Genomic DNA, 57,671 nt, shown 5'->3' with positions numbered 1-57,671 from the left:
GAGCGATCCCTTGAAACGAATTGTTTACCTACTTTCCTTTTTCACCCTACTCAGTTTTGCCCTTCCCGTGGGATTTATTTCCTGTGAACCGGAAGCCAAAAAAGCTCCTAACCGTGTAACCAATTTTACATACCAAGACTTCGAAACCGTGGTCAAATCCGTGGATAAGTACTATATTGATAAAAATATCAATAAAAACCGAGCTTTCACGGATGCGGCATCTTTTGCCGTTCTGAGTATGCCCCATCCACTCTATATTTACCCTGAAAGTTATTTCAAAGAAAGGGAAAAATACGATGACAAGGACGATCTTTGGCCAGGGAAAACATTTAAAATTTCTCCTTCCGACAAATTCGTGTTATTTGACCCTGATTACACTCTTGTAGAAAAAATTCAAAAAGAGAAATTAAAGAAAAACGAAAACAGAAAACTTTCTGATGCAGAACTAAAAAAACTTATCGAGAAAGAAAAACTGAAAAAATCAGTGATCGCTTCTAAATGGGAAGAAATTAACTTTTCTCGTAAAGAATTTGATCGAGTGATCGCATACATCCATGACAACTTAGAAACCTACAAAACTCCAGTCCTCAAAGGACTTGTAGAACTTGACGGGGAACTTCCTGAAGAAGAGGAAGAAAAGAAAGAGTTCAGCATGGAACAAGTGTTTCTCGCTGCAGCCAACGGGTATTTGAATTCTCTTGACCCGCATTCCAACGTATTCCTCAAAGAAATGTGGGAAGAATCTATGGCTAAGATTAGCGATGGTTCTTTCGAAGGAATTGGAGCCATCCTATCTGGTGGTGGAAGCCGTGAAGTCGTAGTGGAAAATCCATTGGAAGGAAGCCCTGCAGTAAGAGCAGGAATTCGAAGTGGAGACACCATCATTGCTGTTGATGGTAAAGTGATTAAAAACTTATCACTCGATAAAGTGGTAAAAAAAATCAAAGGACCAAAAGCAACGAAAGTGGTTCTTACCATCACACGAAAAGGCAATACAGGAAAAACGGATATCGAAGTGATCCGTGATAAAATTACGATTAAAAACGTAACACATCATATTGTGAAAGAAAACCCACAAGTGGGTTATATCAAACTCACGGGATTTGTAAAACCAGGTCCAGGCGAAGCTCCGATCGACACACAAATTGCAAATGCAGTTGTGGAGATGGAACAAGAAGCTAAAGACAGCGGCAAACCATTGAAAGCCTTGATTTTAGACTTACGCGGAAACTCCGGTGGGTATTTGGATCTTGCCATTGATATTGCCGATATGTTCGTGGAAAAAGGAATGATTGTATTCACAAGAACTCCATTCCGTAGTGATGAAGAAAAATACGCGAAGAATAAAGACATCACCAAACTTCCTTTAGTTGTGATGATCAACTCTAAGTCTGCATCCGCTTCTGAAATTGTTGCCAGTGCCATCCAACACCATGGTCGTGGAATTTTACTCGGGGAAAGAACCTTTGGAAAGGCAACCGTTCAAAGTTTAAATAACTTAGAAAACAATCCGGATTATCTACTGAAAATCACCAATGCACGTTACTACTCACCATCCGGAAAAACCATCCAAGTTGTGGGAGTTTCCCCTGATATTGAAGTTTCGGAAGAACCAGATGGTGGATTTCCTTTCCGTTATCGGGAAGAAGATATGTGGAACCACCTTCCTCTCATTCCGCATGAAGGTGTTGTGAAGTCCAAGTTCAATGTAAATTCGATCAAAGAGTATGCGAAAAAAAATGGGAAGGCAGATGCTTTCTTAAAATCACATGCCAATGACGCCATCAAACCAGACTATATGCTGATCAGAAGTTTGGACTACATTGAAGGAATGTTAAACGCAAAATAATCTTAGTCCCCAAAAGGCAAAGAAATGGCTTTAAGATAAAATTGGAAACCATGTGACACGAATTAAATCGGATTTTTTGATCATTGGAAGCGGAGTGAGTGGCCTCTTTACCGCACTAAAGTTGGCTCCGCTAGGATCCGTAGTTGTTGTTACCAAAAAAGCAGACTACGAATCCAATACCAATTATGCCCAAGGAGGAATCGCTTCCGTCTTTGACGACAAGGATAAGTTTGAAGAACATATCAAAGACACCTTGGAGTCTGGGGCAGGACTTTGTGACCTAGAAGCTGTGCGAGTCCTCGTAGAAGAAGGACCCACTCGGGTTCGCGAACTTCTGGACCTGGGAGTTCCTTTTACTAGAAACCAAACCGGGGAACTGGATCTTGCTCGTGAAGGTGGGCATAGCAAAAACCGAATCATCCACTCTCTCGACAGAACAGGTAGTGCCGTAGAACAGTCGCTACTCGATCATGTCCATGCCAACAAAAACATTCAAATTTTAGAAAACCATGCTTGTGTGGACCTCATCACCAAACACCATTTAAAGGAAAAAGACAATCTTCCCCTTCGGTGTTACGGCGCATATATTGTGGATACGGAAACGGGAGAGGTTTTTCCAGTCCTTGCTAAGAAAACCATTTTGGCAACGGGTGGTGCCGGCCAAGTGTATCTGCACACAACAAACCCAAACATTGCGACTGGCGATGGCGTGGCGAGTGCCTACCGAGCTGGTGCGATTGTAAAAAATATGGAGTTTTATCAATTCCATCCCACTTCTCTTTTTCATGAACAAGGAAATAGTTTTTTAATTTCGGAAGCGGTTCGTGGTCATGGTGGCATCTTACGAGAGATAGGTGGTAGACCTTTTATGAAAGACTACCACGAAATGGGAGAACTAGCTCCAAGAGATATTGTGGCCCGGGCCATTGATGATACAATGAAAAAGAAAGGAGAACCCCATGTCCTCCTGGATATTACCCATAGACCTGCAAATGACATCATCAACCACTTCCCTTCTATCTATGAACGTTGTAAAAAACTAGGAATTGATATCACAACCGATCCGATTCCAGTAGTTCCTGCCGCGCATTATATGTGCGGAGGAGTGGCCACAGATTTACTCGGAAGGACAAATATTGCCGACTTGTATGCCTGTGGGGAAACTACATGCACTGGGGTGCACGGAGGAAACCGATTGGCGTCGAATAGCCTACTCGAATGCCTTGTGTTTTCGCACCGCATAGCAGGTGATATCCGATCACAAGGGAAATTAAGTTATTCCTCGGAAACGGATTTGATCCCTGATTGGAACAAAGAAGGAACCACAAATACGGAAGAGTGGGTTCTCATCTCTCACGATTTGGTGGAAATCAAAACCATTATGAGTAATTATGTGGGGATTGTTCGCTCTGATATGCGACTCGAAAGAGCCCTCCGTAGGTTGAAACTCATCTCCGAAGAAGTGAAGGACTATTACAACCGAACTACGGTCTCTATTGAATTATTGGAACTTCGAAACCTAGTGAAGGTGGCAGAACTGATTGTTCGGTCGGCACTCCTAAGAAAGGAAAGTCGCGGACTTCATTTTAGTACGGACTACCCAGAAGATAGAACTCCTTCACGCCAAGATACAATTCTTTCTCACAAACTGTAAGTAAACCTTTCAAGGCAAGCGCCAGGGACCCTAGCGGAAATCCTTTCTCGTAAGAGAAAGATTGAAGCGGAGGGCCCGGTCCTTTTTCAATTCAATAACAATCAAAAAAGGAATTGGAGGCGCCCACATAACTTAAATTTGTCGGATGTTAAAGGATTTCAATCAACAAATTACACCAAACAATCATTAACCTCTGATTCCAAGAATGGTATAAACAATTCCTAAAATGATGGGCAGGATGGAATAACTAAAGACGTGGATGAAGTATCCGCGTTTTTCTCCCCATTTTTGTTTCATCGGTTCTAGTTTCCAAAAAAAACCTGGTTTGTAGAGGCGCAGGATGTAGGTGGTCGTTCCGTAGAGGATAAAAAATACGCCGAGGCCCACAGTGATTAGGTTCATAAGTCTCCTTGATTCTATTAGATTATGTAAGAATGCGAACTTTCCAAGAAAAAAAACTTTGGTGAGAAGTTTTGGGTATCGGGTTGGGCGTGGCCGTGATAGAGGGAAACCATTAGGCGGCGGGTCTAGTTCCCCACCCTCTAATCGGGCGGGGATACTAGATTCGAAAAAAAATCCCCCCACCCCTTCCCGAAAAATTAAGACCTATCACCAAATTTTAAGAACCAAACAGAAAAGATTCCACCTAATCAACTTACCAATATAAGGTTAGGTGCCGTATGATCCAATTGCGTTTCTCTCCCAAAGACAATCGTTTCTATTTACGATTTCGATATTCAAAACTATTTTTCTCGATTGCGAAATCCATACCCAAGGGTTGTTACCATGCCGCTGACCATTCCTGGTCCTATCCGAACGATTCAAAGATCATCAAACAAATATTAAACGAGTTTGAAACCCATGACATTCGCATCCTTCCGAAAGAAATCCCGAAACAATGCGGTATTTTAGAGGATTTTTTCAAAGCCACGAGGGATCGTAATTTTTCCTTTTGCACTATCAAAACATACTATTCCCATCTGATGCAATTGTTGGTTTTTACTGAAAAACTCCCAGCGAATATCAGAATGAATGATTTAGAAAGTTACCTTGACCACCTAATGATAAATCGTGGAGTCAAGGCCGCAAGCATCCAATCCTCAAGACAAGCTTTTGTTTTTTACTTCCGTGAAGTGCGAAAACAATTCACTCACCTAAAATTTCCGAGAATGAAAATGGGATCCAAACTTCCAGAAGTTCTGTCGGCCGAAGAAACAAGAGCCATCTTCAATGCCCTTCCCAACAGAAAACATAAAATGTTACTGCTGATTAGTTACTCTTCTGGCCTTCGTGTCAGCGAAGTGATTCATTTGAAAATTTCAGATATTGATTTGAAAAGAAATATGATCCGTGTCCAACAAGGCAAAGGAAAAAAAGATCGATACACTGTCCTTGCCACTTCGCTTATCGAGGAACTCAAAGAATATCTAAAGGTCAGAGAATACAATTTACTTCTCAGGCAAAGTTATAACGAAGTGCGAGGCAATCCTTGGTTATTTCCTGGCGCTAAAAATCGGCCCTTACACATTCGCAGTGCCGAGAGTATTTTTACAAGTGCTGCCAAAAAAGCAAAGATCCAAAAGAAAGTGAGTTTTCACAGTTTGCGTCATGCCTTCGCCACACATTTGTTAGAACTCGGAACGGATTTACGAATGATCCAAACTTTACTCGGACACGCCAGTGTCCGAACCACTCAAATTTATACTAAAGTGGCACGGAGCCGTCTAGAAAACATCGCCAGTCCTCTAGACCGCATTCCCCCAAACAAGTAGTTGACGAAATCCAAACATTCATTATATTTTTATCCATTCGAATCCCCCATCGAAAGGACAAGAACATAACAATGATACAACGAATCCTTCTATTCCTATTCTCCCTACTCTTTTTCTCTTCCGATATTTTCTCTCAACTCAAACCCGAGTTAGATAACGAATGGATCCAATCCAAAAGCCTGGGCCCTGTTATCGATACATCCTCAATCCGATGGAACTTCATCGCTGATGTCAAAGTGGAGAATTTAGAAAGTATCCATGGTTATGAAGTCAAAGGTTCGCAAAAAACCAAACAAATTTCCGAAACAGCGAAGATCAACCAAGGGACTCTTTCCTTATCCAGCCTTCCTCTCACAGAAAAAGAATACCAATGGATTTATGAACTTGGAAATACGAGTCTCTTTTTTACATTCGAAATCACAAAGAAAAAGGGCGAAAAAAAGTTTTTAAACATACCGATCAACTTTTCAGAAAAAAGCAAAGAAACCCTCCGCCTAGTTATGGAAAAAAACTTAAACATCAAAAAGGAAACCGTGAAAGCCCCCTTTCTTCGCAACTTAGATGGCAGGCGTTGGTATGTAGCAAACTCGGGAGAGAACGACGAACAGATATTAATTGAGATGATACCAGAAGAAACAAAAATAGAAACTTGGACAGAAATCTACCGATTGAATATTTTAAAAACCATTGGCACTTCCAATCGGGAAGCCTTTATCAAAGCAGTCAAAGACGGACTTTCCGAAAACTGCCCTTCCTTGGTTTTTAATACCATAACCGAATCACCAAAAGAAATCATTTATGAATGGTCGCATGAAGGTTGTAATGGTTGGCCCGCATCCACTGAAATCACTCGTCTGGTCAGCGGTTCGTCCAACTCTAGGATGTTTACCTTTGCCAATAAAAAAGGAAAACTCTCCAAAGACTTACGAGAAGTTTACCTAACCGTTTTAGAAAAAGAAAAATAAGAATGGGGGCGTTCCCCATTTCATCCTTCAGTAGAATGATACCAAAAATGGGCCGGGTCACTTCGGGGTGCGCTTACGCTCCCGTCGCCTACCATCTAACGATTGTAGGCGACCAAGCCCTACGTCCCCCTAACGCTAGCAGGGGAACTGTATTAGAAATTTAGATTTTAACCTTTTCCCTTCTGAGCCCAGAAGAAAATAAGAACAAGGACACCAATTCCTGTAAGCCCAATCAATTGCCACCATCCACTTTTTCCTGTATCATGCAACCTGCGTGCACCTACACTCAAACTTGGCAAAAGAACCGCTAAGGAAAAAATTCCTGCGATAAAAGGAAGAACCACGCTAATCGCTGCATTAATGACAATGCAAAAAACAACCCACCACCAGAATTCCGGACGTTTCGCATTGCCGCTAAAATCAGCATACTTTTGTAAACACACTTTGATCGCATCTTGGAATGACATATAAATTTAACCTTCCAGTTTATTCGTAAATTTGTTTCGTTACAAACGACCCATATTAGAAATTAATTATTTATATTGTAAAGTAAAAAAAGGAAAAATGAACTTATGTTGCAAATAGGTATCTTAATTTTCAAAGAAGTCGAAGTTTTAGACTTTGCTGGCCCCTTTGAAGTTTTTTCCCTCGCAGAAACTAACGACCGTAAGAAATTATGCCAGGTATTTTTAGTGGCAGAAAATCTTTCTCCCATCCCTGCACGGAATGGATTGATGGTTTTACCTAATTTTGATTATTCCAATTGCCCTGCAATGGACATTCTGATAGTTCCTGGAGGTTATGGTGCAGAAGAGTTAGAGATCAAAAATCAAACAACTCTTAGTTGGATTAAAGCTAAATACTTAAAAGTTAAGCATTTAGCTTCTATTTGTACAGGAGCATTTCTTCTAGCAGAAGTTGGTCTTTTAGACGGTTTAGAAGTTACCACACATTGGATGGATATCGATACTCTAAAGAAAAACTATCCTTTGTTAAATGTAAAAACAAACACTAGATATACTGATAGTGGAAAAATTCTAACATCTGGCGGAATCTCCTCCGGCATTCATTTAAGTTTTTATCTTCTACAACAACTATTTGGATTAGAGGTGGCGACACGAGTAGCCAAACGGATCGAATACGACTGGAGTCCGGAAGAAAACAATATGTAAGGATATTCATTCGACGAGTTACGATTTAACCCCGAATAAAACTACAACCTAAAATTTAAATCAAATTCATTTATGTTTCTTTGGTGTCAAACTAATGAAACACGCAACTAACGATCTTGTCCTATGAATGCTATTGCCAAAATGAACCAAAAAAATAATGATGCTCCTGATTTCATTTTTAGTAAAATGAAGAGGAGAAATTTTGAATCGAACACTAAAAGAAGAATTAGCTTTTTCTACTATGATGACTATTGGTATGGCAACGATAATGTTATCGTATAACATGGTTTTGATATTTGGTTTTCATACAGAGACAATAATATTGATCATAAAACAATTTGTTCCCATATTCCTAATCGCATTTGCTGTTGAACAATTAATAGTGAGTCATAATGTACATAAATTGCATAAAATTCTAGTATCACCTACAGATCCAAAGTTTAAACACATTCTTGTTATGGTATTCCTTATGGTAACTGGGATGTGTCTGCTGATGACACTCATCACTACACTAATCAACGTTGGAACAGAAAATCATTTTCTGGAACATTATATAAGTTCTGTGATCAAAAACTATCCAATGGCACTCGTAGCCCAACTTGTTGTCGTTGGTCCTTTAGTTCGCTATTTCCATCTGAAGATATTCACAAAGTCAAAACTGGTATCTTAATAACTTATCATTCGAACCAAGCTTCCCAACAAATTCGAATCTTTTTCCTCAAAGGACAATGGGTGACGAAAAGCAGCCATGAATGGATGCGGGCGGGAGTTCTGGCCACGGAAGGCCAGGCGAACGCGAGGCGCGCGAGGCATTTTTATGGGGATTTAAACATTGAAGGGGAAATTAACGAATGGGTGGATGACGGGATTCGAACCCGCGACGACTGGTACCACAAACCAGGGCTCTACCGCTGAACTACATCCACCATTTCTAAAACATCTTGACCCGGGAGGGATTCGAACCCCCGACCAACTGCTTAGAAGGCAGTTGCTCTATCCAGCTGAGCTACCGGGTCGGATAGAACCAACTGATTCGGGATGACAGGATTTGAACCTGCGACCCTCTGTACCCAAAACAGATGCGCTACCACTGCGCTACATCCCGAGAAAGTCCTTGAATCACCAGTGTTTTTGGCAGAAGGACTGTGTCAACAAAAGGGAGATTTATTTCTTCAGGTTCTTCAATCTTTCTAGAAGAACGGGATGATTTGGGTTCTTTTGCAGGGCTTTGCGGTAGGCCTTCCAAGCCTCCTCAGGTTTTCCTATGGTTTGGAGAAAATAACCAAAGGAATCCAGGTAAGCCGGGTTGTTTGGATCCAGTTCCAATGCTTTTTTTAAGGAACGAATGGCTTCCGATCGTTCTTCTGTGCTGATTTTTTTCTTTAATGCGAGTAAATAACCCAATGAATTTAGGCTGTTTTTGTAATCGGGAGTATGCCTTAAGATACGGCGGTGGATTTCAATGGCTTCTTCCAACCGATGAGTATATTCATACACATGGGCCAAAAAAGAAAGGAGTTTGGGATCATCCACTGCCACTTGCAATCGTTCTTTGATAATGGACTCGGCAGTTTCCCAATCTTTTAGTTCTACAAGAGCAAATACTTTCAGCCGGTAAACATTATCCAGTTCAATGAAGCCTGGGTATTCACCGAGAATTCGATCCAGGACTTGGATTGATTTTTTGAAGTTTTTTGTCTGGAAACAACAGAGGGCAAAATTATACAAAAGAATGGGATCTTCAGGATTTTGGAGTAAGGCCTGATCCAAAAGATTCAGCGCCATGGCATAATTGCCTTTATTCATGTAACCGAGGTAGTCTGTTTCTTCTGCCATTGTGTTATTTGGATTGTAATTCCGTAAGTCGTTTCTTTTCTGTTAAGTCCAATTGGATGGGAGTGACAGGAAGTTTTCCAAGATTGTAGGCTTCAAAGTCGGTTCCTGTTTCTTGATCGTGTCCGAGTAAACTTCCGTTTAACTGAAATTCGCTGACACCTTCGATGATTTGTTTTTTTTCATACTTCTCTGTATAACGCCTGCGACCAAGCCTTGTGAATACAAGTTCGTCAATGGTCCCCGATCCAGCAATTTCTGGGGGAAAGTTTAGATTCCAAACTTCACCCGATTGGATTTGTGATTTGTATTTTGCGAGAAAAGATAAAACAAGTTCGGCTTCTCTCTCATAACCATCATCTGGATCAATACGACCGGAACTCACGGCAAGGGCTGGAATTCCATGAAGGGCTCCATGTTTGGCCGCACCCACAGTTCCTGAATAATGGACATCGTATCCCATATTCACACCGCGGTTGATTCCAGAGATTACAAAATCAATTTTAGGAAAGATCTCTGCATACAAACCAATGTTCACACAGTCGGCGGGAAATCCGTCAGCAATGTAATGATTGTCATTGATTCGTTCCACTCGCATTCCTTGGAATACAGTGAGTGCCATAGAAGTAACAGAACGTTCTTTTAAAGGCGCAATGAGATATGTGTTATAGGATTTTCCAAGAACACGCTCCAATGCTTTAATTCCGGCGGAAGAAATTCCGTCGTCATTCGTGATGAGTAAATTCAACTATAAACCACCTGAAATCGATTGGAATATACTAGTGGCAGTATATAAATTCATAAGGAAAGGAAATAAGATCGTAAGGCCAAGAGCATAAAATGAAAACTTTAGCGAGTCACGATTTCTTAATTCATAAATAGATTTCAGTCCACGAGAGAGGGCCAAACAATATAACAATACAAAAGTTAATAACAAAAAGAAACCCGATCCAAGTCCAGAAAGCCCAACGGCATGAAAGACAATACTCACGGGAGCAAATAACAAAAACAATACGACTGAATGTCTTGCAAACAGCAACAAAAACAGAAGTTTTTGAGATCTTCCTTTTTTTTGTACGTAGTAGTCAGCCACTAAAGAATAAAAGAAAGGGAAAAAACGAAACATAAACAAATTGGCAATAAAACCAAAAAACAAAAAGGATATGGTGGAAATGGTATAGGGAGCAGAAAGGATACTCATCCCCACTGACAGAGATAAGGCGGCAAGAACCGAAAACAACCAGCTGGATACGGGACTTGCGGCAAACGGGATCTCTTGGATCTCCTCCGAATAACGAAGCGGATCCAAAAATACCAATTCCAATACATCAACTAAATCAAAGAAAAAATCTCTCATAACATCAATTTTCCAAGAGCCGTAGGCAAAATGACTAAAACTTGCGATTGGATAAGAGAACGAATTTTGGATACATGAGAATTGTCTCCAAAAAACTTTACACCCAAGGTTTGTAAAAATCGATCGAAGGGAGAAATCTCTTGTTCAAAAAGAGGAATGAGTCCATCGTATTGGCAAAGTTCAGAAAGTTTTTTATGAGCTTCCCTTCTTCCTCCAATATCATCTACAAGTTTGTTGCGAAAAGCATCTTCACCAGAATAAATTTTACCCTCAGCCAACTCTTCAATGGACTTAACGGTTTTGTTTCGTCCTTTGGCAACATCTTCCACAAACTTGCGATAGGTGTCTTGCAACTGTTTGGCGATCATATCATCTTCTTCGTTCGTGGAGTCGCGAAACGGAGAATACATATCTTTGTACTTTCCTGCTTTATAAGTGCGAACCCCTACCCCATACCGGTCAAGAAGTCCCTTGACGTTAGGTGCAAAAGAGATGACCCCAATGGAGCCTGTAATCGTTCCATTTTGAGCAAAGATATAATCAGAAGCAGCAGCGATGTAGTAACCACCGGAGGCAGCCACGTCTTTCATACTCACGACAATCTTTTTGGTTTTTCGTAAATGAAGGAGTTCATTAAAAATCTCTTGGGAGGCAGCGACCGTTCCACCGGGAGAGTTGATCTCGAGAAGGATCCCTTTGACATTTCCATCCTCTTCCAGCTCGCGTAATTGGCGTAAAACGGTATCCGCGCCAGTCGAATCAAAAGTAGACTCACCGGAGTGGATTTCACCTACGATGGGTATGACGACAGCTCCAATTTCACTGGCTTGGAAAAGACTTCCGCCGGTACCACTAGAGAAACGGGCGAGGCTCGATCCAGATACCAAGATGGCAATTCCGAGAATTGTGGCAATTGTGGAGAACAAAAAGGAGAGAAAGAGAAGAAATTGGTTTCTTTCCATAAACTCCCACAAGCAAAACCTTGCAAAAACCCCAGTCAACTTTAATAATTCTTTACTTTTTTTAGAAAAAGTTTATTTTCCTTGTACAGGCTAACCGAAAATTAGACAGGTAGTCACAGGATTTGTGTCCAGGCACCGCCGAGACATAAGGCCTTTACCAAGGAAGGTAGGACATGGATGTTCGTCTCAATCGTCTCCTCAACTCAGCAGAAAAATTAGTCCAGGACAAAAAAGACACTAAAGATGTCGGTTCTGGAAAAACAGGAACCACCGTACAAAAGTCAGATGAAAAATCAGACTTCGTTGTCAGCCTTCCTGTTCAATACCACAATATCCAATCACGACTTACGGAACTGCAAAAACAACTTTCCAAGGAACAATCTCGGATTGGTCTTTTGGAAGATGCCACTCAAGAAGAAAACAAACTCAAAGAACTTCTTTTTGAAGGGGAACCACTGTTTCCAGAGTTAGGTGATAACAAAGCAACCAAACCAGAAATTTTAGAAAATAGCAAAGGCAATATCTCAAGCCTACTTGCGGAACTTAAGAAAAAAGAAGTAGAAGGTGAAAATATCTTTTCTCTTGGAATGATGTTAAGTCCGGAAGAGTTCAAAGGTAAAATTGGAACTGTATCCACGGCTTCGATGAAACCAATTTCTGAAACCATGGTAAAAAGACTCCTCGGCGGTTAATTGGAATTAAAACGTTCCCTCAATACTTTTGATTCCATTTCCGTCCTATTCTCCTCCATGGTGGGTTCGGGAATTTTTTTCACTTCTGGTTATTTGATCAAAGAAACAGGAAATCTTTGGATTGTCCTACTCTGTTGGCTTGTCGGCGGACTCCTCGCTCTCTCCGGTTCCATTACCTATGCTTATGCTGCACGGCTTCTTCCCTTTGCTGGGGGAGATTATGTTTATCTAAAAGTAGCTTACTCACCTGCTATTGCTTTTATGAGTGGTTGGTCTTCTCTACTCACAAATTTCTCCGCCTGCGTTTCTGTACTCGCACTTGCTTTCGGCAAATACATTCAAATTTTATTTCCAGGACTTCCCGTTTGGGAATCCCCCACATACACTTTGTTAGGTTTGGATTTACAAATTAGTTCTATTACCTTTATTGGAGTTGTACCAATTGTATTTTTTAGTGGTCTGAACTTTTTTGGGATTAAGTCTGCGGTTCGCGTACAAAATGTATTTGCGGTTTTAAAAATTACAGGACTCCTTCTTTTTTTGGCCCTTGGGTTTTCCATTGGAAATACCAACTGGTCTTATTTATGGAACTCTCCTTTTCCCAACATTACCAAACTTTCTTTTTATTCTAAGATTTTGATTGGAATTGTTCCGGTTTCTTTTTCTTACTTGGGCTGGAATATGATTACTTATATCGCAGAAGAAGTAAAGAACCCTGAGAAAACCATAGTTCGTTCCGCTATCTCTGCTTGTTTTCTTGTGGCCGGTTTGTATTTTGCCATCAATTTGCTTTTTGTGATTTCGGCTCCGATTGAAGAGTTGGCAGGCCAAGATGGAATTGGTGCCATCGCCTTTCAAAAGTTATTTGGTGCTAATTATTCCATACTCACAACAAGTTTCATTGCTTGGGTGATTTTAGGATCGATGTCGGCCATCCTAATAGGAGGAAGTCGGGTGTATTTTGCTATGGCAAGAGACGGAGTGTTTTTGCCATCCTTTTCCAAAATCCATCCCAAATGGCATAGCCCCTATGTTTCTATTTTCTTTCAGGCTTTTGTTGCCATTCTCTTTTTATTTGTAAAAGAAATCGAAGCCCTACTGTATATGATCACTTGTTCCATTCTCATTCTTTCTTGCCTAACGGCCGCTACACCTTTTCGGTTTGAAAAGATGGGAATGAAATCCGATTATAAAATTCCTTTTTATCCTTTGCCTATCATACTTTATATTTTAGCCAATGTGGCTGTGATGGTCATTCTCTTTATCGAAAAGCCGGTAACCGCAGGATGGGGACTAATGATCACCCTCATTGCCCTTCCTGTTTATTACGGATTTCGGTTAGATAAAAAAATGGCAAAAGTTAAAAATCAACCTTTATGAAATTGCCATAAAGGTTCGACCGATGATTGGCATCACCTCGTCTTTTGCTAGCACCCAAATCACATCCCCACCTTTCACTTGCGTGTTCCCAGAAGGAATTAAAAACTGTTCCCCCCGGGCAATGAGTAGGATATGAGACTGTTCTGGAAGTTTGATTTCAAATAGGGCTTTGTCCACCACACTGGAGTTATAAGGAACAATTAACTCTTGTAAGGTCATCCCTGGAAACTCGATGTTATCAAAGTCGGTAGGGTGGTAAATTTTACGATCTGGATCCTTTTTCAAAATTCCTAACCACTGGGCCACTCGAGGGATCAGAGAACCTTGGACCAGAAGAGAAACAAGAACCACAAAGAAAACAATATGAAAGAGTAAATCTCCCCAAACAAGACCTTGGGCTATGGGAAAGGTAGCAAGGATAATGGGCGAAGCGCCACGAAGGCCGACCCAAGATATAAATAGTTTTTCTCTGACAGGTAACTTCACTTTGAAGAGAGAAATAAACACCGCCAGTGGTCTTGCAAAAAGAATGAGTAATACCCCAATGAGAAGTCCCGGTACCCAAATATTGGCCATACGAGTGGGATATACCAAAAGGCCAAAACAAAGGAACATACCAATTTGCAAAATCCAAACATATCCATTCAAGAATCGAAAGATAGATTTTTTATGAATGAATTTGTTTCGACCAACAATAATACCAGCGATGTATACTGCTAAAAATCCATTCCCTTGAAAGACAGTGGTCACTGCATAAATGAATGGAACCGAGGCCGTAATAAAAACTAAATAAAGACCGTCATACCCGAGTTTGACGGAGTTCATCAAATAAAGAATGAGGATACCCAAACTATATCCCATCATCATTCCCACAAGAACTTGCATCACAAAGAATCGGAAAAATTGAAATCCGCTGAAACTGGCATCCGCACTGATGAGATTCATAAAGATGGTGGTGAGAAGAACCCCCACCGCATCATTCGACCCAGATTCAAATTCAATGATTTTCTTTAAATGGACAGGAAGATCCGTTGAATCTGTTTTGAAAATATTAAAAACAGAAGCCGCATCGGTCGCACTGACTATGGATCCGAGTAAAAAGGACTCCATAAACCCGAGTACAGGAAATAAATAATGAATGACAACACCCAAAATGAGGGCAGTAAGGATGGTTCCGATGATAGACAAACGAATCCCGACAGCGAGGAAGTTTTTTAAACTATCCCACTCACTTTCAAGTCCGCCCAAAAACAAAATATAAATTAAAGCAAAAATTCCAATGGACTGGGCCAATCCATAATCACTAAAATCAATTTGACCTGGGCCATCAGCACCAGCTAACATACCAAAGGTTAAAAAAATTAGTAATATAGGAAATCCAAAACGGAAGAATAGTTTACTCGATAGAATAGAAAATAATATGAGTGTGGAAATAACAAGGGCTTGTAAGGTAAAACTATCTATCATGTTTATTCCTTAGACGAACCGAAAGGATTATCGTTTAGAAGAAAGTATTTCTAAAGCCTTGGCTTTTAGGATGGGATGAACTACAAAATCATCGGGGTTCAGGGGAGTCGATGACTTCGCACTGGAGTCCATTTGGTTTGCTGATTCGGGGAGTTTCCACTTGTCGCGGCCTAGCCAAACAGAGAGTGCATAGACCATACGTTGGAAAATTTCGTCCACTTTGTCTTGACGACCTGCTTTTTTGTAGTATCCAAAGGCCAACATGGGAAGTTTCCGATCGTACATAAAATGATCACCCAAACGGATGAGTCCGTCTTTGTAATCGGTTTTAAGGAAGAGTTCACGTGCTTTCCGAATATCACCTGCGTTGAAGGCGGTATTGGCTTCGCGAATCAGTAATACTCTTTCCTTGGAGTCCATACAAAGAGTATCGAACCAAATTCCGAAATTGACAACTGAAAATTGTCTAAAAGAATGCATTTACCAGGAGAGAAATATATGTTGGAAGTAGGCAAAAAAGCCCCCAATTTTACAAGTATCAACCAAAACGGCGAAAAAGTAAAACTCGCAGACCTAACAGGAAAAAATGGAATTGTTGTCTATTTTTATCCCAGAGACATGACACCAGGATGTACAACAGAAGCCTGTGACTTCCGAGACAATTTTGCACGTTTGAAAAAGTTCGGATACAATGTGATTGGAATTTCCAAAGACAATCCAAAATCTCACACCAAATTCATTGAAAAACAAGAAATCAATTTTGATCTAATCTCTGACGAATCTGGGGAAATTTGTGAAGCCTACGGGGTTTGGAGAGAGAAAGTATTTATGGGAAGACGAGGAATGGGAATAGTCAGGTCTACCTTCCTTTTGGACAACTCCCTCAAAATCAAAAAAATCTATGACAGTGTGAAGGTAAAAGGACACGTTGAAGAAATCATCAAAGACATTCAGGAAATCCAAGGGAAATGAAAATAGAAGTCTCTCCACTACAAATCCATATCGGTTCACCCAAATCCGGGTCTTATTACAAACTCATCCCCATCTTTCAAGAAGATGTGAAAGAAGAACTTGGTAAAAAATTTTCCGTTCAAATCGAAACCAAAGTATTCGCAGGGGAACTCGGAAAAGAGTTTCGTGATGAATCCGAACAAATCATTTATCTCGGATTAGGTGAAAAAGAAAAATTAAACTTTAGAAAATTCATTTCCCACTTTTTTAAGTATGGGGAAAAAATCCTAAGTTATGATGGAATGGGTCTTGAGATCATCATCTCCAAATCACTTTCTAAAAAGTTCTCTGCTGATCGAATTGCCTACCAAATTGCCAATACACTTTTTATCGGAAGTTATCCCGTTTCTGTTTTACAAACAAAGAAAAAAGAAAAAAAGAAAGTGGGAGCGGTTTACTTAAAATTTGAAGATAAATCAGCTACCAGTTTAGCAGAATCTGGTCTTTCCAAAAGTAAAATTGTCGCCAAACACGTCAATGGTGCTCGCCACATTGCTCACTTACCAGCAAACTACTTCACACCCGATGACTTTGTTTCTCGTTCCAAAGAAATTGCCAAAGAATACAAACTATCTGTAAAAGTTTGGGATGAACCCCAATTGAAAAAAGAAGGACTTGGTGGAATCCTTGCTGTGGCCCGTGGGTCAGAGCTCCAAGGAAAGATGGTCATTTTGGAATACAAACCTGCCAAAGCCAAAAAGAAATTCGCGATTGTAGGAAAGGGTTTAACCTTTGATACGGGTGGGATTTCCTTGAAACCTCCAGGGGAAATGCATGAAATGAAGTACGATATGTGTGGGGCCGCAGCCACCATACACGCGATTGGTGCCATCGCAGCACTCGAACTTCCCATTCACATTGTGGCAGCCATTGGTGTGGCGGAAAATATGCCAGATGGTAAGGCAATCAAACCAGGTGATGTTTATACAGCCTACAATGGAACCACTGTGGAAGTACAAAACACTGATGCCGAAGGAAGGCTTGTACTTGGTGATGTTCTTTCCTATGTTTCCAAAAACTACAAACCAGACTATATGGTCGATTTAGCAACACTCACAGGGGCTGTGATCATTGCCCTTGGTCATGAAGCGGCGGCCATCCTTACCAATTCCGATCCACTGCGAGACGCACTTTTCAAAGCATCCGAAGCATCGGACGACCGGGTTTGGGAACTTCCTCTTTGGGAAGAATACGGTGAAGATTTAAAATCAGACATTGCCGATCTCAAAAATATCACTGGTGGTGGGAAAGGGGCAGGAACCATTTCTGCAGGAATTTTTCTCTCCAAGTTTGTGGATGAATCTATCAATTGGGCTCATATTGACATCGCAGGCGCTGCATGGAGAAAGAAAAAATCAGGAACCCAATTCAGCGGGCCTACTGGGTACGGAGTGCGCCTGTTAGTGGATTTAGCAAACGAGTTGTCTAAGAAATAAAATCCTTAACTAACGAAAATAAAAACGGCGGGTGAATTTTTATTCTCCCCGCCGTAATGATTGCATTTCATGTTTTAATCAAACTTGGCTGCGCTTTTCAGTAATACAAAAGCAGAGCTAACGATGATTTATTTAGCATGTTTACTAAGAACAATTTTGTTCACATTGTACATCAGTGCGATGGTAATTAAAATCGCTGCTGCAACCACATAACCCAATGTTTCATACCCTTCCATATAACCACTAGAAGTTTGTACAACAATTAGGCCCGCAACAGAGGCTGCAATTCCGCCAGATATTTGTTGGACAGAGGAACTGATGGCCATAAAGGCACCTCGGTCGTGTAAGTCGGGAACGGCAGAGGTCAATGCATTGGCAGAAATCATCCGGGCCGAAACAAAAACAAAAAGAATAGAGTTCACAAAAATCACAATAGGGAGTGGAGTGATCTGCATCCTTGTGTAATAAATAATGACTATAGCTGCAAGGATTGAAGCAATCACAAACATTCTATATTTCCCTACTGAGTCACTCAACCTACCCATAATCGGCCCACCAAATATGGAAACAACCCCAGTGATCATATAAACCAATGGTAGATCTTCTAAACTCACTCCAAGGTTATGAACAGAGAATGCAGAACCAAAAGGCATAAGCATAAACCCACCAGTGGCCAGTAAGGTAGTTGCGATAAATGCCGGGATATATTTAGGTTCGACTAATGTTTTAATCAAATGTAAAAAAGCATGTCTTTCTACTTTATTATCTAGGTGCGTTGTGACAGGTTTTAAATAAAAGAAAATCACAAACCCAACAATTCCACTGATCCCAGCAATCATCAAAAAAGAAGATTGCCATCCCCATAAATTGGAGATAAAAATACCAATGGGAAGTCCAAAGACCTGGCTTGCGGCAAAGGCAGTCATGATAAATCCCATAACCCTACCCCTGACTTGAAGTGGAAACAAATCCGCAACAATGGCAAAGGAGATGGAAGATAGAACCCCGGCGAATACACCAGTCAAGATTCGAGCGCCTAGCAAAAAGAAATAACTAGTGGCGATTCCACAAAGAAAAGTTGCGAGTACAAACCCGATGTAAAAAAATAATAACATCTTTTTACGGTCAAAACGATCGGCAAAACCCGCAGCAAAAATTCCAGTGGTTCCCGCACTGAATGCATAAGCAGAAACTACAAATCCAAACTGTTGTGTGGAGATTTGTAGTTCTTTCATGACCAAAACTCCGAGAGGAGAAAGAATCATAAAATCAAGAACCACGGTGAATTGCAAAAAAGCGAGGACACCTACTACAAAAATATGATACGCAGAGAACTTAAAATCCATTCTATCTCCTATTCTTATTCTATTTCAAAATCCACCCAAAATTCTACAAGCTAAAGCTCTTTACCCAAAACCTCTTTTAGTTTCAAATATTGGGGATTTTCAGGAGCAATTGTCCCTAACCTTTCCAGGATTTTACGAGCCCTGTCCTTATTTTTCTGAAGACGGTAACATTCCACAAGATTGATTAGGTTACGAATGTGTTTCGGATCTCTTGCACGAAGCCTCTCTCCAATGTCTACCGCCTTACGGATGTTCTTTGACTTTCTATAGGCAAAACTCAATTGTAATAGAATTTCATTATCGGTGACAAAATAAGGAAAAATGGATTCTAAAGTTTCTACGGCCGAATCAAACCTTTTTAACAAAAGAGAAATGCGAGATTTTTCTCTAAGTAAATTAATGCGCACATCATCTTCTAAGTGTTCGTTGGCCAACATTCTCTCTATGGTTTCGTAAGTTTCTTCTGCATTCCCGGATTCTAATACTGATTGGAGTTCTGAATATAAAAAATGATCGGAGCCAAGGGAGGTAAGTGACGAGGCGTCCACCCTTTTGGCCGAACCCATCCATTCCAAACGTAACAAAGTCAAATCATCAGAAAAACTTCCGATCGATTGGAGGTTTAGAACAATCTGTTCCAATTCCCCTTTCGACTCACCCACCACTTGTAAAAATTGGGTTTCATCCTCGTTCATCACACGAGTTCCGTCAGTCCCACTTTCCAAAATCAAATCATCTCGACCATCCGATCCGATAAAAAGAACATCCCCTTGTTCCAAAACAAAAACCCGAACGCGAACATCTCCCGCCATTCCTTTGGTTCCAATCTTACGGAGTTCCAACTCATCTTCGATAAAGGAAGAAATTCCATCTCTGTATAAAACAGTCCAAGGATGTTCTGCATTGAGATAATAAAGGACACCTGTTTCTTCTTCCACAAGACCAAGAACAACAGAGACGAGCATCGAACCATCAAAGGATTCAAATATAGTTTGGAGTTCGTAAAAACATTCTTTGATCCATCGTTCTGGAGATTTGGATTGGCTTTCCAATAGAATCTGAGTGCGTTTGATAAAGGATAAAAAAACGACACCTAACACAAGTGCGCCGCCTGCCCCTTGGATGGATTTTCCCATGGCGTCTCCGTTAATAAAAACGAAGTATTTTTTACCATTGAGAACAATATCATCGCAAATGATGAGGTCTCCCCCAATCTCTTTGATTTTTCCTTTGAACTCAAACTCTTTCTTTTGTTTGGTATAAGATTGGATTCCAATCATTAAGGAACGGGACTTTCTAGAATCATGGAGTGGATCAAGGAGAAGTGAAGTTAAAAAATAATCTCCATCTTGTTGGATTTTTAATTCCTGAACACGAGTGAGAGTTTCTTGTAACTCGTTTGTCCTTTCGACTACCTTTCTCTCTAAGCTAGAATTCAATTCTTCCACTTGTTTATGGACACGTAAAAACCGGTTGGCCAAAACAACGGCAATCCCTAACACAAAAAACAAAAATCCAAACCTGGATAAGTTTAGATTTTGAATGGGAATCATTCCGGAGGCACCCAGAATATCCCAAATCGCGGTAAACATCAAAAACAAAATACCGATTAACAAACGCTTGGCGTCTTTATTGTTTTTCAAAACGGCACGGATGGTGATATAAAACAATACAACGCTGAATGCCAATACAGAACCTTGCCAAACCCGCAAAAGAACTACGGAATTCGCACGATTCACAAAAATTTGTAACACTGCCAAAAAAAGACTAAATACAAAATATCCTTTAGTGATTGGGCTAATCCTTTTACGAAAGAATGCATCTACAAATAATAATAACCAGGTGGGAGTCAGAAATACGATAAAGTATTCCATTTTTGTTGTGGTAAAGGGATCCATATCCCACCGGTAAATGGATTGGGATCTAAAATACATATAAGCAGACAAAAACACGGCAAAAAGGGCAAAGTAAAGATTGTAGGTTTCATTCCGCCGTTTCCAATAAAACAAAGCATGATAAATCCCAACAAAAAAATACAAAAACAACAACATAAAGGTGACATATTCGTCTTCGACTTTTTGTAATACCGCATAACGATCAATTGATGAACCGAAATCATTAAATACTTTATAATAATTTAGCTCTTCGCCTGGTTCTGCCGCAAGAAGGACTCGGATCTCATTTTTACCCACTCGTAATAAATGCCGAGAGAGTTTGATGAGGATATTTCGTTTATAACCGCTTTGAACAATATGATCATTTTCAATAATTCCACTTTTATCAACTAGCTTCCCATTGACGTACACTTCGTACACATTGGAAAGATAAGGGATATGTAAAACGAAGGAATCCGATTCTGTTTCTTTAAAGTCAGCCTCAGACAATAAAAACGGTTTTACCATGGTGGCTTTTTGTAAAACACCATCAGGCAATTCCAGTTGCGCTTTGATAGAAACTAGAGGAAGGGATTCTAAAACAATCCATCCGCCACCGGTAGGAACTTCCGATTCCAACCAACCTCTTTTGACATTCCAGTTCTTTGTGAGATCTACCGGTAATGCCCAAAGAGAAATGGGAAATAGGAAAAAGAAAATAAAGAAAGATCGGAAATAGGATGTCATAGGGTAAAAGTTTGGAACTCTAAGGATACACCGAAGGTTTCTTCAAAGAGATCTTTTTTTTCGGCAACAGACCAGATTTCTAAATTGGGATCGGTGCCCTTTGTGTGATACAATCTACAGAGAACCTTTCCTCTTTCGTATACAGCGTCAAGTCTTTGGATGATGGATTTTTCGGAACGATCAAGTCCATCTCCAATGCGTAAAAACGCGGCTAACTTTTTAACAAGGAGTTGGTCTTCGATGCGTAAGGCCTTAAACTCTTCGTGTTTCCCTTTGGGTCCACCCTTTCTATGATAACGGGCAAGAAGGGCTATGATTTCAATTTCTGAATTGGAAAAACCCACCATGGCTTCAGAGTTTTTGATGATATAATAACTATGTTTGTGATAGTTGTGGTGAGAAATACAAAGCCCCACTTGGTGCAAATGACAAGCAGTCTCTAAATAATCTCGTTCTAAACTTCCAAGTTTGTGAAAATCCTTCAGATCATCAAACATCTGCAAGGTGATCTTTGCCACAGCATCAGCATGTTTTTTTCCGGCCGGATAAAGATTGGCAACAGTTTTGATTGCCTTTTCACGGATATTGTCGAGAGGAGGAAGAGAGGAATCTGTATGCCTATACCAAGACTCAATCGTATCATACACAATTCCCTCGCGGAGAGCAAAATCACTTACTGTGAAGGATGGGGCTTTGATCCTTTGCAAAACCTCATCCAAAACCAAAACCCCCCCAACGATGATATCCCCCCGTTTGGCATCGAGTCCTGGAATTTTTAATCTTTTTTTGAGACTGTCTGCATCCAACACTTGCCTTCGTGCTTCTTTAAACTGATCGATGGTAATTTCTGTTCCGTTCAATCTGTCCCTTTTTTCCATCTTCTTTTCTAGAACAATGGAGGTTACTGAGGAAATCGTTCCCGAACTTCCCACCACCATAAAGGGTTTCCAAGTTTCAATTTGGGGCAAAAAGGCAGATAACACTGATTCAATATGAATCCGACATTTTTGTATGTCGGTGAGACTCAAAGGATCTTTCTTGAGATACTTTTCTGTCAAACGGATGGCTCCGAGTTTCAAACTGGTAGAAAAAAGAATCTCTCCCTTTTCGCCCACAAGGAGCTCCGTACTCCCGCCCCCAATGTCAATGAGAAGGATTCGTTTGTCAAAGACCGGAAGGCCTTGCAAAATCCCCATATAAATGAGCCTTGCTTCCTCGTTTCCGGAGATGACTTGGATTTTGATTCCTGTTTCTTTCTCGGCTCGGTCAAGAAATACCTGTCGGTTCTCGGCTTCTCTGAGGGCACTTGTGGCAACGGCTCTGATTTCGGCCTTATAGGAATCGGCCAGGGACTGAAACCGTTTGAGACAAGCGATCCCTCTCTCCATCGCATCCTCTTGAATGACCGCATAATCGCTGCTACCGCTTCCGAGTCTTACCGATTCCTTTTCTTTGGTCAGATATTCGAGTGTTCCATCCGGTCTTAGTTTTACGACAACGATGTGGAAAGAATTTGTGCCTAAATCAATGGCAGCGAGTATCTTTTCCGTGCGAAATGCGGGATTGGGTTTTCTTAAGATTTGTGAGAAAGGAAGCATTTTGTATCTAACTAGCCTAACGAAAATTTTTACGGTTGAAAGCAAAAACCAGCCGAAAATTATGGGGAACGGGTAGAATTATATTATTTTGGTGTTAACCCACCGTAAATTCCCCCCTTCGTACTTCTTTTACCAGGATCTGATATGATATTTGATAACCTCTACGGACTTTTCTCGAACGATATGGGAATCGATTTGGGAACCGCGAACACCCTCGTGCATGTGAAAGGACAAGGAATCGTCCTATCAGAACCGTCGGTCGTGGCAGTCCAGGCCTCTACGGGTCGGGTCCTTGCCGTTGGCCAAGAAGCCAAACGAATGCTAGGAAGAACTCCTGGTGACATCGTTGCCATTCGCCCCATGAAAGACGGGGTCATCGCCGACTTCGAAACTGTAGAAAAGATGATTCGTTACTTCATCGCTAAAGTTCACAACCGCACTACATTTGTAAAACCGCGCATCGTCATCGGAGTTCCTTCTGGAATTACCGAAGTAGAAAGACGTGCCGTTCGGGAGTCCGCAGAACAAGCGGGTGCTCGCGAAATCTTCCTCATCGAAGAAGCTCTTGCCGCAGCCATTGGCGCGAACATCCCCATCCATGAACCAGCCGGAAACATGATCGTTGATATCGGTGGGGGAACCACAGAAATCGCTGTGATCTCTCTTGGTGGTATGGTGATCGCTGAGTCCATCCGAACTGGGGGAGACGAATTTGATGAAGCCATTGTCAAATACCTCCGTAACCAATACAACTTAGTCGTCGGAGAAAGAACTGCCGAGGATATCAAACTGACCATCGGTAATGCCTTCGCAGACAAACGCGTGGACACGATGGAAGTCAAAGGCCGTGATGCGATCTCTGGTCTTCCACGCACACTCGAACTAGATTCTAACGAAATCCGTAAAGCTCTCAAAGAACCAACAGACGAAATCCTAGACGGAATCAAATCCGTATTGGAACGCACTCCTCCGGAACTTGCAGCCGACATCGTAGAACGAGGAATCGTTCTTACAGGTGGTGGTTGCCTCCTTCGTGGTCTCGAACACTACCTCACCAAAGAAACTGGAGTTCCGGTCTTCCGTGCCGAAAACCCACTGACTTGTGTGGTACTCGGAACGGGAAGATATCTGGATGAGTTGAAATACATTAAGCCGGGAATCCGGTAGGTCGCATTTCGATACGGCCTTCGGCCTACTCAATGCTCGACTTAGATTGTCGGAGTTGTCGTTGATGATCCATTATCGCCGTCGTTTCGGTCGTTGAGTAGCGAAGCGTATCGAAACGCGAAACGAGCGAGACGACTTAAATTTAAAATATTCCATTTTAAATCGTAAAGGGAACCAGAGTGATGGTTCCTTTTTTTTTGGGCGCACATCTCCGGCTCTCCTTCGACGAGGGCGCTCAGTCGATCCGGGGCGCGGGGATTGGTTGGTGATTATTTTAGGGAATATAGAACCAGAATGTTTTATTTTTACCTTATTTGGTGAGGAGAATTCCGCATTTCGATACGGCCTTCGGCCCTACTCAATGCTCGACTTGGTTGGTCGGAGTCGTCGTTTCGGTCGTTGAGTAGCGAAGCGTATCGAAACGACTGGCATATGGGTTATATGTATATATTAATTTGTTCCGATGGTTCGTATTACACTGGCAGTACGAAATATTTGGAACGAAGACTTCGGCAACATCAAAGCGGTAAGGGTGCCAATTTCACAAAGAAACGATTGCCTGTAAAATTAATTTATTTCGAAGAATACACTAGAATCGATCAGGCTTTTTACCGAGAAAAACAAATACAAGGTTGGTCCCGGAAGAAAAAAGAGTCACTGATGCGTCAAGACTTCAATGAACTTAAAATTCAGGCAAAAAAAATATGGATTTCCGATCAAAGTTAGAGCTTGGCTTATTACATGGATTCTAGAATCGATTGACATGTATGTATCAATGATCCATACTAAATTCTATGAAAACGACGATCAATCTTTCTGACGAATTAATGGAACAAGCGGCAAAATATACAGGGATTCAGGAGAAAACAAAATTAGTTCATTTAGCTTTAGAAACCTTAATCAAAGAAGCATCACGTAAACAACTCATCCGACTTTTTGGTTCCGATAAAAAAGCAAACGTCGCACCGAGAAAAAGAAATTGAGTGATCTCATTTTAATTGATACAAGCATCTGGATCGATTATTTACACGGCAGTCCCACTGTATCAAAATTACAAAACCTATTAGAAGAAAACTTAGTCTGCACTCATTCTTGGATCGAAGGGGAACTTCGGACAGGCTCTTTTAAAAATAGAGATCTCTTTTTTGATTCGCTAAACAAACTTACCATTATTCCTACAATAGCAGAATCCTTTGTCTTTCGATTGATCGAGGCTGAAAAACTGTATGGGCGCGGGCTTTCCATCATCGATATCAATCTGTATGCTTCAGCAAAGGCTGAAAAAGTAAAAATCTGGACAAAAGATAAAAGTCTCAATCAAATTTGTAAACAATCCAATTTGGTTTATTCTGGGAACTAGAATCAAAAATATTACTGCGACTTACCAGTATTTTCTCCTTTTCCCCAATCGAATCCTCGTTAGACTTTGTAAATTGTCCTAGGTTTATGGTACACTAATATTGTTATAGGATAAGAAATACGAGCTTTGGCATTTTTATGAATCAAAATTTAATCAAATTAAAAGAACTAACAGACCATAGTGGTGCACTTTATTGGTTTAATGAGGAAGAGATTGTGGAAGGGGCGGATAAGAGTTTATTTGAATTTAGAATAGAGTAATTAAGTGTCGTTTACTGAAATAAATTGTACATATGTGGAAGAATTTTGGGAATATCTTGATCCAAGAAATCCTTTGAAGAAAAATTTTCCGCTAGATGTTTGCGAAAATATTTTATATAGAGGGCAATCAGATGCGGATTGGAGACTGATACCATCGGCTATGCGCGAATTTATTAAAAACGGTAATTTTCAGAATTTCAATAATTATAAAGTCTGTATTAAAAATGAGTTTGAAGATCTGAAGAAGTATATAGGTGATTTTTCATTTCGAAAAGATATGCCGGAAGGTCTACCGACGATTGACTTAGAAACTTTTTTTGAAAGCGAAAAATTGAATGATATTTTTAGAGATTCCTCCAGAAAAATTATTTGGCCATCAGGAGAGTATCTACCATTTTCTGCTGTTGTTCAACACAGAGGAATTAGTACATCTCTTTTAGATTGGTCAAAACATCCTTTTATTGCTGCTTTCTTTGCTGCGATCTCTCACATACGACAAGACCATAGATTAGCAAATACAAAAAAGTTGGCCGTTTGGATTTATGTATCGAAACCAATTATAAATAATAGAATCAAAATTCACAATCCATTATCTTCCGAAAAGAATTTTAATGCACAGTTCGGTGAATTTTCATCAATAGTTCAATTTATAGATAATCCTGATAGCTTCAATTTCGATACTATAGATACTCTATGTGATGAAACAAATCTGTTCAAATTAACAATGGATAAAAATTCTGCACCAATGTTACTTAAATACTGCCACCATCATTTCATTGATCATGGAAGTTTATATCCGGCCGATGGTGAAAGAATTACAAAAAAAATAGCGGATAAGAAGCATTGGACAAATATTTTAAAAAAAGAAAGACCTATCAGTCTGTTTATCGATCCTTCTCTTGATGCAATGGATACATTATGAACATTGAATTATTAATACGATACTCCTTAGAAACTTTAAATGAAAGAAAAAATGGCGAGACACTATTTGAGAGTCTATGTTCGGAAGTCATTCGCAAAGAAATTGATTCAAAATATTTACCAGCAACAGGTTTAGATTCTGGTGGAGATGGTGGAATTGACGGATGGTCTGAATACGAAGAAGGTAAAATAAAATACGCATTCTCAATCAATAAACAATGGAAAAGGAAATTAAAGGAGGAAATTGAAAAAACAAACTTAACTAGATACACTTTCTTACGATTTTTTACCAATCAACCTATTCCGCAAAGAGTTAAAGAATCCAAAATCTACGACAATGAAAAGCTAAGGGTTGAAATCTATGATTTAGAGAATTTAGTTAAATTAATCAATAAAAACAAAGAGTTAGGATCTATTCTAGATCTTCCATCTATAGAAAATGCAATTACAATAGATTATCTTCAAAGATATAACCAATTCAATTTAACTGCTAATGAAATTGCAACATACATACAAAGAAACGTTTATGAAATTAATTCTAAAACGAGAGAAATCATCAACTATACATTAGTAGAATATTCTTCAAATCTTCCTCAATTTACAATACTCGAAGCACGTGCTGGATATGGAAAAACATATAGCCTTCAATCTTTACGCCAGGCAATTCTCAAACGATTATCAGAAATTAATATTCCGCCAGTCTTCGTAGCATTACGCGATTATTCAGTTGGAAATTTAATGGATATGATAGAAACGGGTATGGCAGCGAGTGGTGCTTACCAAGTAAAAGATGCCTTGTTGCTCCTTGATGGATTCGATGAAGTATCAGAAACCGATCGATCTGCGCTTCTAAAAGAAATCAATCAAATCACAATTCAATCACCTTATATTCGCAAAGTAATACTCAGCGTAAGAGAAAATACTTATGATTTGTCTCAATTCACTAATAATGATTGGCAAGACGTAAAGTTTATATACTTGCAATCATTAGACAACGAAGATATACAATATCTCTTGGATACTCGAAGGATAACAACCTCGAAAAGAGAACTTTTTACAAGAGATCCAATCTTTATTTCATTCAAAGATAATATTTTCTATATAAGCAAATTATTGGATTTTTTTGAACAGAAAGAAAATCCAGCAAATAGTATCATTCAACTCTTTGAATTTTTAATTGAAAACGAGGTCCGTAAAGTATTTCGTAAACAGGAAAATTTCACAGAAATTCAGAATTCTTTAGAGTCACTCGCATTATATATGACTCTAAGCCAAAAGACTAAAATAAGAATCGAAGAAATCGATAAATTCCTTTCACTGCCAAACTTTCCATCAACCTTTGAATTTTCTCATAAAAATCTACAGGAATATTTAGCCGCCAAAAAGTTAAGCCGACAACCAATCGAAATAGTGAAAAAACTGATTGCACGCGGAAATCAAATCCTTCCCTTTATGACGAATACCTTCGGCTTTCTATTGAATCTTTTCAACACTGAAACAAATTATTCTAAATTTGAAGAGATTTTAGATTGGTCTTTGCTAGGTGAAGGCAATGCAAGAAAATTGCTCCAAATCGAGCCAGATAAAATTACAAAAGATATAAATTTAAAAATTTTCAAATCAACAGTAAGCCAAGAAGCTAAATCTGGAAGTGTATGGAATATTCCATCCAACCTGGAAAATTTTTGCTTAAATGGGGATGCGAGGAACGAAAACATTCAATTCCTAGTTGAACAACTTGAATTCACAATTAATTCGGATGAATTCTTCTACTATTCAATCGTATTACAAAGTCTCTTGTATAAACATAGCAATGTACTCTCCGAGCAACAAGAATCTAAAATAAAATCTGTTTTATGGAATTTATTGGATTCGAAAATCAATAATAAAAACCAAGAAAAAGTGGAATATATTCTAAGTGTTGTTTCAAAATTCAAATATTGGGAATTTTCCAATGAAGATGATTACCAAAAAATAAAAACAAAACTTTTTGAATTGCGAAACAGCGATACGATCTTCGATAATTTTTGCAAGATTCTCATTCATTCGAATTTCGAAATAAACATAGAACAATACCTAGAATTATTAAATTATATTTTAAGAAAAAAAATGAGTGAAATCCATCAAGTTGCAAGATACTCACCTACTCAAATAGATGACGATTTTAGTTTAGATTATGTCAAAGTTTCATCTTGGGAAAATTTTCTTATTCTTTCAGAGAAAATGACAGAGAAAATTCATGACTCTCTCTGGGTAATATTGAGACATTTAAGAAATAGCTATAATGAATATTTTACTAAATACATTAATTCAGATGAATTAGAAGAGTATCTTAAACACCTTTTAAAACGTTTGGAATTTGAGTTAGATTCGTTCCAAATAAAGGAAGAAAATAAAATTTTCTTAATGGATTGGATTTTTGAGAGTGCCAATGAAATCCATATCAATCCAGTTCTCAAAATTGTAAAAAAATTTCAAAGGACAGCGAACGTCTTCCAGTTTCTACAAGAAATTATAAACAAAGCACCCCATTCAAATCTAAATGTATGGTTATTCTCAGAATTAATTCAAACTATGATTAGAACTGAAAATGATTATGATTTATTCCAAGAGTTATTTTTGATCAAGAATAATGAAAGGCTCTTTCAACTTTACAAATCAGTAATTTACGGATTTAATACCAATCATGAAATTTATTCTTATATTAAATTAAATGCGCCTCCAGAACTCATAGAAGAAATAGCCCTGGATCAAATTAAAATTTCAGAATCCAAAAAAGCACACCAATCTAGACAAGAAAAAGAAAAACTCGATTACAAAATTGCATTCAATTTGAACGAGATCAAAAAAGAAATTTCATCGATTTTCGAAATACTAAAGACAGAAGAAATTCAAAGGGGAAAGTTATGGGATTATAAGAAAGAGCTTGAATTTGAAAATATCAATCAATTTGTTTTATTTTTACTTCGCTATTCGACAACAGATAATGAAGAAAGCATCGAACGTAATAAACTTATTTCCATCTTAGATTCCATGGATTGGGATTTAAGTTTTATGGATTTTTTAATTCAATACTGTTCGGTGAAATCAATTGACATCAATCAATTTTCGCAAGTGGAAATAGATCAAGTAATTGATTGGGTGAGACTGGTTGTAGAGCGCTTTCCATTAAACAATGTCACTAGTCCGCTTAAAAATGTTCACCGCACATTATCTTATTTATTAAGAAAATTGAACCCTGAATGGATAAAATCCGAGATCAAAAGAGAGTTTGGTAAAAAATTCCTCGGACTTGCCTTCTCGGGTTTTCCGAACCAAATGCACGGAGCAATTATTGTCAACTATGATTCATTTTCCATAGATTATCTAGGTAAAGTTCTTCCTGATCGTCTAGACATTTTGAAGTTTATAATTGAAAACTTTGAGGCAGGTATAAAAAACTCAAGAGTGATGATTGGAATCACTGGATATATTTCAAAACATATAGATTCACTTTTCCCAGGTTTCCAAAAAGTTTTAAAGCATAAAATTACCCAATATTTAAGAGAGCACATTACCGAAGAATACTATCCTACTATACTTGATTGCGCCTACCAGCTCGGTTTTTCACCTTTGGATTTGGAGGTAGAATGGATTAGCGATGCATTAGTTGTCGATGAAGATCAGCTAGAACTCATGCATAACTTTGCTGCTTCGTTCTATATTTATGGATCTGAACATTTTTCAAACATTGATGGCATTTATAACCATTTATCAAATGCATTATTGGTATCCTTTAATAAAGAAAAAAAGATTTTAAAAAAGAAAATTTTTGCCGAATACTTTTTAAGAATCCATCGTAGTGGCGGTGACGTTTTCCAATGGTATGTGGATTATTTATTGTCAAATGATTCAAATCCGATGTCTTCTAGGTTTGTTAGATATTCAGAAAGAAGCAAAATTTATTCAAATGATATAAACGATCTCGTACTTATAGAGAAACTATTTATTTATGCAAGAGAAAAAGATCCTCCTAATGAAAGGCGAAGAACTATTCTTGATTTTGTTATCGCATCATATAAAGAAATGAGTTATTCGATAAATTCGGATATTGACCTGGACAAAATTTTGCAATCTATTGACAGAATGATTCAAAACGGTCATACTTTTATGAAACAGGTTAAGTATGAAATCGAAAGTTCATACAACGAAAGAAATTATAAACCTATGGAGCTGGAAAGAATTATAGAGTTGGCTTGATTGGATTAGATAAAGGTTAACAAAAGATATATTTTCTCCACTGTCTAGCAGAAGGAGCGAAAAACCAAATTAAATCCTTTGTCGTTGTTACAGAAGGTGAAAATATTGATTTTGGATAAAATAAGGATTACAAATGGACTTTCAGAAAAGGAATAAATACAATGAATAGCGAATTCTTAATTTATCAAAACCAAACAGGAGATATACAGATTGATGTTCGTCTTGAGGATGAGACTGTTTGGTTGACCCAAGCACAGATTTGTGAACTCTTTCAAAAATCCAAATCTACCATCAGTGAACATATCAAGAATGTATTCGAGGAAGGCGAATTGGATGAGAAAGTGGTTGTTCGGAAATTCCGAACAACCACTCCCCACGGCGCCATTCCAGAAAAAACCCAAACTATGTCTCATTTTTGCTGTACTTTTAAATCAAGGCATTCTATCATTTGAAATCTAGGGGAAAGACAAAATATTTTAAGTGCTTGAGAGAAGGCTACTTTGTCAAATAATTACAATATGACTGATATTCTTAAAGATGCAAGTCCTGAGTCTGTAAAAGCAGGGGAACGATTTATCCATAGGATCAAATCTGGGGTCATCAAAAAGAATACACTTCCAAATAAATCGGAAGATTATCCTCTAGAAAAGGCATCAGACAATTATAAAGCCTACCTTGAGTCTGATGATTTTGCTCATTTAATCAATAAAAAATAAAACTGATATCCTTGCATGTCTGAAGCAGACTATGAATATTTAATCGAAAATTTCGGCGAAGAGAAAATATTAAATAGATTTGTTTTTATACGTGATAGAGCAATCGATTTTCTAAAACGTATTTGTCTAGATCATAATATCACCTTTGAGGATATTTTTTTCGTAAGCGACGAACTGATCGAAGAAGCAGTCATTGATTATTTTGCTGATTTAGTTCGACTAAAAGATTTCCATAATATTGAAAAAGCCCAACCTCAAAAAGTAGCGGCCTACACTTCTTATTGGGTTTTCAGAAGAAAACCTATCCAATTGAAAAAACACATCGAAGATGATCTTCTAATACGTTTTCCAAATATTAAATTTCTTAATGAATCGTTCTCCTACACATTACTCATCAATCTAGTATTTGATGAGAGAAAAAGAATCAACGATTCTAATCCTAGGTATGGAATTTTTAGAGATTTAATCATGTATAATTTTCAATACAGACAACTGAATTCACAAATTTTAGAATTGGTGATTGTTGCTCTAAGTACAAATCCAAATAAAGAATTTCTAAGTGAAAAGGATCACTCAATTACGGGAGACTAAACTCTTTCTAATTAAATTTGAATAAATCCCCTCCCCGCACCAGGGATTGCAGTGGAAATCCTTTTCGCGACTGCGAAAAGATTGGAACGGAAAGCCCGGTCGCTTACAGAAACAATTCAGTCACAAACTTTTAATTGCGAGGTGCCCATTAAAAGGAAACACATTCGCAAAAGATGTGTTTCGCAGTGCCAAAGCCTCAGATTTTTCCATTTTCATAAAGCCAACGCCCGCCTCAATCATTCAGCTGACGACAAGCGTCACAATTATGTTTTCTTGTTTACAATCGATGCAATCGATGATTTCCTCTCGACTGTAACTACAACGTGGCCCAGCAAGCCCCGGACCAATGAGTCAGGAGACCAAATGGGCGACAAAAATCCGAAAACGAAAACCAAGCAGACATCGCAGAAAAACGCAAAGAGCGCTATTGACAAAGGGAAAAAAGATGCAGCCGCTGCCGCAAAGCAGGTTCCTACGAAGAAGTAGGTCTATTTCAGAATTTTACTGATTGATCTCGTGTTTGATGAAAGAAACGATTGGGACTTAAAGCCCGGTCGTGTATTCGATCTGTTTTAAATTCAGTTAACGATTACTAAGTGCCACAAAACGTTCGATAAGTTCCATCTCCACCAGATGGGACTTCTTCTGAGTAATCATAGCCTAATTCCCGCTTATAGGGAGACAAACTCCTTTCGATGAGTTGTTCGGCCACACTTGTGAGACCTTGGTTTGCATTCGCGAGTGCAATTTCCACAAGATGATTTCTGGGAACCAAACTTGGATTGGATTTTTGCATGAGAGTTATGGAATCCTCATCGCGAATCCCTTGTTTCTTTTTTTCCTCCCTCCAACCTTGAACCCAATCTTTCCATCGTGTATCGTCATAAATTGAATCCTTTGGTTTATATATTCCTTCCAATACAAGAAATGTATTGGTAAAATCGGCTTCCGTGTCTTGCATCCATTGGTAAAGGCTCTGGACTAATGGTAATTCCTTTTCAGTTAAGTTGGGAAATCCGATTTTTTCACCTAACATACGAAAGTAACTAATTTGGAACCATGTTTCCATTTCTGTTAACTTGGATTTTGCCAATTCGATTGCGGTCTCCTGATTCGAGTCTATGAGAGGAAGAAGGGAATTGGTTAAACAAGCAAGATTCCACTGGGCAATCCCCACTTGATTGGAAAATGCATAACGCCCATTGGCATCAATGGAACTAAACACACGTTTTGCGGAGAATCCATTCATAAAGGCACAGGGACCATAGTCAATGGTTTCTCCGCAAATACTCATATTGTCGGTATTCATCACACCATGAATAAATCCAACCCGCATCCAATTTGTGATAAGGGTTACTTGGCGTTTCATCACAAAATCCAAAAATGCAAGTGCGGGATTGTCTGCTTGCAAAACTTCTGGAGCATGCCGATTGGCAGTGTATTGAAATAATGATTCCAGTTCTTCCAAGGATAAAGTTTGGTACGCATATTCAAATGTCCCCACTCGAATATGGCTTTTTGCCACCCGAGTCAAAACGGCACCTTCTTGAGCTTCTTCTCGTAAAACAGCCTCTCCTGATTTGACAACCGCCAAACTTCGAGTTGTTGGAATATTTAAGCCAGCCATCGCCTCGCTCATGATATACTCTCGCACCATAGCGCTGAGAGTGGCACGACCATCGCCATTTCTTGAATACTTGGTCCTTCCTGAACCTTTCCATTGGAAATCAAATCGTTCTCCACTTCGGTTTTTGAATTCGCCCATCACAATCGTTCGGCCATCACCTAACACTGTAAAGTGTCCAAACTGATGGCCGGCATAGGCTTGTGCAAACGGTTGAATGCCTTCCGGAAGATTTGTCCCAGAAAAAAAATGAGCCGTGGCTTCATCCTGTTTTTTCCAATGCGAAAATTGAAACTCAGAAGCTAAAACATCGTTCCAAAATAAAACTTTAGGAGAAGAAACGGGAGTGGGTTTGATGGATTGGAAAAATGAATTGGGTAAGGAAGTATAGGTTGTTTCCGTAGCGGGATGCGAAGGAAAGGAAAGAGCAGGCATATAAGTTAGACCACCCTTGTCATTGGTTGTGCTTTTGATTTTCTCTCAAATGCTCCTTCTACTGCTCCACGCAGAGTAAATTGTTGAGAGTACCTCCGTTTCCGAATGCTGATGTGATCGCAATCGAACGGCTATCAGTCCAACTTGTTACCCCATAGGTTCCGCAATTTGCTGAGACGCTATCGGTCCAAAAAGAACATGTATGTGATGTATCAGTCAGCCAATCCCAAGATGGATTGTTTCTGATACCTGTCCAGATTCCTGCCGCAGTCACTGATATTAAATTCGTTAAGTTATTGTTATATACCCCATTGACATCGGATATGAAAATAATAGTGGATGGACTTGAAGACTGCACATAGCTCGTATTTGGCGCCAATACCCAATCAATATGTTCCGTAACTCCACCAGAAGTGCAATTTGTACTGGTACAAGCTCTGCGATTGGCATCATCCACAAGTAGTGCCTTATAAGTTCCAGAGGGAGGTTTGTTGGCATCCGACGTACATTTGTTATCTGCCCCTATGATCCCTCCCAGACTGGCATTATAGGTAGTTGCCGTAACGAACATTTTACAAGGGGAACAATGAGGAACACCTGGAGAATTTGATGGAGTTGGCTTTTGCAAAACCAATTGTAAGATTCCGCATCTACTGGAAGTATCTGCAGAATTGCAAAGATCCGCAGGTTTGCAGTTAAGAAAGCAGAAAAGACAGAGACAAAAAATTCCTATGCTAATTCTCATAACTTTAACGATTTGATTTCCATGTTAGCATACTTCAGATTTTCTTGTCCTCCTGGGACGGGAATCCGGAGGAAAATAACTTAGCTTTTGATGTCATACTTACCAATTTCAGTGGCAAATTTTGCCACTTTTTGATTCTCCTGTCTAAGCAACACAGAGACAATCAAAAAACAGGAACCGCGCAAAGTTCGGAAATAAATTAATTCCAATCTATTACATTCCCAATCCTAATCAGACAACCCAAACAAAGTTAAGATTTTCGGAATCAATGCGCAGACATTTGCCGGTTTTTCCAAGACCCGAATCTAGCATCATGTTACTCTTCCCCTTATAAAAAACAAATGGGGGGAAGATGACCGTTTTAGAATTATTATACCATAATGTACCAATGGACCTTTTTACATTAAAGGAAAACTGTTCTTTGGTGGAACAGGCTCAGAATCTGATCGACCAATGCCATCCGGGGGCAACGAATATGAAAGTATTGAATCTCAGCAGAGAAATTTCCGAAGCCGACATTCCCTACTCTCAGAGCAACAGAGCTCTTCATGGATTTATGCATGGAGGTTGTTTCTTTAGTGTGGGTGATACACTCACTTCCCTTATGGCCTTCTTCCATGTGGAAAATCAAAAGGAAAGGACCTTTACGATGGATGCGTCGATTCGATACCTACGACCAGTAAGGACGGAAACCGTTCGCGCCAAAGCAAGACTCGTTCAAAAGAAAGGAAAACTTTTGGAATACATCTGCGATTTTTTTAACGAAGAAAATAAAAGGACGGCACAAGCAAAATATAAATATGCAATCGCAGAACCGCGTTGATTTTTTCGATTGCGTTTGTTAGGTTTTTCATTTAACATAAGCAGATGCAGAACGTAATCTGTGCCCTTCGAGGTGCGGTGTTGTTCGTCGGACAATTGCCGTATCTTGCGTTTCATTCTACCGTTACTTCTGCAACGGTCGTAGGCCTTAGTACGGAAATCAAAAAACGTGTCAAAGGAAACCGAGAGTGGATGAGTTCTCGTTGTTTTGCTTTTGATGGAAGATTGAGTCACGAGACGATTCTGAATGGACCTGTCGGAATTTTGTTTGCGGATCCTGGAAGTGAAATCGGAGAAATTCTAACAAAGGAAGCAGGTCCCGAGGGACTTTCCTCCAATCCCAATTGGGCTCCGGAATTAATTGCCACTTGTTTTGAAATTCAGACGGCAAACCCAGAACAATATCCCGATATTCTAACTAGTTCCTTTCCATTTAACCAACTAACACCTGCAAAAAAAATACAAGATGATAATCGTTTAATCCATGTTTTACGAAGACTCATCGAAAGCCCAGAAGAAACCGTAAATGTGGAAGCGCTTGCCCATGAGATCGGAATGTCTGAGTCTTGGTTACAACACGAATTTAAAAATGTAGTTGGTCTTCCCATTCGTGCTTTTCGTAAGTGGTTTCGAATCAAAACGGCAGTGATTGCACTCAAACAAGGTGCCACCTTCGCCGACGCGGCCTTGAGTGCAGGCTTTTACGACCAAGCCCACTTTACCAATATGTTTCGAGAAATCTTCGGAATTTCGCCTTCCGTTGTATTTAAAAAGGGAGAATCAATTCGCTGGTATATCCAAAACGAAGAGATCGATAAGATGCTAAAAGCTCTTTAAAAAACATAAACTATTGCTCCACGCAGAGTAAACTTTTTAGAGTATTTCCATCTGCTTTAACGGACGTGATTGCGATTGAACGACTATCAGTCCAACTTGTAATTCCATAGGACCCGCAACCTGTTGAAACGCTATCCACCCAAGACGAACATGTATGTGTTATATCAGTCTGCCAATCCCAAGAGGGATCGTTTTTGATTCCTGTCCAGATTCCCGCCCCAGCCGAAATCAAACTCGCTAAGTTATTGTTATATACTCCATTTCCATCGGATATGAAAATAATAGTAGAGGAATTTAAAGCCTGCACATAGCTCGTATTTGGTGCCAATACCCAATCGATTTGTTCCGTAACTCCGCCAGAAGTGCAATTAACACTGGTACAAGCTCTACGATTGACATTATCCACAATCAAAGCTTTATAAATACCAGAGACAGGTTTGTTGGCATCCAATGAACATTTGTTATCTGCACCTATAATACCTCCTAAATTGGCATTATAAGTTGTTGCCGTAACGAACATTTTACACGGGGAACAGTGAGGATTGCTTAGCGAATTTGAGGAATTCGGCTTTTGCATGGCCAATTGTAAGATTCCGCATCTACTTGTAAGGTCAGCAGGATTGCACAAATCTGCAGGTTTGCAGTTAAGAAAATACAAAAAACAGAGACAATACAATCCAACATTGATTCTCATAAATTAAACGATTACATTTCTATGTTAGCATATTTGGGATTCTCTTGTCCTCCTGGGACGGGAATCAGGAGGATAAAAAATAAATCGATAACAACGGTATTTCATTCAAAATCAGAAACAACGGAGACAACGTTTAACTTTCGTAATAAATCCCCGGACATTTGGTTATCGGTTGGGAATCTAATCAGAACAGAGGATATTCACAATCACAAGAATGAAAAATCCGCGGATCGATCCGGGCGCGAGGAAAAGTTTATACTAGTTTTAAAAACGAGACTATGTTATCATCATCTTTGACATCGGGTTCATGCTTTGGAAGGATTTTCAAGGTCTCTAATGAATCATGATGTAAGATCCAATTCAAAACCAAAAGGAGATAAAACTATGGCTCAAAACAAACTACTAAGAATGGATAATGTCAGTATCGTCGTAAACTCCCTTAATGACGCCATTTCTTTCTTTGAGGAGATTGGTTTGACTCTCGAAGGAAGAGCCATTATCGAAGGAGAATGGGCAGGTCGCGTAACTGGAATTAATTCTCAGCGTGTGGAGATTGCTATGCTCGTTACCCCAGACGGTCACAGTAAAATTGAACTTGCACAATATCTGAACCCACCTACGATTTCCGATCACAGAACCGCTCCTGTAAATTCCCTCGGTTATCTGCGCGTTATGTTCACCGTTGCAGACATTGATGAAATGGTCTCAAGGCTGATCAAGACTCATGGAGCCAAACTTGTTGGCGAAGTGGTTCAGTATGAAGACATGTATCGGCTCTGTTATATTCGCGGAACCGAAGGACTATTAATAGGTTTGGCAGAAGAACTCGGGAAAAAATAAATATAAATTTATGGAACCAACAAAAGAACATAACGAAAAAATTGCCAGACTGACTTTTGCCGCCGTTTATCCTCACTATATTACAAAGGTTGAGAAAAAAGGAAGAACTAAAAAGGAATTACACAAAGTGATCGAATGGTTAACTTCTTTTGATGAAAAGCAAATCAAAGAGTTGATCGATAAGAATGTAACCTTCCAAACATTCTTTGAAAAAGCAAAATTAAATAAAAATGCAAATCTAATTAAAGGAATGATTTGTGGTTATCGTGTGGAAGAGATCGAAAATCCATTAACAAGACAAGTAAGGTATTTGGACAAACTTGTGGATGAATTGGCAAAGGGAAAAACAATGGAAAAGATTTTAAGGAATACTTGATTTGTTAGATCAAGGTTTTGTAATCAAACAACTTTCATACAATCATGAAAGCCCCGCGCCAAGGATTGCAGTGGAAATCGGAGCGGAAGCGAAGATTGGAACGGAAAGCCTGATCGCGTCTTAGAACAAATTGAGAAAAAGAATCTGATGCGAGGCGCCCTTTCTACTTTCGCAATAAAAACGAATCTACATAATAACCAACAACGATAAGAAAACCCCACAGATCAGAAATCAGTGCTGTTGCTTCTTTGAAATTTACATGTTCTATCCCACGAATGACATGCAGTAATCCCGCCATCCCCAGGTAAAGACCACCAAGTGTTGCAGCAGGTCGCAAAGAAGGAAAGAATAACGATAATACGGCCAAACCACCCATCAGTAAATTGGCAAAACCTAACTCTCGAATCACAACATGGGCCGAATCACCGAGTTGCATGATACTCGCAGTGAATGCTGGATTGGCAATTTGATTTGCGCCTGCGGTGATGAGTCGGATTCCTATGGCCCAAAATAGAAACCACTTCCAGGAAAGATCCAAAAATCTCTGTTGGGGAGAACGATAATAGAATTCAAAAACCACAGAAAGTAGCGGTGCTAATAGCATTGTAATTACTATGTAAATTAGATAACCCATTTGGTACTCCTCACAAAAAGATCAAATTCCATTGGGGTCCACCAGCATTCACTGTTCCCATGGAAGTGAGTTCTCCTGTGGTTTGATTGATGCTAAACTGGAATAAATTCGAACCATTATTAGCTGCAACATAAGCGAACCTGCCTGTAGGATCAATCACCATAAATCGCAAACTAATTGCAGCATATCCCGTCGCTGCAGATGAATAAGTGATTTTTCCTGTTTTTGGATCAACCGTATAACAAGCAATTATGCCTTCGTTGATATGAACCAGATAATAAAAAAGGCCGCTGGGATGCATCGCCGAACCATTGATACTCTTGGAATGATTCAAGGAATCCACAAAACTCATAGAGCCAGTTTCCTGATCCAAATTAAAAATCATTAAAGTCGGATAAGATCCAACATAGAGATAACGTCCATTGGGATGGGTTGCTACATTCCCAGAGCCATCATTAGAAAACGAGGGACTTACGCCAGCTTGCGTTAGTGTTCCATCAGAGTAATTGATTCTGTAAGAAATGAGTTCTGTTAGTGTAGGACTTAAATAGAATATAAAATTTCCATTTCTTGAAATTTGAATTTGTGACTGTCCAATGACTGTGGAGTATGAATCGATAAAGGTAAGTGTTCCATTTACATTGACTCGATAGGCCCGAATGGTTTGAGTTCCTTCGGAAGCCAAATATAAATACTTTCCATCAGGGGTAGTGATTAAGTTTCTGGGTCGGTCGCCAGCAGGAATTGTGGGAGTGGCATTTGCTGTGAGTGTACCGTCCGATTGATCAATTAAAAAATGAGAGATCGTATCACTATAAAAATCACCTGTAAATAAAAACTTACCAGAAGGGTTTACCGTAATTCCAGTGGGTCCACTGCCAGCTAAATCAGTTCCAGACAATATCAATAAACCTGTGGAAGGAGCCATGGTAAGATGACTGACAGAATTACTTGTATCCAAACTAGTATACACAAAACCCGAATACACAGTGATATCAGAAATTGCGCTGGCCCTTCCATCTCCCGAAATCGCTGTTATATAAACCTTTCCATTGCCAATACTCTGCACAAATCCATTGGCATCCACTGTGGCAACAGAAGTGTTGCTACTCGACCATTGGAAAGTAGTATCGATCCTATAACCGTACATATAGTACCGAGCTTCGAGTTGTAAATTGTCGCCTTTACGAACCCCAGCCCAGGACTGATTGAATTCGACCAAGGGATTGGGAGAGAGTAACCAAAGAGCAGGATTGAAAGAAGAATCTTTATCGGGACAAAGTACGCTTTGTACGATGGGATTGAGAAGACAGGCATTGAACGAAAAAAGGCAAACTACCAAATACAATAATTTTGGAAGTTTGACGATCTTACGATCACTAGACTGATTAGAAAGATTTGCCTTCATCCGAACCAACAAACATAAATAAAGCGAATCCCAAGAAAATGTCATTCCAAAAATTAGGAAGCCATGCTAAATGTAGCTTCCTCCTACCTACTGTTAGCGCCAGGGATAGAAGCGGAAATCCTTCCCGAAGGGAAGATTGGAGCGGATAGCCCGGTCGTGCCTGTGAGGGATTTTGGGTTCTCGTGAGATTCGAGGCGCCCCCTTTTTTACGATGGCAATTCTATGGATTTTGTTGAACTTTATGGTAATCCATGGAGTCTGAGAGACAAAGAGATTAAATTTTAATTTTTAGAATCACAATGGCAAATTCAAAAACTTTCACATCCAATGATTGGCTTTCTCTTACGTCCCTTCTCGTTTTGATCGGAGTGGTCGTTGCACCCATTGGCGAAGGCCTCCTCATCGCAATGGCCGTTGTATTCTTAGCCGCGGGAATTTCTAGTGCGGTTCATAGCGCGGAAGTCATCGCCGAACGAGTGGGACCTGCACTCGGGACTTTGATTTTAGCTATCTCTGTTACAGTGATTGAAGTGGCTCTCATTGTCAGCCTTATGAGTAATGACACGGCGGACTCACCACAAATTGCGAGAGATACAGTGTTTGCGGCCCTTATGATTGTCACGAACGGAATCATTGGAATCTGCATTCTGTTAGGTGGATTGAAACATAAGGAGTTAGGATTTCAATCTGTTGGCACAACGGCACTGCTTGGAGTACTGGCTGTACTTTCTACACTCACATTGATATTGCCATTATACACAACATCTACCAACAGAGGGACTTACAGCGCAGGACAATTGATCTTTGTTTCGCTTGCTTCTTTAGTTTTGTATGGGTCTCTGGTTTGGTCGCAAACCAAATCTCATAAAAATTTCTTTGCAGCTTCGGAAGGTGAGGAGTTAGTAACGGCAGAGACAACCAAAACGAAACCGACTCAAAAACGAGCGATCACTAGTTTTATTTCTCTTATCTTTTCCCTTGTTGCTGTTGTCGGATTGTCAAAAATTTTAAGCCCTACCATCGAACACACAATCGCAGCCCTCGGGGCACCAAAGGCCGTGGTGGGGATTGTGATTGCGATTCTTGTTTTGGCACCGGAAACTTTAGCGGCGATGAATGCAGCAAAAATCAATGAACTACAAACTAGTTTGAACTTAGCGTTGGGATCGGGAGCGGCGAGTATTGCACTCACCATTCCTGCGGTCAGTTTCTATTCATTAATGTTTGATAAACCATTAACCCTCGGACTCGACACCAAGGGAATTGTGTTTCTTATGGTAACCTTTCTTGCAGGAAGTTTTACTTTTGGATCGGGGAGAACCACATCCCTTCATGGACTCATCCATTTAGTGATCATGGCTTCCTTTTTAGCGATCTCTCTTATGCCATAAAAGTTGAGTTAACTTCCACAAACAAGACATCCCTCTTCCATAGAACAGGATTCACCTACAAATTCAGATCCCGCATTGGATTTGTTAGTTGGATCTGGAATCGGAAGTTCGGTATCTTTGACAATTTGATCCTTAGCTTTTTCGACAGTGAATTGGATGGCCTGAGTGGCAGCTTTCGTTCGCAAATAATACATCCCCGTTTTTAAACCTTGTTTCCAAGCATAAAAATGCATGGAGGAAAGTTTGGATACTGTAGGGCTTTCAACAAACAAGTTTAAGGATTGGGACTGGCAAATAAAAGCACCACGATCGCGGGCCATATCAATCAGTGACCTTTGTTTCATTTCCCAAACCGTTTTGTAAATTTCTTTGAGAGAATCAGGAATCGAAGGGATGGATTGGATGCTACCGCCAGCTTCTATGATTTGGTTTTTCATTTGGGAATTCCATAAACCGAGTTCAATCAAATCATGTAACAAATGTTTATTGACGATAATAAATTCTCCACTTAAGACTCTCCGGGAATAGATATTGGAAGTATAAGGTTCAAAACATTCGTTGTTTCCCAAAATTTGGGAAGTGGAGGCTGTGGGCATAGGTGCGACAAGAAGAGAGTTCCGCGCTCCATATTGAACCACTTCTTTACGAAGGCTTTCAAAGTCCCAACGTCCTGTGGGTTTGACATCCCATAAATCAAATTGGAAAATTCCTTTGGAAAGAGGAGAACCAGGATAACTTGGATAGGTTCCTTCGACTTTGGCAATGTCTTTACTCGCTGTCATCGAGGCAAAGTAGATGGTTTCAAAAATCTCTATATTGAGTTTTTTTGCCGCATCACTTTCATAAGGCATTCGAAGTAGAATGAAAACATCGGCAAGTCCTTGTACACCAATCCCAATTGGACGGTGTTTTAAGTTGGAGTTTTTGGCTTCGGGAACCGGATAATAATTTTCATCAATGATACGATTCAAATTCACCGTCATTTGATAGACAATCTCATACAAAGTATCAAATAAAAATTTACCTTCGGAAACAAACTTAGGCAAAGCAACAGATGCTAAATTACAAACAGCCACTTCATCAGGGCTGGTGAATTCTAAAATTTCCGTACAGAGATTGCTACTTTTGATGGTTCCTAAATTTTTCTGGTTACTTTTGGAATTGGCTGCATCTTTATACAAAAGGTAAGGAGTTCCTGTTTCGATTTGCGATTCCACAATCGCAAACCAAAGTTCTTGGGCTTTGACTTTGGTTCGTGCTCGGCCCTCTCTTTCATACTGTTCATAGAGTTTTACAAAATCATCTCCATACACATCAGAAAGACCCGGAGCTTCGTTGGGACAAAACAAACTCCAATCGCTCCCCTCTTCCACTCGCTTCATAAACAAATCAGAAATCCAAAGTGCATAAAATAAATCACGAGCCCGCATCTCTTCTTTGCCATGGTTTTTCTTTAGTTCTAAAAATGGAAAAATATCAGCATGCCATGGTTCTAAATAAATGGCAAAGGCACCTTTTCGTTTCCCACCACCTTGGTCCACATACCTGGCTGTATCATTAAACACGCGTAACATGGGAATGATCCCGTTGCTTGTTCCATTGGTACCACCAATATAAGAACCTGTGGCGCGGATATTATGGATGGAAAGACCTATCCCACCGGCACTTTGTGAAATTTTTGCCGTTTGTTTGAGAGTATCATAGATTCCTTCAATACTATCATCTTTCATCGTGAGAAGAAAACAACTGCTCATCTGTGGTTTGGGCGTGCCTGCATTGAAAAGAGTGGGTGTGGCATGAGTGAACCAACGTTCGCTCATCAAATTATAGGTTTTGATTACGTCTTGAATCCGGTCTTTATGAATTCCGATGGCCACTCGCATATACATATGCTGCGGGCGTTCTACAATTTTTCCATCAAGTCTGAGTAGATAGGATTTTTCCAGAGTTCGGAAACCAAAATAATCAAATCCAAAGTCTCTATCATAAATGATGGAACTATCCAAAAGTTCAGAATGTTTTTTGACAATCTCCCAAACATCTTCGGCAATGAGTGGCATCGCCTTTCCGGTTTTGGGATCTACATAGGAATACAATCGTTCCATGGTTTCCGAAAAAGATTTAGTCGTGTTTTTATGAAGGTTACTGACAGCGATCCGGCTGGCAAGGAGTGCATAGTCTGGGTGTTTGGTGGTGAGAGAGGCTGAAATTTCGGAAGCCAAATTGTCGAGTTCCGATGTGCTTACCCCATCATAAATACCTTCGATTACTTTTTTTGCCACGTCGATAGGACTTACCAAACGACTGAGTCCATAGGATAGTTTTTCAATCCTGGCTGTGACTTTATCAAACTTTACCGATTCTTGTTTTCCATTTCTTTTGAGTACAAACATATAATTTCCTTGTTTAAAATTTAAAAATCTTCGTTCAGAGAAAAAGTAAAACTTTGTTCCGAATTGAGAACTCCAGCCTTTTGGTAATCACCCACTCGTTTTTCAAAAAAGTTGGTTTTCCCTTGTAAGGAAATCATTTCCATAAAATCGAAGGGATTGGAGGAATAATAAAGTTTATCAAAACCAAGTTCGATGAGCCAACGGTCTGCCACAAATTCAATGTACTGTTGCATGAGTTTTGCATTCATACCAATAAGATCCACTGACAGAGATTCGGTGATGAATTCCTTTTCAATGTTGACGGCATCAGTGAAAATTTCATACACCCTGTCGGCGCTTGGTTTGTTTTCTAACATTTTAAACAGAATACAAGCAAACTCACAATGTAAGGCTTCATCACGACTAATCAGTTCATTCGAAAAACTAAGGCCAGGGAGGAGTCCTCGTTTTTTCATCCAAAAAATGGCACAAAAACTTCCACTAAAGAATATCCCTTCTACAGCAGCAAAGGCTAGAAGGCGTTCCGCAAAATTTCCTTCATCGATCCAACGTAAGGCCCATTCTGATTTTTTTTGTACGGCCGGAATGGTTTCTATGGAATGGAATAATCTATTTTTTTCTTTTGGATCTTTTATGTAAGTATCGATAAGAAGGGAATAGGTTTCCGAATGGATGTTTTCCATCATAATTTGGAATCCATAAAAGCACCTAACTTCAGGAAGTTGCACTTCACGCATAAAGTTCACTGCTAGGTTTTCGTTTACAATTCCATCACTTGCGGCAAAAAATGCTAAAACATTACTCAGAAAAAATCGTTCATTATCTGTAAGGGAATTCCAGTCTTCCAAATCACTACTCAAATCGATTTCTTCGGCGGTCCAAAAGGATGCCTGTTGTTTTTTGTACATTTCCCAAATTTGCGGAAACTTAATAGGAAGGATGACAAAACGATCCTTATTTTCTTTTAATAAAACTTCTGATTGGTAATCCATAACTAAATCTCCGTTAGTCGGGACACAACATCTTATTTGAGGAGAAGGTGTGGGTATCCCGGTAGCAATAGTCCGGGGCCCTGAAAAAATTTTCGGTACAGATGATCGTTTACGGGCGATTCATATGTGGGAAGATCCGACTTTCCTTATCTAAAGTGAGATATGGATTTACGGTTGCGCCGTCAGTTGAGGAGTTTCACCTCATTCCTCCCGGAATAGAATCTAAAGAAACCCAAAGAGACATATTTTGTCAATGGAATAAAACGAAGGAAAAAGTGAAAAAAATCCGATCGCGCCAAATGCTATAAGTGACGATTTGCAAACACTTGACTGATGACCCAACAAACTGTTTCCCATAGAAAAGTAAACAATCGATAAACAATATTTAGTTTTCATTTTAGATCTATCCACCTAAGGTTTGCTTTATGAATCTTATATATATAATCGTATTGGTTGGTATTTTTCTTTTCCTTAGCCTTTTACACTTTCTTTGGTCTATCGGTATCCTTTGGGGATTTGAAGTCGCATTACCTAGAAAAAAAGATGGAAGTTTTTTATTTTATCCCAAAAGGATAGATAGTTTTGTTGTAGGTCTTTTCTTACTCCTACTTTCCGGTTTTTATTTCACACTCACTGGCATGATACAACCGTTATTTGATTCTAGGATTTATGTGATAGGATGTTGGTTCACAAGCGCAATCTTTGGAATTCGTGCTATTGGAGATTTTAATTATTTAGGTTTTACCAAACGAATCAAAAACAAAGAATTTGCTTACTTTGATACGATTCTATTTTCTCCTCTTTGTCTTTTGATTTCTCTACTAGCCTATCTGATCCAAAGAGGGTTATGACAAATATTAAATTCTAATTGGCTTTCGGTAGCTGAATGAATTTATATTTTATAAACAAAACTGATTGGAGTTTTACGATACCCTACACCAAGTTTCTGTAGATCGTTGTCATCAATTCAGAAAGAATGATTGGTTTTTTGACACATCCGTTCATTCCATTTTCTACATATTCTTTTAGCTGAGAATCCATACTATTGGCCGTGATGGCAATGATCGGAATATCTCGATAGGAATCATTACGTTTGCGAATTAGTTTCGTTGCTTCCAGTCCATCAAGAACAGGCATTTGGATGTCCATAAGGATCATATCGAATCGATCATCCATATGACCGAGAGATTCATCTAATAAGTGAATGGCTTCCATTCCATTGAAGGCAACACTGACTTTTATGTTTTCATTCTGACATATCTTTACGATAAACTTTTGATTGAGTAAATTATCTTCTGCTATCAAAAGATGAAATTTTTTATCCTCCGTCATTAGTTTAGGATTCATATTATCAATTTGTATTTCTTTTTGATCCGTTTCTTGGTATGGAATTGTAAACTGGAAGATGGACCCTGAATCGAGAACACTTTGTACATCAATTTCTCCACCCATTAAATTGACCAGTTGTTTGGAAATATAAAGACCGAGGCCGGAACCTTCAAATTTTTTGGTGCGTGAATCTTCTAATTGAACAAAACGATTGAATAGTTTTGGGATATTCTCCTCAGAAATCCCAATCCCACTATCCTTCACTTGAAATACAATATACCTTTTATCATCACTTAAATGGACGTCTAAGGATAAAGATCCGGTGAAGGTAAATTTCAAAGCATTCCCAATCAGATTGATCAATATTTGACGAAGGCGATTTTCATCAACAAGGACATACAGGTTTGTATCTAAATCGGAAACATTCACTTGAAAATCTAAATTCTTCCTTTGGGCATCAGTCAAAAATAACTGAACCAAATCCTTACATAACTTGTTGATATTGGTGGGTCTTGGAACTATCTCCAACTTTTTATTTTCTAATTTTGCAACATCTAATACATCGTTGATGATGGTGAGAAGTGATAACACCGATTTTTTGGCATTGTCCAAATAATCTTTCTGTTCCAAATTAATTGGCGTTTGTTCCAATAATGTCAACATTCCGAGCACACCATTCATCGGTGTACGAATTTCATGACTCATGTTGGCCAAAAATTCCGATTTCACTCGATTGGCTTTTTCTAATTCAAAAGTTCTCTTTTCAACAATATTCTGAATGCTTTTTTCTTTCCCCATGATGATGAGTAAGAGCATTCCTAGTAATCCGGTCAGTAGAGAAGATATGATTAAAAGAAACCGGGATGCATTGGTTAGGTTTTTCTGAAAATACTCTTTAGTCGCGATTGTTTTTATATTCAGAATACGAGAACCAATGGTTATCTGATGTTCATACGAATAGTCAGAAAAAATCTTTTCTTCCATATTCGAACATTCTTCGGAGAATATACTCAAATTGGATGGATTATTTACTTCTTCAATTTGAATGCATAGATCATGTTGATCATTCCCATTTAATGTGTTATCAATAATGGTTGCGATTCGAATGATTGCAGTAGCAAATCCAGATTCCCCATTCAATCTCTTCACAGGATAAAGAATCAAAAAACCAGAGTTGTTGATCTTGTTTTGAATTAAACTGATTTTACCAGTCATCTCGATTCCTTCTCTTTCCATGGCACGGAGAAGGGCCTCTTTACGAACTGAATCGGAAAGTAAGTTAAATCCAACAGCTTGGTGGTTTTCATCGTAAGGGTAAATGTATTTGATGTACACATACTCTTCGTTTACTGGCGAAGGGATTCGTTTTTTTTCTTTTCGTGTCGAAATTCCTATCGAATCGGGATAATCAATTTTTAGCTCTGCTTCACGTGCCGATCGTGATGTATGTCGAATGGAAGAATTCCAAGATACTGCTGTCACACTCTCTGATTCCTCCATAATTTCTTTTGCAAATTCATCAAAGTATTTACGATTTAAGTTTCCAACTAACGATATAAAGGAACCAAGAGCCTTTACCACTCGAATGTTTTCTGATAACCGATTGGTGATCCCTGTGGAAACAATATGACCGTCCGACTTAATTCGATAACTTATGAATTCTTTTTCCCAGTTCCTCGTCAGAAAAAAAATAGATAAGGTGAATACAAAAGTACTCATCGTAGCAGAAGAAAAAATAATTAACCGTAATAGTTTTTCTTCACCCCTATACCACTTCCAAATGAGGATGAGTAGTGGTGTAAAAATGATAATTCCAATAGAATCACCCATCCACCAAGTAAGCCAGGTTTGAAATAGAAATTCGAAGTAGATAATTTTAAAGTAAAATAAAGAAAAACTTCCAATCGCAGAAGAAATGAATGCTGTCACTGGACCTGCAAAAGCAAAAAAGATTAAGATCTCATGAACTTGAAAGATATTCAAATTTGGATCAGAATACTTTTTTAAGAAATAAGCACCCAAAACGGCAGAGGTTGAATTTCCCAGTGATATCGTTATATTTTGTGGACTAGCAATGAGAAACTCAATCCAAGTTTCCGATGTCGGGAAGTGCGTTGTGTTCGTAAGATAGGCACCCAAAAATAATGCCATCCAAACTCGGTTTCCAAACAACAATACAAAGCCGAGGGCAAGACCTGCCGGTGGCCAAACGGGAGTGCTGTATCCGTCAATCGAAGACAAATTCAAACTTAATTTCCCGGCGATTAGATAGAGAAGGAATACCAAAACCTGGAGAAAAAATTCTCGGCTGCATTTTTTGATATAGGCATTCCAGGAAGGCATATAAGTCTAAAGACGATTTAAATCAGAAGAAAAAGAAATAAATTCTTGGCTTATAAGCTTGGAAATGAATTTATTTTCGTCCCAAAAGAGAGATCTTTTCTTCGGACCAGCCGACCAATTTTCTGAATCAGGAATTGAAGTTAACAATTCACTGAAAAAGGGAATGGTTCCAAAATGACATTATGGAAGAAAATATTTTCAATCAACTTGCCAACAAATATGATACAAAGGAAAGAAAGGAATTAGCAAACATCATTGTATCTGCGGTCTATGATGAGATAAAAACTTCAAAAATAAAAACGTTATTAGACTATGGATGTGGCACGGGACTTGTTGGCCTGGAGTTATCGAACCTTGCGGATCAAATTCTATTCCTTGATTCATCGGAACAGATGTTGGAAATTCTAAAAGAAAAGATCATTCAAACCAAAATCAAAAATGCGGAAGTGATGGATTCTGATTTTACGAAACTCCCATCTAATTTGGAAGTGGATGCCATTCTTGTATCTTTGGTCCTTCTACACATTCCCGATACAAAACAAATTCTGAAGTTTTTTTACTCAATCTTAAATGCAGAGGGAAAACTAATCATAATCGATTTTGATAAAAATGAAAATATCAGTCACCCGAAGGTACATAATGGATTCACAGGCTTAGAGCTGAGATCCTTACTTAGTGATGTAGGATTCAAAAATATAGAAATCAAAACCTTCCATCATGGAAAAAATATTTTCATGAACCAAGACGCCTCTCTATTCATTTCCACTAGTTCAAAATAAAATAGCAGAGGCCTTTAGGGGTTTACAAGATTCTTTTTTTGTTAGTGGGACTCTGTATATTTTTTAAAATTATCAAGAATTGCCTGCCAACCACCTTGTTGCATTTCCACAGGATTTTGATCTTCCGCATCAAATTTGACAGTTACTTGTGTTTTGTTTCCGATTGGCTCTAACAAAACGGAAGCTTTTCTACCATCTTCCATTGTATAGGTAAATGATTTTTGATCAGTGATATTGTCATAAGTTGCTTCAAACTCAAAACCAAAACTTCCGTCTTTAGCTTCCATTCTGGCACTGTATTTTCCCCCGACTCGTAGATCGTTTTTCGCCCAAGGACATTGCCAATCGTCTGAGGCAAAGTTCCAATGGATGATATGTTCAGGCTTTGTATAATAGTCCCAAACCTTTTTCTGGTCGGCGCTGATGGTGGATTGAACGGTGATTTGGTTAGTTTCCATTTCCTGAAAATTAATGGGAATGATTCAAAGTTGAAAAGCATTTTCTTTTGCACCGAGAGATAGATTTGGCAAAAAATGAAAGGCCCCATTTACCGAAATTTATTTCTTTTCCGCAATGGATTTGATGATATCCAAACAATGGTTCCAACTCTCTTCGGAATGTTTGAGTTTGTCCTCAGCCGTAAATCCAGTTTGGTTTAAATGGATGGTCACAATACCATCTGCTTCTGTTAGTTTATTTTCAATGATGGAATAGTTTTCTGATAAATCGGGTAACCCAAAAAACGCTGAAAAATAAGTGTATTTGAATGTATGCGGAGGTTGGAAAGAAAGGATGATTCCTTTTTCCTCGTATGGTGTTCCTTCCCAAACCCCTTTAAAAAGAAGAGAACTTCCCTCTTTCCATTCCGAAATGGCCTCAGTTCCATACAAATATTCTTTGATGTATTGGGGTTTTGTGAGAATTTCCCAAACACTTTTCGAATTGGATTGAATGGATTTTGTCAGATTTAATTTTAAATGGTGGTTCAGTTGTGTTGTAGAATTCATGATTAACCTCTAACAATAAGATATCAGGGATTCAAAGTTTTGGATTGTAAAAACACGACAAAAGGATAAATAAGTGGTATGGCGAAAGAAAAAGGGAAACCAACTCGCGGAGTTTTACGCCAAAACAAAGCAAACCTGATCGCAAAACACAATCGGTATTTTGCTAGCACCAAACTCGATTATTTTATAGAACACTATTGGACTGTTAGTTGGGACTTAAGTGGCAAAGAACCTTATCTTGCAGAAACCCTTCCTTACCCTAGTGTACATATTGTTTTTGAAAAAGGAAATTCCAAAATCTTTGGGGTCACTCGCGGTAGATTTTCCACTCTTTTGAAAGATAAAGGTTCTGTATTTGGAATCAAGTTTCGCCCCGGAGGATTTTATCCCTTCTTTCAAAAATCTATCTCGAGTCTCACTGACAAAACCTTTCCCATTTCTGAACTTACAAACGAAGATAACTTACTTCTGGAAACGGAAATCTTTCAAAAAGAAGACGAAGGGGATCGAATCAAAATCATTGAAACTTGGTTGGAAAAAATCCTACCGGAACCCGATCCCAAAATTACCTTGATCAACACCATCATCGATAGAATCAAAGAAGATAGAACCATCCAATCAGTAGAACAAATTACAAAACTATATTCGATCCAACTTCGTAACCTACAAAGACTCTTTCAAGAATATGTAGGAGTGAGTCCCAAATGGGTCATCCAACGATTTCGGATCCAAGAAGTGGCAGAACGAATGGAAAAAGAAAAATCCATTCAGTTTGCAGAGTTGGCTCTGGATCTGGGTTATTATGATCAGGCTCATTTCATCAAAGATTTTAAAAATACAATTGGCCTAAGCCCAGAAGAATATTTACATTCTACAAAATAAGGAAACTGACAATATGCATCCCATTCTAAAACAAGCATTTGCCGTTGAGATGGCCAAAGCAAAAAACTTATACAAAGAATCGAAGTATACAGAATCTTTTTCTCATTTAGAACGCGCCCATGTTCTGGGACAAAGGTTTGTTTTCCCTCATACATACAATCACTGGTGGATGTTAAAAGTAGGAATTCGTAAAAAAGACAAACGCGAAATTCTCGGACAATTGGTACGGCTTTCTGCTGCCGGGATCGGATCCCTTCTCGGTCGGGCTCCGATGGGAAACACAGGAGGAGCTAATATTGGAATCATGCAGGTATTACCTATTCAGGGAGACCTGAAAGTTCTATTCGAAAGAGCCGGAGAAAAAGCTTAAACTTTCACAAAACCTATCAAAAGAGCCATTCCGATTCAGAATCCATCCTCTGCCAGGGATACGGAAGGCTTGGTCACCTGCCATCGTTAGATGGTGGGGGACGGGAGCGCACGCGGACCCTGGAGTAGCCCGGTCGTTTTGAGAATCCCATCCCGTGCTTCCATAGAATTCGAGGCAGCCTGAGAATTCGGCCCTGTCCAATGTACAAGAAGTTCGAACCATATACTATGCAATATTGGACAAATTGTCCGCTATAGCGAATATAGGATTTGCCGACTCTTTGGATTTCACCAAGTTCAGTAAAAAGCAATTTGGAGGAATCAAATGGCGAATACATTATTTGAAGCAAAAGCGTCCTGGGCGGGTGGCCTGAAACTAAACCTGGAATCAAGGCAACACAAATGGGTGATTGATGAACCGGAATTTTTAGGTGGAACCGATTTGGGAGCCAATCCCGTTGAACATTTACTAGGTGGACTTGCCTCTTGTGTGGGAGTGCTTGTTTCTGTTTTTGCAAAAGCACACCAAGTGGAATTAAAAGATTTCCAAGTGTTTGCGGAAGGTGATTTGGATTTAGATGGATTTCAAGGTTTATCGGATGTTAGGCCAGGATTTTCAGAAATTCGTTACCGAGTGAACATTGAAAGTGATTCACCAAAAGCAAACATTGATGCCCTTCTTGCACATATTCACAAAGTATGTCCGGTGAAGGATAGTCTTTCGGGAGTTGCTGTACTCAACCAAGTGGTTGTTGCAGGTTAATGGATTGTATTTGGGACACCAAAGGTTTGGATACAAACATAGGTGTCCCTTTCGTTTTTCTAACTAAAAAACATGGCTAAAGTTGACAAAAACCTGTTCGTCTTCTCTCGATTTTGCGTAATCGATCATGATGATGGTAGCTTGGTTCCAAGCAATTCGTAAACCGATACCTCGAGAATAGGCGTAACCTTTCCAACCTAATTTATGTTCGTCGTCCCATACACGACCGTAATCCAAAAAGGGAACTAAATTAAAAGCGAAGAATTCAGAACCGATCCTCGCTTCTGCAAACTTCCAACGAACTTCTGTGTTCCCCCAACCCATGGCGCGTCCCACAAATCGATCTTGTTTGAAACCACGAAGTGTACGAAGTCCCCCAAGACCTCCCACCAGTCCTTCCGTTCCCCACATATTTCTATATTCATAAAAAGGAGATTCGCCCTCCGTCACACCCAAACCAAAACGATTGGCGATGACTAGTTTATCAAATATCTTAGGAAAAGGACTCCAAAAGAGTTTTGTTTGTGCAAAGTATTTTTGATAATCATATTCAGACCCAATGGCCTTTGTATGTTTTTCATAAGTGGCTTCTGCAAAAATTCCAGAGTTGGGATCGGGTTCAAAATCTCTTGTGTCGTATACAAGACCAACACGAAGGGCATTCACATAACCACCATTATATCCTATGATTTTTTTGCCTTCATAGTCTTCTGTGAGTCTGGTTTTTCCGTTGGGAACATCTGCGGTATGTTCCCCCCCAAGAAGTGGATCCACACCTCGTGCCAGACGACCATCATAGGTTCGAACAATATTATTAGAAAACTTAAAACCGGCTACAAGTCTTACTGTCCCACCCACAAAAGAACGTTCAGTACTCGCTGTGGCCATCGGTGTTTCAATTGTATAACGGTTGTACATTTTATCTGTGACCACATAACCAGGAGTTTGTGGAAATCCAGAATAAGATTTTCCGCCGAAACTGATTGGGTCAGAACTTGTCCCTGGTCGGAAGAATGTAAGGTTGTTTTCTTGATCCATATAACTGGCGTTTTGAATATGCCTTCCATCTGGTTGGTTCCTTTCCAGATAGGATAATGGTTTCATTGTTTCTTCACCAATTCCAAAGTACAATGTGGTGGGTGTGATGGTTAGGAAAAGGTCAGCCCGCAGACGCCACTGGGTATCTGCGATGAATGGCATGTCCAAACTCACTTGGTGGTATTGGGCATTTTTATTGGTATTGAAGTACTGAGCAAACACACGCATACGATAGGGAGTGTAATAAAAAAGTGGATCGGACTTCTTTCCATTTTCATAGATATAAGCGCGGGCCCCATACCCAATCCCTTCATTGGGATCGGAGTTGATGAGAGGAAGGCCTGTGGGATACCAACTTTCTTTTTTATCCTCTATGTCCTTCTTACAAAGTTGTTTGGTCGGATCCATAGGGAAGGGAAGATTTTTCGGTGGCGGGTCTTTTTCACAACCCGCACTGGGAATGTATTCCTGGGCCGAGAGAGAAGCCGGATAAACAAAGAAAAACCAAACAAATAAGGGCAAAAAAACAAGGTTTCGGTTTCGATTCATAGTTATGCGAGTGGACACAACCCATGGACGATACGTACGGAAATGATTCGGTCAATCAAGAAATGAGTTACCACTCACTTTTTATAGATAGAATTCCTGCCATTTCGTTCAATTTCTGAACACTGCTGTCTTTGGTGAACTTTTGGTTAATTGGTCATTTCTTTGGCCATGGAATCCAGTTTGATGATGATTCCGCCAGTGGATTTGCTACCTTCTGCAATTTGTTTGGAAATTTCGACTATGTTTGTCGCATACTCTGAAATGTGCGCTGTGATTCTCGTGGATTCCTCAGTGGCAATCTTCTGGGAATTCGTAGAATTTTCGATGGTTTTGCTGGTTTCGTAAATCCGAGTGTTTAGGTTATCAATGGTTTCGATGGCTTTGTCGATTTCGACAATTTTGGAACCAACCCCTGTGATTTCATTTTTGATGACTCCAATGGCTGAGTCCAATTTTCCCATCATACTAGAAGAACGATTGATGAGTTCACTACTTTCGCCAATGAGAGATATATTTTCTTGAATGATCTTTGAAATTTCTTTGGAGTTACGAGTGGTAGCAGCAGCAAGCTTAGATATTTCTTCGGCGACTACAGCAAATCCTCGACCATGTTCCCCTGCCCTTGCCGCTTCAATCGCTGCATTGAGAGATAACAAGTTTACTTTGTCTGCAATATCATTAATCACAGAAACAAAATTGGCAATCTCCGTACTTTTCTCTTTGAGGATATTGAACTTATTAATAGAGAGGTGAATGTGTTCGGATGTGTCATTGGAATAACCCGTCACAACATCTAAATTTTTATAGATCCTTCCCGTACCAGTCTGAACAGTTTCATTGATGGCTTTTAAATCATTTACAGATTGAATGGATACTTCTGATTCGTTATACAACGATTTGGCGATTTTATTATTTGAATCTGCTTTGGAAGATAATTCTTTTAAGGAAATAGATATTTCAGAAAGAGAAGATGCTTGGTGTTCCGAAATTTGTTTTAGTTCTCCTGAGATGGTATCTTGATTTTTAATCTGGTCTTTCATCACATCGATGGTTTGGAGAATGGTTTTTGCCATATTCAACAAATTGTCTAAAGCCTTTTTTGCTTCTTTTTGTTTTTCTACAGCTAGGTTCAGAAGATTCCTGGTTGCTGTTGCCCCGACAGTGGCACCAATCCCTACCCAAATAAAAATAAGAAATCTTACAATGACGTTACTTCTCGGGCCACCAGGGATTAATTCTGGTCGTAAAGAAAACAAAACAATTTCTGAAACGATAATCAGAATGAAATTGAATATGGATGCATTCCGATTGAAATACAACACACTCAGAACAAAGGAAATATAAAATGTTGCCGCAAGTTCAGTCGCACCATAAATCACATATTGAAATACAAGTAAACAGAGTGTAACACCAGTAATGGATATATAACTAGAAGACCAATGTGTTTTTAACTTTGTAGAGAGTAAAAATCCAAAAATCAATATGGAAGTAGCGAGGACAAATTCGATAAAAATACTTTGGTAAGTGAGGTAATCCGAACCTTTCCCCGCCATTTTGATGGAAAGTGTTGCTATGTTTGCAAGAGCAAGGATCGAAAGAAACGAAAGAAACATACGTTTGTTGTTTCGTAACATCACTTCCGTAAAAAGGTCTTCGGAAATCGTCATCTCGGTTTTTGAGGCAAAAAATTTAGCAAACAAACAGAACCTCCTGTATCAAGTATTTAGATTTTAGGCCATATTCTAAGAAGAGAACCCATTGGCAAGAAACGTCCCATCTCTTATAGATAGATTCCAAAAAAAGAACCGACCAACTGACAAGGCGTTTGGGTAGGGATTGTACAAAAAAAACTCCTCTCGGAGTCATAGTTCTGCTTAAATCTATCTTCGGTGAACCAAGCTGAACCTTGTTCATCCCAATAGAAATCGGACGAAAAGAATCACAAGGAACGACAAAACTTTCAACCAAATCGGATGGATTGGGGAATCTCTATCCGGTTCCTTTATGTTTCAAAATACAAATTTTAAAGATTTTAAATTCTCTTTTTATTAGAAAAGGCAAACTAACGGCGATCATTCTCTCTCCACAAGACATCCATTAGGCTTTGCAAGCCTTTTTAGAATAGTCTGAAATGGAAACATACCTGTTTTTCACTACAAGACCACTTTTTCTCTGTTAGTATTTCTATAAAAAACCCAACACGATTGACACAAAACAGAATCAAAAATACAACTGTCAAAAATCATCAGGAGAATCATGTGAAAAAGAGTATTTTCTTTGCCGTCTCACTCACATTCATATTACTTACACAAAACTGTACAGGTGGTTCATACCATGCGAGTTATGTGCCAAGTGCAAATACAAACCCAACACGGGAGTATGCAACCGGGTCAACTATATCCAAAGGTGGATTATTTTACCACAAAACGTATGTTCCTGGCCCACTTGGATTCAATGCGGAAGGAACTTCTGAAGGTAGAGGTTGTAACCATTCAATATTATACTTATTTTCTTTTGGAGATTCCTCCATCGAATCAGCGAAAAAGTCTGCAAATATCACAAAAGTTGCCTATATAGATTATGAACAGCTCGGCGTTGTTGCAGGTTATATCTACCATAGAGTATGTACGATTGTTAAAGGATCATAATCGGAGTTCCCAATGAAAATGAAATTAGTATTTATCTCTCTCTTATCTGTATTTTTATTCGCAAATTGTGCGATTGGCCCAACTCACGGCTTTATTTATTCTTCCACAAAGTTTGCTGGTACATTCAATGCGGAAAACAATGTAAAAGCGACAAAAGAAGGAAAAGGATGTCAGTTCACTGTCCTTTATCTTTTTAGCGCGGGTGATGCTGGTGCTGGATCCGTAGCCAACAAAAACGGAATCAGCAAAATTGCAACGATTGACCACTCCTCCCTATCTGTCTTCACCGGTTTATTCCGTAACTACTGTACAATTGTATCTGGAGAATAATGATGAAATACCTTTTACTTTCAATTTTTAGTTTAGCACTTTTTACAAACTGTGTGACCACTCCAATCCCAGGT

The 57,671-nt window shown here is 39.2% G+C and carries 57 protein-coding genes and 3 tRNA genes (1 of these 60 only partly in view); 34 read left to right on the top strand and 26 right to left on the bottom strand.

Annotated elements, in window-relative coordinates; genetic code table 11:
• The first annotated feature begins 10 nt into the window (after nucleotides 1-10).
• Together JWG41_RS12485 and nadB are read left to right on the top strand one after the other, a co-directional pair.
• The gene (locus tag JWG41_RS12485; RefSeq protein ID WP_205270262.1) at nucleotides 11-1,849 is read left to right on the top strand and encodes a S41 family peptidase; all 1,839 of its coding nucleotides are present in this window, start codon (nucleotides 11-13) and stop codon (nucleotides 1,847-1,849) included.
• A gap of 52 nt (nucleotides 1,850-1,901) precedes the next feature.
• Nucleotides 1,902-3,503, top strand: a complete 1,602-nt coding sequence (nadB, locus tag JWG41_RS12480; RefSeq protein WP_205270261.1) for an L-aspartate oxidase — start codon at nucleotides 1,902-1,904, stop codon at nucleotides 3,501-3,503.
• Between the two features lie 186 nt (nucleotides 3,504-3,689).
• On the opposite strand, the gene JWG41_RS12475 is transcribed toward nadB, so the two are convergent.
• Nucleotides 3,690-3,905, bottom strand: coding sequence for a hypothetical protein (locus JWG41_RS12475; RefSeq protein WP_205270260.1), 216 nt, complete (start codon nucleotides 3,903-3,905; stop codon nucleotides 3,690-3,692).
• A gap of 278 nt (nucleotides 3,906-4,183) precedes the next feature.
• Here JWG41_RS12475 and JWG41_RS12470 point away from each other — a divergent pair, with 278 nt between their 5' ends.
• The gene (locus JWG41_RS12470) at nucleotides 4,184-5,275 is read left to right on the top strand and encodes a tyrosine-type recombinase/integrase (protein WP_205270259.1); all 1,092 of its coding nucleotides are present in this window, start codon (nucleotides 4,184-4,186) and stop codon (nucleotides 5,273-5,275) included.
• A 71-nt stretch (nucleotides 5,276-5,346) separates the two neighbouring features.
• Nucleotides 5,347-6,240: a hypothetical protein gene (locus tag JWG41_RS12465; RefSeq protein WP_205270258.1), complete on the top strand. Its 894-nt coding sequence runs from the start codon at nucleotides 5,347-5,349 to the stop codon at nucleotides 6,238-6,240.
• 167 nt (nucleotides 6,241-6,407) lie between these two features.
• Here JWG41_RS12465 and JWG41_RS12460 read toward each other — a convergent pair whose 3' ends face one another.
• Nucleotides 6,408-6,707: a DUF805 domain-containing protein gene (locus tag JWG41_RS12460; protein ID WP_205270257.1), complete on the bottom strand. Its 300-nt coding sequence runs from the start codon at nucleotides 6,705-6,707 to the stop codon at nucleotides 6,408-6,410.
• Between the two features lie 105 nt (nucleotides 6,708-6,812).
• Between JWG41_RS12460 and JWG41_RS12455 the strand changes: the two genes are divergently transcribed.
• Nucleotides 6,813-7,412 (top strand): DJ-1/PfpI family protein, encoded by a 600-nt coding sequence (locus tag JWG41_RS12455; RefSeq protein WP_205270256.1) that lies wholly within the window; start codon nucleotides 6,813-6,815, stop codon nucleotides 7,410-7,412.
• Between the two features lie 202 nt (nucleotides 7,413-7,614).
• Entirely contained in the window at nucleotides 7,615-8,082 is a 468-nt protein-coding gene (locus JWG41_RS12450) for a DUF2798 domain-containing protein (protein WP_476737619.1), read from the top strand.
• 184 nt (nucleotides 8,083-8,266) lie between these two features.
• Here the strand turns inward: JWG41_RS12450 and JWG41_RS12445 are convergent.
• From JWG41_RS12445 to sppA, 7 genes are all read right to left on the bottom strand, one after another.
• A tRNA-His gene (locus JWG41_RS12445) sits at nucleotides 8,267-8,338 on the bottom strand.
• A gap of 16 nt (nucleotides 8,339-8,354) precedes the next feature.
• Nucleotides 8,355-8,428: transfer RNA gene (locus JWG41_RS12440), tRNA-Arg, on the bottom strand.
• Nucleotides 8,429-8,445: 17 nt separating this feature from the next.
• A tRNA-Pro gene (locus tag JWG41_RS12435) sits at nucleotides 8,446-8,517 on the bottom strand.
• A gap of 59 nt (nucleotides 8,518-8,576) precedes the next feature.
• On the bottom strand, nucleotides 8,577-9,248 hold the full coding sequence (locus JWG41_RS12430) for a tetratricopeptide repeat protein (RefSeq protein WP_205270254.1): 672 nt from the start codon (nucleotides 9,246-9,248) through the stop codon (nucleotides 8,577-8,579).
• Between the two features lie 4 nt (nucleotides 9,249-9,252).
• Nucleotides 9,253-9,993 carry a 5'/3'-nucleotidase SurE gene (gene surE, locus JWG41_RS12425; RefSeq protein WP_205270253.1) on the bottom strand — a complete coding sequence of 247 codons (741 nt, stop codon included), beginning with the start codon at nucleotides 9,991-9,993 and terminating at the stop codon, nucleotides 9,253-9,255.
• Complete coding sequence (locus JWG41_RS12420; RefSeq protein ID WP_205270252.1) at nucleotides 9,994-10,602, bottom strand: hypothetical protein; 609 nt, start codon at nucleotides 10,600-10,602, stop codon at nucleotides 9,994-9,996.
• Entirely contained in the window at nucleotides 10,599-11,564 is a 966-nt protein-coding gene (sppA, locus tag JWG41_RS12415; protein WP_205270251.1) for a signal peptide peptidase SppA, read from the bottom strand. The genes JWG41_RS12420 and sppA overlap by 4 nt, the downstream gene beginning before the upstream one ends.
• A 173-nt stretch (nucleotides 11,565-11,737) precedes the next feature.
• Here sppA and JWG41_RS12410 point away from each other — a divergent pair, with 173 nt between their 5' ends.
• Both JWG41_RS12410 and JWG41_RS12405 read left to right on the top strand, forming a co-directional pair.
• The gene (locus tag JWG41_RS12410) at nucleotides 11,738-12,256 is read left to right on the top strand and encodes an LIC10415 family protein (protein ID WP_205270250.1); all 519 of its coding nucleotides are present in this window, start codon (nucleotides 11,738-11,740) and stop codon (nucleotides 12,254-12,256) included.
• Complete coding sequence (locus tag JWG41_RS12405) at nucleotides 12,257-13,636, top strand: APC family permease (RefSeq protein ID WP_205270249.1); 1,380 nt, start codon at nucleotides 12,257-12,259, stop codon at nucleotides 13,634-13,636.
• Here JWG41_RS12405 and JWG41_RS12400 read toward each other — a convergent pair.
• Both JWG41_RS12400 and JWG41_RS12395 read right to left on the bottom strand, forming a co-directional pair.
• Nucleotides 13,631-15,103 carry a potassium/proton antiporter gene (locus JWG41_RS12400; RefSeq protein ID WP_205270248.1) on the bottom strand — a complete coding sequence of 491 codons (1,473 nt, stop codon included), beginning with the start codon at nucleotides 15,101-15,103 and terminating at the stop codon, nucleotides 13,631-13,633. The two genes, JWG41_RS12405 and JWG41_RS12400, sit on opposite strands and share 6 nt — an antisense overlap.
• A 27-nt stretch (nucleotides 15,104-15,130) precedes the next feature.
• Entirely contained in the window at nucleotides 15,131-15,523 is a 393-nt protein-coding gene (locus JWG41_RS12395) for a hypothetical protein (RefSeq protein ID WP_205270247.1), read from the bottom strand.
• 78 nt (nucleotides 15,524-15,601) lie between these two features.
• On the opposite strand from JWG41_RS12395, the gene bcp reads away from it, so the two are divergent.
• Both bcp and JWG41_RS12385 read left to right on the top strand, forming a co-directional pair.
• Nucleotides 15,602-16,075: a thioredoxin-dependent thiol peroxidase gene (gene bcp / locus JWG41_RS12390; protein WP_135576566.1), complete on the top strand. Its 474-nt coding sequence runs from the start codon at nucleotides 15,602-15,604 to the stop codon at nucleotides 16,073-16,075.
• Complete coding sequence (locus JWG41_RS12385; RefSeq protein WP_205270246.1) at nucleotides 16,072-17,550, top strand: leucyl aminopeptidase; 1,479 nt, start codon at nucleotides 16,072-16,074, stop codon at nucleotides 17,548-17,550. Before bcp ends, JWG41_RS12385 begins: the two co-directional genes overlap by 4 nt.
• A 128-nt stretch (nucleotides 17,551-17,678) precedes the next feature.
• Here the strand turns inward: JWG41_RS12385 and JWG41_RS12380 are convergent, their stop codons facing one another.
• From JWG41_RS12380 to JWG41_RS12370, 3 genes are read right to left on the bottom strand one after another with little or no spacing between them, the layout of a single operon-like run.
• On the bottom strand, nucleotides 17,679-18,896 hold the full coding sequence (locus JWG41_RS12380; RefSeq protein WP_205270245.1) for an MFS transporter: 1,218 nt from the start codon (nucleotides 18,894-18,896) through the stop codon (nucleotides 17,679-17,681).
• 50 nt (nucleotides 18,897-18,946) lie between these two features.
• On the bottom strand, nucleotides 18,947-21,517 hold the full coding sequence (locus tag JWG41_RS12375) for a SpoIIE family protein phosphatase (protein WP_205270244.1): 2,571 nt from the start codon (nucleotides 21,515-21,517) through the stop codon (nucleotides 18,947-18,949).
• Nucleotides 21,514-23,115 (bottom strand): Ppx/GppA phosphatase family protein, encoded by a 1,602-nt coding sequence (locus tag JWG41_RS12370; RefSeq protein ID WP_205270243.1) that lies wholly within the window; start codon nucleotides 23,113-23,115, stop codon nucleotides 21,514-21,516. Before JWG41_RS12370 ends, JWG41_RS12375 begins: the two co-directional genes overlap by 4 nt.
• Nucleotides 23,116-23,259: 144 nt before the next feature.
• Between JWG41_RS12370 and JWG41_RS12365 the strand changes: the two genes are divergently transcribed.
• The 11 genes from JWG41_RS12365 to JWG41_RS21165 all read left to right on the top strand — a co-directional run bounded on the left by JWG41_RS12365 (nucleotide 23,260) and on the right by JWG41_RS21165 (nucleotide 32,855).
• Complete coding sequence (locus tag JWG41_RS12365) at nucleotides 23,260-24,282, top strand: rod shape-determining protein (protein ID WP_002972591.1); 1,023 nt, start codon at nucleotides 23,260-23,262, stop codon at nucleotides 24,280-24,282.
• 432 nt (nucleotides 24,283-24,714) lie between these two features.
• Nucleotides 24,715-25,008 carry a GIY-YIG nuclease family protein gene (locus tag JWG41_RS12360; RefSeq protein WP_205270242.1) on the top strand — a complete coding sequence of 98 codons (294 nt, stop codon included), beginning with the start codon at nucleotides 24,715-24,717 and terminating at the stop codon, nucleotides 25,006-25,008.
• Nucleotides 25,009-25,076: 68 nt separating this feature from the next.
• On the top strand, nucleotides 25,077-25,265 hold the full coding sequence (locus tag JWG41_RS12355; RefSeq protein WP_205270241.1) for a type II toxin-antitoxin system VapB family antitoxin: 189 nt from the start codon (nucleotides 25,077-25,079) through the stop codon (nucleotides 25,263-25,265).
• Nucleotides 25,262-25,642 carry a type II toxin-antitoxin system VapC family toxin gene (locus JWG41_RS12350; protein WP_205270240.1) on the top strand — a complete coding sequence of 127 codons (381 nt, stop codon included), beginning with the start codon at nucleotides 25,262-25,264 and terminating at the stop codon, nucleotides 25,640-25,642. The genes JWG41_RS12355 and JWG41_RS12350 overlap by 4 nt, the downstream gene beginning before the upstream one ends.
• Nucleotides 25,643-25,779: 137 nt before the next feature.
• Nucleotides 25,780-25,902, top strand: a complete 123-nt coding sequence (locus tag JWG41_RS21170) for a hypothetical protein (RefSeq protein WP_269750436.1) — start codon at nucleotides 25,780-25,782, stop codon at nucleotides 25,900-25,902.
• 4 nt (nucleotides 25,903-25,906) lie between these two features.
• Entirely contained in the window at nucleotides 25,907-26,824 is a 918-nt protein-coding gene (locus JWG41_RS12345) for an FRG domain-containing protein (RefSeq protein ID WP_205270239.1), read from the top strand.
• Entirely contained in the window at nucleotides 26,821-31,062 is a 4,242-nt protein-coding gene (locus tag JWG41_RS12340; RefSeq protein ID WP_205270238.1) for an NACHT domain-containing protein, read from the top strand. The genes JWG41_RS12345 and JWG41_RS12340 overlap by 4 nt, the downstream gene beginning before the upstream one ends.
• A gap of 161 nt (nucleotides 31,063-31,223) precedes the next feature.
• The gene (locus JWG41_RS12335) at nucleotides 31,224-31,514 is read left to right on the top strand and encodes a virulence RhuM family protein (RefSeq protein ID WP_205270237.1); all 291 of its coding nucleotides are present in this window, start codon (nucleotides 31,224-31,226) and stop codon (nucleotides 31,512-31,514) included.
• 48 nt (nucleotides 31,515-31,562) lie between these two features.
• Entirely contained in the window at nucleotides 31,563-31,778 is a 216-nt protein-coding gene (locus tag JWG41_RS12330) for a hypothetical protein (RefSeq protein ID WP_205270236.1), read from the top strand.
• A 15-nt stretch (nucleotides 31,779-31,793) separates the two neighbouring features.
• Nucleotides 31,794-32,369 carry a hypothetical protein gene (locus JWG41_RS12325; protein WP_205270235.1) on the top strand — a complete coding sequence of 192 codons (576 nt, stop codon included), beginning with the start codon at nucleotides 31,794-31,796 and terminating at the stop codon, nucleotides 32,367-32,369.
• A 363-nt stretch (nucleotides 32,370-32,732) separates the two neighbouring features.
• Nucleotides 32,733-32,855: a hypothetical protein gene (locus JWG41_RS21165; protein WP_269750435.1), complete on the top strand. Its 123-nt coding sequence runs from the start codon at nucleotides 32,733-32,735 to the stop codon at nucleotides 32,853-32,855.
• A 106-nt stretch (nucleotides 32,856-32,961) separates the two neighbouring features.
• On the opposite strand, the gene JWG41_RS12320 is transcribed toward JWG41_RS21165, so the two are convergent.
• Both JWG41_RS12320 and JWG41_RS12315 read right to left on the bottom strand, forming a co-directional pair.
• Complete coding sequence (locus JWG41_RS12320) at nucleotides 32,962-34,428, bottom strand: protein adenylyltransferase SelO (protein WP_205270234.1); 1,467 nt, start codon at nucleotides 34,426-34,428, stop codon at nucleotides 32,962-32,964.
• A 58-nt stretch (nucleotides 34,429-34,486) separates the two neighbouring features.
• Nucleotides 34,487-34,999: a DUF1554 domain-containing protein gene (locus JWG41_RS12315; protein WP_232373970.1), complete on the bottom strand. Its 513-nt coding sequence runs from the start codon at nucleotides 34,997-34,999 to the stop codon at nucleotides 34,487-34,489.
• Nucleotides 35,000-35,525: 526 nt separating this feature from the next.
• On the opposite strand from JWG41_RS12315, the gene JWG41_RS12310 reads away from it, so the two are divergent.
• Complete coding sequence (locus JWG41_RS12310) at nucleotides 35,526-35,996, top strand: PaaI family thioesterase (RefSeq protein WP_205270232.1); 471 nt, start codon at nucleotides 35,526-35,528, stop codon at nucleotides 35,994-35,996.
• An 80-nt stretch (nucleotides 35,997-36,076) separates the two neighbouring features.
• Nucleotides 36,077-36,832, top strand: coding sequence for a helix-turn-helix domain-containing protein (locus JWG41_RS12305; protein WP_205270231.1), 756 nt, complete (start codon nucleotides 36,077-36,079; stop codon nucleotides 36,830-36,832).
• Nucleotides 36,833-36,842: 10 nt separating this feature from the next.
• On the opposite strand, the gene JWG41_RS12300 is transcribed toward JWG41_RS12305, so the two are convergent.
• Entirely contained in the window at nucleotides 36,843-37,352 is a 510-nt protein-coding gene (locus tag JWG41_RS12300) for a DUF1554 domain-containing protein (RefSeq protein ID WP_232373969.1), read from the bottom strand.
• Nucleotides 37,353-37,910: 558 nt separating this feature from the next.
• On the opposite strand from JWG41_RS12300, the gene JWG41_RS12295 reads away from it, so the two are divergent.
• Nucleotides 37,911-38,366, top strand: a complete 456-nt coding sequence (locus JWG41_RS12295) for a VOC family protein (protein WP_205270284.1) — start codon at nucleotides 37,911-37,913, stop codon at nucleotides 38,364-38,366.
• Between the two features lie 10 nt (nucleotides 38,367-38,376).
• On the top strand, nucleotides 38,377-38,742 hold the full coding sequence (locus JWG41_RS12290; RefSeq protein WP_205270229.1) for a DUF2200 domain-containing protein: 366 nt from the start codon (nucleotides 38,377-38,379) through the stop codon (nucleotides 38,740-38,742).
• A 163-nt stretch (nucleotides 38,743-38,905) separates the two neighbouring features.
• On the opposite strand, the gene JWG41_RS12285 is transcribed toward JWG41_RS12290, so the two are convergent.
• Together JWG41_RS12285 and JWG41_RS12280 are read right to left on the bottom strand one after the other, a co-directional pair.
• Nucleotides 38,906-39,376, bottom strand: coding sequence for a DUF6790 family protein (locus JWG41_RS12285; RefSeq protein ID WP_205270228.1), 471 nt, complete (start codon nucleotides 39,374-39,376; stop codon nucleotides 38,906-38,908).
• A 10-nt stretch (nucleotides 39,377-39,386) separates the two neighbouring features.
• Nucleotides 39,387-40,784, bottom strand: a complete 1,398-nt coding sequence (locus tag JWG41_RS12280) for a beta-propeller fold lactonase family protein (protein ID WP_205270227.1) — start codon at nucleotides 40,782-40,784, stop codon at nucleotides 39,387-39,389.
• 299 nt (nucleotides 40,785-41,083) lie between these two features.
• Here JWG41_RS12280 and JWG41_RS12275 point away from each other — a divergent pair, with 299 nt between their 5' ends.
• On the top strand, nucleotides 41,084-42,175 hold the full coding sequence (locus tag JWG41_RS12275; RefSeq protein WP_205270226.1) for a calcium:cation antiporter: 1,092 nt from the start codon (nucleotides 41,084-41,086) through the stop codon (nucleotides 42,173-42,175).
• A gap of 8 nt (nucleotides 42,176-42,183) precedes the next feature.
• Here JWG41_RS12275 and JWG41_RS12270 read toward each other — a convergent pair whose 3' ends face one another.
• Both JWG41_RS12270 and JWG41_RS12265 read right to left on the bottom strand, forming a co-directional pair.
• A complete protein-coding gene (locus JWG41_RS12270; protein ID WP_205270225.1) occupies nucleotides 42,184-44,568 on the bottom strand; it encodes a ribonucleoside-diphosphate reductase subunit alpha in 2,385 nt (794 codons plus the stop codon).
• Between the two features lie 20 nt (nucleotides 44,569-44,588).
• On the bottom strand, nucleotides 44,589-45,560 hold the full coding sequence (locus JWG41_RS12265) for a ribonucleotide-diphosphate reductase subunit beta (protein ID WP_205270224.1): 972 nt from the start codon (nucleotides 45,558-45,560) through the stop codon (nucleotides 44,589-44,591).
• Between the two features lie 425 nt (nucleotides 45,561-45,985).
• Here JWG41_RS12265 and JWG41_RS12260 point away from each other — a divergent pair, with 425 nt between their 5' ends.
• On the top strand, nucleotides 45,986-46,411 hold the full coding sequence (locus tag JWG41_RS12260; protein ID WP_205270223.1) for a DUF3995 domain-containing protein: 426 nt from the start codon (nucleotides 45,986-45,988) through the stop codon (nucleotides 46,409-46,411).
• A gap of 82 nt (nucleotides 46,412-46,493) precedes the next feature.
• Here JWG41_RS12260 and JWG41_RS12255 read toward each other — a convergent pair whose 3' ends face one another.
• Nucleotides 46,494-49,232: an ATP-binding protein gene (locus JWG41_RS12255; protein ID WP_205270222.1), complete on the bottom strand. Its 2,739-nt coding sequence runs from the start codon at nucleotides 49,230-49,232 to the stop codon at nucleotides 46,494-46,496.
• Between the two features lie 182 nt (nucleotides 49,233-49,414).
• On the opposite strand from JWG41_RS12255, the gene JWG41_RS12250 reads away from it, so the two are divergent.
• A complete protein-coding gene (locus JWG41_RS12250) occupies nucleotides 49,415-50,011 on the top strand; it encodes a class I SAM-dependent methyltransferase (protein WP_205270221.1) in 597 nt (198 codons plus the stop codon).
• A gap of 41 nt (nucleotides 50,012-50,052) precedes the next feature.
• Here the strand turns inward: JWG41_RS12250 and JWG41_RS12245 are convergent, their stop codons facing one another.
• Nucleotides 50,053-50,469 (bottom strand): SRPBCC family protein, encoded by a 417-nt coding sequence (locus tag JWG41_RS12245; RefSeq protein ID WP_205270220.1) that lies wholly within the window; start codon nucleotides 50,467-50,469, stop codon nucleotides 50,053-50,055.
• A gap of 99 nt (nucleotides 50,470-50,568) precedes the next feature.
• A complete protein-coding gene (locus tag JWG41_RS12240) occupies nucleotides 50,569-51,018 on the bottom strand; it encodes an SRPBCC family protein (RefSeq protein ID WP_205270219.1) in 450 nt (149 codons plus the stop codon).
• A gap of 78 nt (nucleotides 51,019-51,096) precedes the next feature.
• Here JWG41_RS12240 and JWG41_RS12235 point away from each other — a divergent pair, with 78 nt between their 5' ends.
• The 3 genes from JWG41_RS12235 to JWG41_RS12225 all read left to right on the top strand — a co-directional run bounded on the left by JWG41_RS12235 (nucleotide 51,097) and on the right by JWG41_RS12225 (nucleotide 53,032).
• Nucleotides 51,097-51,900 carry an AraC family transcriptional regulator gene (locus JWG41_RS12235; protein ID WP_205270218.1) on the top strand — a complete coding sequence of 268 codons (804 nt, stop codon included), beginning with the start codon at nucleotides 51,097-51,099 and terminating at the stop codon, nucleotides 51,898-51,900.
• A gap of 13 nt (nucleotides 51,901-51,913) precedes the next feature.
• Complete coding sequence (locus JWG41_RS12230) at nucleotides 51,914-52,270, top strand: DUF3703 domain-containing protein (RefSeq protein ID WP_205270217.1); 357 nt, start codon at nucleotides 51,914-51,916, stop codon at nucleotides 52,268-52,270.
• Nucleotides 52,271-52,594: 324 nt separating this feature from the next.
• Nucleotides 52,595-53,032 carry an OsmC family protein gene (locus JWG41_RS12225; RefSeq protein ID WP_205270216.1) on the top strand — a complete coding sequence of 146 codons (438 nt, stop codon included), beginning with the start codon at nucleotides 52,595-52,597 and terminating at the stop codon, nucleotides 53,030-53,032.
• A gap of 63 nt (nucleotides 53,033-53,095) precedes the next feature.
• Here the strand turns inward: JWG41_RS12225 and omp85 are convergent, their stop codons facing one another.
• The gene (gene omp85, locus JWG41_RS12220) at nucleotides 53,096-54,619 is read right to left on the bottom strand and encodes an Omp85 family outer membrane protein (protein WP_205270215.1); all 1,524 of its coding nucleotides are present in this window, start codon (nucleotides 54,617-54,619) and stop codon (nucleotides 53,096-53,098) included.
• A gap of 146 nt (nucleotides 54,620-54,765) precedes the next feature.
• A complete protein-coding gene (locus tag JWG41_RS12215) occupies nucleotides 54,766-56,319 on the bottom strand; it encodes a methyl-accepting chemotaxis protein (protein ID WP_205270214.1) in 1,554 nt (517 codons plus the stop codon).
• Between the two features lie 558 nt (nucleotides 56,320-56,877).
• Between JWG41_RS12215 and lsa14 the strand changes: the two genes are divergently transcribed.
• The 3 genes in view from lsa14 to JWG41_RS12200 are tightly spaced (at most 12 nt apart) and all read left to right on the top strand, a layout consistent with a single transcriptional unit that may run on beyond the window.
• Entirely contained in the window at nucleotides 56,878-57,267 is a 390-nt protein-coding gene (lsa14, locus tag JWG41_RS12210; RefSeq protein WP_205270213.1) for an adhesin Lsa14, read from the top strand.
• Between the two features lie 12 nt (nucleotides 57,268-57,279).
• Nucleotides 57,280-57,597 (top strand): TRL-like family protein, encoded by a 318-nt coding sequence (locus JWG41_RS12205; RefSeq protein ID WP_205270212.1) that lies wholly within the window; start codon nucleotides 57,280-57,282, stop codon nucleotides 57,595-57,597.
• 2 nt (nucleotides 57,598-57,599) lie between these two features.
• Nucleotides 57,600-57,671, top strand: the 5' portion of a protein-coding gene (locus tag JWG41_RS12200) for a TRL domain-containing protein (protein ID WP_205270283.1). Its footprint extends 264 nt past the window's final position; only the first 72 of its 336 coding nucleotides appear in the window; the start codon lies at nucleotides 57,600-57,602; the stop codon falls past the right edge of the window.

It is taken from the genome of Leptospira chreensis (genome assembly GCF_016919165.1).
Lineage (GTDB): Bacteria > Spirochaetota > Leptospiria > Leptospirales > Leptospiraceae > Leptospira_A > Leptospira_A chreensis.
Note: the sequence above shows the minus strand (reverse complement) of the source record. Positions and strands in the feature narration are given on the sequence as shown.

Coding starts and splice junctions, on each gene's coding strand:
- JWG41_RS12475 (WP_205270260.1), bottom strand. CDS start 3,905: ATGAACCTAATCACTGTGGGCCTCGGCGTATTTTTTATCCTCTACGGA.
- JWG41_RS12470 (WP_205270259.1), top strand. CDS start 4,184: ATGATCCAATTGCGTTTCTCTCCCAAAGACAATCGTTTCTATTTACGA.
- JWG41_RS12465 (WP_205270258.1), top strand. CDS start 5,347: ATGATACAACGAATCCTTCTATTCCTATTCTCCCTACTCTTTTTCTCT.
- JWG41_RS12460 (WP_205270257.1), bottom strand. CDS start 6,707: ATGTCATTCCAAGATGCGATCAAAGTGTGTTTACAAAAGTATGCTGAT.
- JWG41_RS12455 (WP_205270256.1), top strand. CDS start 6,813: ATGTTGCAAATAGGTATCTTAATTTTCAAAGAAGTCGAAGTTTTAGAC.
- JWG41_RS12430 (WP_205270254.1), bottom strand. CDS start 9,248: ATGGCAGAAGAAACAGACTACCTCGGTTACATGAATAAAGGCAATTAT.
- JWG41_RS12420 (WP_205270252.1), bottom strand. CDS start 10,602: ATGAGAGATTTTTTCTTTGATTTAGTTGATGTATTGGAATTGGTATTT.
- sppA (WP_205270251.1), bottom strand. CDS start 11,564: ATGGAAAGAAACCAATTTCTTCTCTTTCTCTCCTTTTTGTTCTCCACA.
- JWG41_RS12410 (WP_205270250.1), top strand. CDS start 11,738: ATGGATGTTCGTCTCAATCGTCTCCTCAACTCAGCAGAAAAATTAGTC.
- JWG41_RS12400 (WP_205270248.1), bottom strand. CDS start 15,103: ATGATAGATAGTTTTACCTTACAAGCCCTTGTTATTTCCACACTCATA.
- JWG41_RS12395 (WP_205270247.1), bottom strand. CDS start 15,523: ATGGACTCCAAGGAAAGAGTATTACTGATTCGCGAAGCCAATACCGCC.
- bcp (WP_135576566.1), top strand. CDS start 15,602: ATGTTGGAAGTAGGCAAAAAAGCCCCCAATTTTACAAGTATCAACCAA.
- JWG41_RS12385 (WP_205270246.1), top strand. CDS start 16,072: ATGAAAATAGAAGTCTCTCCACTACAAATCCATATCGGTTCACCCAAA.
- JWG41_RS12380 (WP_205270245.1), bottom strand. CDS start 18,896: ATGGATTTTAAGTTCTCTGCGTATCATATTTTTGTAGTAGGTGTCCTC.
- JWG41_RS12375 (WP_205270244.1), bottom strand. CDS start 21,517: ATGACATCCTATTTCCGATCTTTCTTTATTTTCTTTTTCCTATTTCCC.
- JWG41_RS12370 (WP_205270243.1), bottom strand. CDS start 23,115: ATGCTTCCTTTCTCACAAATCTTAAGAAAACCCAATCCCGCATTTCGC.
- JWG41_RS12365 (WP_002972591.1), top strand. CDS start 23,260: ATGATATTTGATAACCTCTACGGACTTTTCTCGAACGATATGGGAATC.
- JWG41_RS12360 (WP_205270242.1), top strand. CDS start 24,715: ATGGGTTATATGTATATATTAATTTGTTCCGATGGTTCGTATTACACT.
- JWG41_RS12355 (WP_205270241.1), top strand. CDS start 25,077: ATGAAAACGACGATCAATCTTTCTGACGAATTAATGGAACAAGCGGCA.
- JWG41_RS21170 (WP_269750436.1), top strand. CDS start 25,780: ATGAATCAAAATTTAATCAAATTAAAAGAACTAACAGACCATAGTGGT.
- JWG41_RS12340 (WP_205270238.1), top strand. CDS start 26,821: ATGAACATTGAATTATTAATACGATACTCCTTAGAAACTTTAAATGAA.
- JWG41_RS12335 (WP_205270237.1), top strand. CDS start 31,224: ATGAATAGCGAATTCTTAATTTATCAAAACCAAACAGGAGATATACAG.
- JWG41_RS12325 (WP_205270235.1), top strand. CDS start 31,794: ATGTCTGAAGCAGACTATGAATATTTAATCGAAAATTTCGGCGAAGAG.
- JWG41_RS21165 (WP_269750435.1), top strand. CDS start 32,733: ATGGGCGACAAAAATCCGAAAACGAAAACCAAGCAGACATCGCAGAAA.
- JWG41_RS12320 (WP_205270234.1), bottom strand. CDS start 34,428: ATGCCTGCTCTTTCCTTTCCTTCGCATCCCGCTACGGAAACAACCTAT.
- JWG41_RS12315 (WP_232373970.1), bottom strand. CDS start 34,999: ATGTTCGTTACGGCAACTACCTATAATGCCAGTCTGGGAGGGATCATA.
- JWG41_RS12310 (WP_205270232.1), top strand. CDS start 35,526: ATGACCGTTTTAGAATTATTATACCATAATGTACCAATGGACCTTTTT.
- JWG41_RS12300 (WP_232373969.1), bottom strand. CDS start 37,352: ATGTTCGTTACGGCAACAACTTATAATGCCAATTTAGGAGGTATTATA.
- JWG41_RS12295 (WP_205270284.1), top strand. CDS start 37,911: ATGGCTCAAAACAAACTACTAAGAATGGATAATGTCAGTATCGTCGTA.
- JWG41_RS12290 (WP_205270229.1), top strand. CDS start 38,377: ATGGAACCAACAAAAGAACATAACGAAAAAATTGCCAGACTGACTTTT.
- JWG41_RS12285 (WP_205270228.1), bottom strand. CDS start 39,376: ATGGGTTATCTAATTTACATAGTAATTACAATGCTATTAGCACCGCTA.
- JWG41_RS12280 (WP_205270227.1), bottom strand. CDS start 40,784: ATGAAGGCAAATCTTTCTAATCAGTCTAGTGATCGTAAGATCGTCAAA.
- JWG41_RS12275 (WP_205270226.1), top strand. CDS start 41,084: ATGGCAAATTCAAAAACTTTCACATCCAATGATTGGCTTTCTCTTACG.
- JWG41_RS12270 (WP_205270225.1), bottom strand. CDS start 44,568: ATGTTTGTACTCAAAAGAAATGGAAAACAAGAATCGGTAAAGTTTGAT.
- JWG41_RS12265 (WP_205270224.1), bottom strand. CDS start 45,560: ATGGATTACCAATCAGAAGTTTTATTAAAAGAAAATAAGGATCGTTTT.
- JWG41_RS12260 (WP_205270223.1), top strand. CDS start 45,986: ATGAATCTTATATATATAATCGTATTGGTTGGTATTTTTCTTTTCCTT.
- JWG41_RS12255 (WP_205270222.1), bottom strand. CDS start 49,232: ATGCCTTCCTGGAATGCCTATATCAAAAAATGCAGCCGAGAATTTTTT.
- JWG41_RS12250 (WP_205270221.1), top strand. CDS start 49,415: ATGGAAGAAAATATTTTCAATCAACTTGCCAACAAATATGATACAAAG.
- JWG41_RS12245 (WP_205270220.1), bottom strand. CDS start 50,469: ATGGAAACTAACCAAATCACCGTTCAATCCACCATCAGCGCCGACCAG.
- JWG41_RS12240 (WP_205270219.1), bottom strand. CDS start 51,018: ATGAATTCTACAACACAACTGAACCACCATTTAAAATTAAATCTGACA.
- JWG41_RS12235 (WP_205270218.1), top strand. CDS start 51,097: ATGGCGAAAGAAAAAGGGAAACCAACTCGCGGAGTTTTACGCCAAAAC.
- JWG41_RS12230 (WP_205270217.1), top strand. CDS start 51,914: ATGCATCCCATTCTAAAACAAGCATTTGCCGTTGAGATGGCCAAAGCA.
- JWG41_RS12225 (WP_205270216.1), top strand. CDS start 52,595: ATGGCGAATACATTATTTGAAGCAAAAGCGTCCTGGGCGGGTGGCCTG.
- omp85 (WP_205270215.1), bottom strand. CDS start 54,619: ATGAATCGAAACCGAAACCTTGTTTTTTTGCCCTTATTTGTTTGGTTT.
- JWG41_RS12205 (WP_205270212.1), top strand. CDS start 57,280: ATGAAAATGAAATTAGTATTTATCTCTCTCTTATCTGTATTTTTATTC.